The sequence below is a fragment of the Streptomyces sp. NPDC055632 genome (assembly GCF_053618675.1).
Genome location: NZ_JBSHHY010000015.1, coordinates 1 through 54,567 on the forward strand (window position 1 = coordinate 1; position 54,567 = coordinate 54,567).

A 54,567-nucleotide genomic window follows, 5' to 3' on the forward strand; every position below is an offset into this window, starting at 1 on the left:
CGCCCGCGGCGCCGTTGGTGTCCAGCGGGACGGCTGGGGTGGGGGCGCCGGCAATGGCGGGAGGCCGGGGGCGGGTGCGCTCGGGGCGTGAAACCGGGGTGGGGCTCCGGCCCCGTCCCCGTGCACAATGCGCCTTCCCCACCCCGGAAGGGCTCCTCGATGCACACCTCGGCCCACACCCACGACAGCGCCCCGGCCCATGCCCGCCCCCACGCCTCCGACTCCGGCACCTGGCTCCTCGGCGGCGAACTCCCCGTCCGCCGGATCGGGTTCGGTGCCATGCGGCTGCCGCAGCACGGCGAGGCCCTCGTCCCGCACGCCGTGCCGATGGACCGCGACCGGGCGATCAAGGTGCTCCGCGAGGCCGTCGACCTCGGCGTGAACCACATCGACACCGCCGCCTTCTACTTCTCCCCGCTCCGCTCCGCCAACGAGCTGATCAACAGCGCCCTCGGCGGCCCGTACCCCGACGACCTCGTCATCGCGACCAAGGTCGGCCCGGCCCGCGACGTCTCCGGCGCCTGGAGCGAGCACGCGCGCACCCCGGCCGCCCTGCGCGGCCAGGTCGAGGAGAACCTGCGGCAGCTCGGCCGCGACCACCTCGACCTGGTCAACCTCCGCATCCTCGGCACCGATTCGGTCGCCGAGCGCTTCGGCGCCCTCGCCGAACTCCGCGAGGCGGGCCTCATCCGCCACCTCGGCCTCTCCAACGTCACCCCCGACCAGCTCGCGGAGGCCCGGACCGTCGCCCCCGTCGTCTGCGTGCAGAACATGTACGGGATCGGGGTCCGCCCGGAGTACGAGGAGTTCGTCCGCCTCTGCGGCGCGCAGGACATCGCCTTCGTGCCCTTCTACGCGATCGCCGCCGCCGGCCGCGAGGCCGGTGCCACCGCGACCGAGAGCGAGGAGGTCCTCGCCGTCGCCGGGGCCCACGGCGCGAGCCCCGCCCAGGTCCGGATCGCCTGGACCCTCCACCAGGGCCCGCACCTGCTCGCGATCCCCGGCACCGGCGACCCCGCCCACCTGGCCGCCAACGTCGCGGCGGGCACCCTCCGCCTCACCCCCGGCGAACTCGACCTCCTGAACCGCCTCCACCGCGCTCCCGTACGGGAGAACCCCATCGCTCCCCAAGCTCCGTCCCCGGGCCCCACCCCCGTACGGAAGGCCCCCACCGCTCCCTAGACTCCACCCCCATGACGACCACGCAGCGCATCGCCGCCGACCTCGCCCCCGCCGGAGTGCTCCGCGCCTCCGTCAACCTCGGGAACCCGGTGCTCGCGCAGGGCACCCCCGAGGCCCCTCCGGGATCACCGTCGACCTGGCGCGGGAGATCGGGGCGCGGCTCGGGGTCGGGGTCGAGCTGCTCTGCTTCGACGCGGCGCGGAAGTCGTTCGGGGCGATGACGGACGGACGGGCCGACCTCTGCTTCCTCGCCGTGGACCCGGCGCGCGAGGCGGAGGTCGCGTTCACCGCCCCGTACGTCCTCATCGAGGGGGTGTACGCCGTGCCGCGCGGCTCCGCGCTCACCACCGTCGGGGAGGTCGACGCCCCCGGCGTCCGCATCGGGGTCAAGAAGGGGTCCGCCTACGACCTGTTCCTGTCCCGGACCCTCGCGCACGCGACCGTCGTGCGCGGGGACGAGGGCGTCGACGTCTTCCGGGCCGAGGGCCTGGAGGCGGGCGCGGGCATCCGGCAGCCCCTGACCGCGTACGTACGGGAGAACCCCGACGTCCGGCTGATCGAGGGCCGGTTCATGGAGATCCGGCAGGCGGTCGGCACGACGCCCTCCCGCGCCCCGGAGACCCTCGCCTTCCTCCGCGACACGGTCGAGGAGCTGAAGGCGAACGGCTTCGTCACGGACGCGCTGCGCCGCGCCGGCCAGGACACCGGCCTGCTGGCCCCGCCCGCCTGAGCTCGGGGAGACCTAGGGGGTGCCCGCCGCCCCGTGGGCCGCGGCCCACGGGGCGGCGGTGGATCAGTGGAGCTCCTTGAACCCGTTCCAGCCGCCGGCGCCGATCATCACCCGGGTGGCGTAGAGGCCGTTGCCGAGGTTGGTGTAGCGCCACAGCTTGCCGGTGGCCCTCTCCCGCGCGACCAGATCCCCGCGCTTGTCGCCGTTCAGGTCGCCGACGCCGACCAGGGACGAGTAGCCGCCCCAGCCGCCGCCGACCTTCACCCGGGCCGTCACACCGCCGGCCGCCGTGCCGTAGTACCGCCACAGGACGCCCGAGGCGTCCATGCCGAGCAGGTCGCCCCGCCCGTCGCCGTTCAGGTCACCGGCGCCCGCGATCTTCGTGTACAGCTTCCAGTTCACGCCGATCCGCACCCGGTTCCGCAACCGGTGGTCGGCCGTGCCGGCGTAGAAGTACACGTCTCCGGTGGACGTCTGACGGGCGACCAGGTCGGCGTACCCGTCGTCGTTCACGTCCCCCGGCGCGGTCAGCACGTCGTACTGGCCCCAGCCCCCGCCCACCGGGACGTACGGCGAGGAGGCCGACACGAACGTCCCGCAGGCCGGCCGGTACGACCGCAGCTGGTCGCCCACGCGCGCGTACACGTCGTTGCAGCCGTCGCCGTTCGTGTCGCCCGACGGGACGAGGACCGTGCCCGCCGGGAACTTCGCGCCCGTACCGGCGATCCGGGCCGAGACCCCGCCCGTGCCGTTGCCCCTGTAGAGCGAGACCAGGCCCGCCGGGTCCGTCGCCAGCAGGTCGCCCAGGCCGTCGCTCCCGGCCATGTCGCGCCACGCGGCGGCACCGCCGGTCACCGACACCGCGCCGGACAGGGCCAGATCGGCGCCCTGCCCGTCGGCGGGCTTCACGGTCAGGGTCCAGGCGTACGCGCCGTCGGCGACGACCGCGCCCGCCGTGTCCTTGCCGTTCCAGACGGGGCCGGCGACGCCGGGTCCCTCGCCGGTGAGGGTACGGACCTGCCGGCCCGACGCCTTGTGCCGGAGCGCGAGCGTCCAGGTGCCGGGCTTGGACAGGTTCCAGCGCGGCTGCCACGCGGACGACTTCAGGTTCACCGACGCCGGTACGGCCGCGTCGGTCACGGCGAGGCGGCCGGTGGCGCCGCCGAGGCCGACGACGCGGACCGCCTGCCGGGAGTCGACGAAGGCGACGCCCCCGCCGAACCGGTCGACCGTCCAGCCCTGGCCGTATTCGGGCAGGGAGGACGCGACGGTGCCGAGGGTGCGGACCACCGGCGCGCCGGAACGGACGTCGGTCACGCTCAGCGCGTCACCGGCGTCGCCGGGCACGGTGTGGGCGACGAAGCCGTCGCCGAGGCGCGGCCGGGCGGACCGGGGCACCTGGAAGGAGACCCGGGTCCTCTTCTCCCGGTCGTACACGACGGCGGACGTGCCGTCGCCGCAGCGGGCGTAGATCCACCTGCCGACGACGTCGAGGTCGGAGACGGCGCAGTCGGTGCCGAGGTCCACCGTCGCGACGGTGGCGCCCGTGCTCAGGTCGACCGCCGAGACGGTGTCGTCCTCCGTGGACGGCGTCCAGAGCCAGGTGCCCCACAGGGCCTGGTTCGTCCGGTCGGAGACCGAGAGGACCTTCCCCGTCTCGACGTCCGCGACGACCGAGCGGGGCTGCCGGTCCTCGGTGGCCAGGAAGTGCAGGTGACGTCCGGCGGCGCCGAGGACGCGCACCGGGCTGATCCTCCGGGCGGTGTCCAGCTTGACGGAGCGGGTGCCTCCGCCGGGACCGGGCGTGGTCACCCGCGCCGTGATGACGCAGCCGATGCACGGCGGGGAGCCACGGAAGGGCGGGATGTCCTCGGTGAACAGGGTGACCAGCCGCCCGTCGCCCGTGTCGGCCCACCACTTCGCGCCGATGTCCGAGGCACCGGCGGGCGGGCAGTTCGGGACGGTCCCGGTGCCAATGGCGGGGTCGCAGCTCCAGCGCTCGACGGCCGTGCGCGGCTCGGTCGCGGAGAGGTCGTACCGGACGGCGCTCCGCTTGCCGAAGTCGTCGTGCCCGACCGTGAGCCGGCCGTGCGCCAGGGTCAGTCCGCCGCGGTCGACCGGCCGGTAGGGGAGGGCCTGGAGCTGCTTGGCGGCCGGTGCGCTCGCGGCGCCCGGGGTCACGCGCCACACGCCCCAGTGGCCGAGGTCGGTGCCGCCCTCGACGTACAGGCCGCCGTCCGCGCCGACCTCGAACCGGCGGTCGACGACGGTGGAGAAGCCCAGGGAGCGGGTCTCGCCGGTGACGAGGGAGGTCGCCCTGACCGGACGGGGTCCGTTCAGCGGGCCGTAGTGGCTGACCACCCAGTCGCCGAGGAGGGCGACCCGGCCGTGGTGGTCGCCGCCGCCGTCCGGCAGTCTCACGGTGGTGGCGGGCCCGCCGCTCCGGGGGAGGACGAGGACGTCCGACGCGCCGGAGAGGCCGTACACGACGATCCGGTCCGCGCTCAGGCCGGCGTACACGTAGGAGCCGGGCCGCTCGGGCAGGTCCGGCAGGGAGGTCAGGGCTCCCGTGGCGAAGTCGAGGACGCCGAGGCCCTTGCCGCCCGCGGCCCGCTGGTACTCGACGACCGCGCCCCGGGCGTCGGAGCCGAGGACGCCGGGCCGTCCCACGACGGCCTCCGGCATCCGCACGGCGACGTCCTCGGGGGCGCCGGGACCGAGTCCGAGGAGGTGGAGCGTCGTGGCGCCCCCGGCGTCGGTGCTGTGGCTGAGCAGCCGGTTCGCGCCGCCGAGGATCTCGGCCCACCGGTGGCCGGCGGGGAGTTCGCGGGTGAGGGTGGCGCCGGTCGTCCAGTCGTGGACGGTGGCCGTGCCCGTGTCGTGGTGGGAGCTGAAGCACCCGAACCTGTCGCCCTGGAAGACGATCAGGCCGAGCGAGTCGCAGAGGTCGCGGGGAGCGGCGGTCCCTCCGCCCGCGAGGCCCTGCCAGCGCAGCTTCTCCAGGGCCGGGTCGTAGGTCTGCAGGCCGGTCCCCGCGCCGAAGAGGCGCTGGACCGGCGGGACGGCGCTGGGCGGCGCGTCGATCGCCACTTCGTACGGGGAGTCGGGCGCGGCCGTCGCGGCGGGCGCCGTGACGGTCAGGCCGGTGATTCCCAGCGCCGCGCTCAGCGCGAGCGCGACGGCTCTTCGGACGGACAAACGGGTCCCCTCGTACGGCCGGGACGGCACGTGCCGTGCGGCGTGATGTCGGATGCGACAGGGGAGGCGGGAACGGCAGGGCGCGTACGGATACAGGTGTTGTACGGATACAGGTGTTGTACGGATACGGGTGTGTGTCCGCGTCCGCGTACGGGTACGCGCGCGTGCCGGAGCCGGGAGCCGGCCCGATGCCCCCCATCTGCCGGCAGCCGGATCGTACAGGCGTGCGGGACCGGGACGCCACAGGAAAGATCGCGCCTCCGGCACCGGGAACGGAAACCCTCCCGGGCGCGCTCCGGAAAGGCCCCTTCCCGGAGCGCGGGACGGGCTTCCGGGGACCGCGCCGCCCCTCGCGCCCCGCAGGGTCCCGGCATGCGGGACGGCCCGCACAGCAGCCGTACGAAGCTCCCACCCACCCCCTCAACACCCTTGCTGACCTGGGGCTTTGGTGTTTCGACCACTAAACTGGGGCACCTCGGAGGGGAGTTCTTCATGGATACCGCCCATCGCCATGTCCGTACGATCGACGACGTCATGACCCTGCTCGACGACCTGTTCCCGCCCGCCGCCGACCGGTGGTCGGCGGGTGGCTCCGGCTGGTGGGACGGGTTCTACGCCGACCGGGACAGGTCGGTGCCGTTCTTCGTCGCGAAGCCGGACGAGAGCCTGGTGTCGTACGCCCGGCGGGGGTTGCTCCCGGGCGGCGGGGGCCGGGTCCTGGACCTCGGCTGCGGGCCCGGCCGCAACGCCCTGTACCTCGCCTCGCTCGGGTACGAGGTCGACGCCGTCGACCTGTCCCCCACCGCGATCCGGTGGGCGGAGGAGCGGGCCCGCGAGGCGGGTGCGGAGGGCGTGCGGTTCGTGTGCGGCGACGCCTTCGCGCCGGGCGTCCTGGACGGGCCGTACGACCTCGTGCACGACTCCGGCTGCTTCCACCACCTGCCCCCGCACCGCCGCGTCGGCCACCTCGCGCTCCTCGACCGGGTCCTCGTGCCCGGCGGGCGCTTCTCCCTGACCGCGTTCGCCGCCGGGGAGGGCGGCATGGGGTCCGAGCTGCCGGACGCCGACTTCTACCGGCGGGGACGGCTCGACGGCGGCCTCGCCTACACCGACGACTCCCTGCGCGCGGTCTTCGCGGACCTGGAGGAGGTCGAACTGCGCCGCATGCGCGACGAGCCCGCCGACTCGGCCGCCTTCGGCGAGCCCTTCCTCTGGGCGGGCCTCTTCAGGAAGGCGTGAGCGGGCCCGCGGGGGAGGAACCCGGACAACGCCCGAGGGCGGCACCCCCTGGTGGGGGTGCCGCCCTCGTTCGCGTTCAGCGATGAACCGCCGATCCCGGGATCAGGAGATCCCCGAGGATCAGAAGTCCATGTCACCGCCCGGCATGCCGCCGCCGGCCGGCGCGGCGGCCTTCTCCGGCTTGTCGGCGATGACGGCCTCGGTGGTGAGGAACAGCGCGGCGATCGACGCGGCGTTCTGCAGCGCGGAGCGCGTGACCTTCGCCGGGTCGATGATGCCCTCGGCGATGAGGTCGACGTACTCGTTGGTCGCGGCGTTCAGGCCGTGGCCGACGGGCAGGTTGCGGACCTTCTCCGCCACGACGCCGCCCTCGAGGCCGGCGTTGACGGCGATCTGCTTCAGCGGGGCCTCCAGGGCCAGCTTCACGATCGCGGCACCGGTGGCCTCGTCGCCGGAGAGGTCGGCCTCCAGCTTCTCGAAGACGGTCGACGCCTGGAGCAGGGCCACGCCGCCACCGGCGACGATGCCCTCCTCGACGGCCGCCTTCGCGTTGCGGACGGCGTCCTCGATGCGGTGCTTGCGCTCCTTGAGCTCGACCTCGGTCGCGGCACCGGCCTTGATGACGGCCACGCCGCCGGCCAGCTTCGCCAGGCGCTCCTGGAGCTTCTCGCGGTCGTAGTCCGAGTCGCTGTTCTCGATCTCGGCACGGATCTGGTTCACGCGACCGGCGACCTGCTCGCTGTCACCGGCACCGTCGACGATGGTGGTCTCGTCCTTGGTGATGACGACCTTGCGGGCGCGGCCGAGCAGGTCGAGGCCCGCGTTCTCCAGCTTGAGGCCGACCTCCTCGGAGATGACCGTGCCGCCGGTGAGGATGGCGATGTCGTTCAGCATGGCCTTGCGGCGGTCGCCGAAGCCCGGGGCCTTGACCGCGACGGACTTGAAGGTGCCGCGGATCTTGTTGACGACCAGGGTCGACAGGGCCTCGCCCTCGACGTCCTCGGCGATGATCAGCAGCGGCTTGCCCGACTGCATGACCTTCTCCAGGAGCGGGAGGAGGTCCTTCACGGAGGAGATCTTGGAGTTGACGATCAGGAGGTAGGGGTCGTCGAGCGACGCCTCCATGCGCTCCATGTCGGTGGCGAAGTACGCCGAGATGTAGCCCTTGTCGAAGCGCATGCCCTCGGTGAGCTCCAGCTCCAGACCGAAGGTCTGGGACTCCTCGACGGTGATGACGCCTTCCTTGCCGACCTTGTCCATCGCCTCGGCGATGAGCTCGCCGATCTGGGTGTCGGCGGCGGAGATGGAGGCCGTGGAGGCGATCTGCTCCTTGGTCTCGACATCCTTCGCCTGCTCGAGCAGGGCGCCGGAGACGGCCTCGACGGCCTTCTCGATGCCGCGCTTGAGGGCCATCGGGTTGGCACCGGCGGCGACGTTGCGGAGGCCCTCGCGGACGAGCGCCTGGGCGAGGACGGTGGCGGTGGTCGTGCCGTCGCCGGCGACGTCGTCCGTCTTCTTGGCGACTTCCTTGACCAGCTCGGCGCCGATCTTCTCGTACGGGTCCTCGAGCTCGATCTCCTTGGCGATGGAGACACCATCGTTGGTGATCGTGGGGGCGCCCCACTTCTTCTCGAGGACGACGTTGCGGCCCTTGGGGCCGAGGGTGACCTTGACGGCGTCAGCGAGCTGGTTCATGCCGCGCTCGAGACCGCGCCGGGCCTCCTCGTCGAACGCGATGATCTTGGCCATGTGAAGTGGTCCTCCCGGACATGGGGTGGATAACGCTCCAGGACCGCGCCGACGCCCGCGACGGACGGCCTCCGCGTGTCCGTGTGGTTCCTTGCCCCACCCGGCCGGCGGCCTCGTCTGCCCGATCCTCGTAGCACTCTCACCTGCCGAGTGCTAACGCCAATGATTAGCACTCGACCTAGGAGAGTGCAAGCGACTCTCGGGTTTCGGGAAGGGGGCACTGGGCTCCGGGGGGCGGGAGGGGCGCCCGGGAGCGGCGACCGACGAGGCCCCGGCGCCCGGCGAACGCGCGAGGGGCCCGCGTCCCCTCAGGGATGCGGGCCCCTCGACGGCGTTGCGTCGGTGGCCGATCGCGCCGCGCTCAGACGGCGAGCTTGACCATGTCCGCCTGCGGACCCTTCTGGCCCTGCGAGATCTCGAACTCGACTCGCTGTCCCTCTTCGAGGCTGCGGTAGCCATCCATCTGGATCGCGCTGTAGTGGACGAAAACATCCGCACCACCGTCGACCGCGATGAAGCCGTAGCCCTTCTCCGCGTTGAACCACTTGACGGTGCCCTGAGCCATGCCTAACTCCCCTATTACTGGCCCTTGCGCGGGGCCGCACTTCACGAACCCCGGGTCAGACCCTGCGCCGGAACGCGTCGACCGCGGCTGAATGTATCTGTCCAACTGCCCTCTGCAACAGGCCATTCGGATGGCAATTCTGGGCAGCGCGGAAAGGAGAATTGGGGAGGTTCCCTTGAATCGCGGGGCAAGTCGGGCCCGGCAAAGCGCGCAGAAGGTGCACAACGCGCACACAGTTTGGCTGCTTCTTGTCAGGTCGAGGCGCGTTCTCATATGCGCCCGGCATGAGCAGCGGCGGGGACTTCCCCAACTCTACCGCGCTCAACCATGCAGAATTGCCCCTTCCGCTTATGGACGCGGAAGGGGCAATTCAATAAAACGGGACAGGAAGAGCGGTGCTCCCCCCTCGGCTCAGCAGCCGCCGGCGACCGCCGGGATGATCGAGACGCCCGAACCGGCCGGGGTGGCCGTCTCCAGGCCCTGCTCGAAGCGCACGTCGTCGTCGTTCACGTAGACGTTCACGAAGCGGCGCAGCTTGCCCTGGTCGTCCAGGACGCGGGCGGCGATGCCCGTGTGGTTCTTCTCCAGGTCCGCGATGACCTCGGCGAGGGTCGCGCCCTCGGCCTGGACCTCAGACTGCCCGCCGGTGTAGGTGCGGAGGATGGTGGGGATGCGGACGTTCACGGCCATGACTTACGTAACCTTTCGGGGAACCGAGGACCGGGACCTGAGGGGACCGGCGGGCGCTGAGGGAGTCAGCGGGCGCTGAAGGAGTCAGCGGACGGCTGAGGGGATCAGCGGGCCAGTCCCGCGTCGCGGAACGCGTCCAGGCTCGGTCGGATGGTGGCGGTCGCCTGAGAGGTGTCGGCCACCGCGTCCAGGGTCTTGAGCCCGTCGCCGGTGTTGAGGACGACGGTGGTGAGCTCCGGGTCGATGAGGCCGTTCTCCACCAGCTTGCGCGTGACGCCGACGGTCACGCCGCCCGCGGTCTCGGCGAAGATCCCCTCGGTGCGCGCGAGCAGCTTGATCGCGTCCACGACCTGCTCGTCGTTCACGTCCTCCACGGCGCCGCCGGTGCGGCGGGCGATGTCGAGGACGTACGGGCCGTCGGCCGGGTTGCCGATGGCGAGCGACTTGGCGATCGTGTTCGGCTTCTGGGGCCGTACGACGTCGTGCCCGGCCTTGAAGGCGGCGGACACCGGGGAGCAGCCCTCGGCCTGGGCGCCGAAGATCTTGTACGGCTTGTCCTCGACGAGGCCCAGCTTGACGAGCTCCTGGAGGCCCTTGTCGATCTTGGTGAGCTGGGAGCCGGAGGCGATCGGGATGACGAGCTGGTCCGGGATGACCCAGCCGAGCTGCTCGCAGATCTCGTACGCGAGCGTCTTGGAGCCCTCGCCGTAGTACGGGCGCAGGTTGACGTTCACGAAGCCCCAGCCCTCGCCGAGCGGGTCGCCGATGAGCTCCGAGCAGAAGCGGTTGACGTCGTCGTAGTTGCCCTCGATGGCGACGAGGTCACCGCCGTAGACGCCGGCCATGACGACCTTGCCCTGCTCCAGGTCGTGCGGGATGAACACGCAGGAGCGGAAGCCGGCGCGGGCGGCGGCGGCGCCGACGGCGCCGGCCAGGTTGCCGGTGGAGGAGCAGGAGAGGGTGGTGAAGCCGAAGGCGCGGGCGGCCTCGATGGCCTGGGCGACGACCCGGTCCTTGAAGGAGTGGGTCGGGTTCCCGGAGTCGTCCTTGACGAAGAGCTTCCCGGGGGCGACGCCGATCTCGCGGGCGAGGTTGTCGGCCTTGACGAGCGGGGTCCAGCCGGGGTTCAGGTTCGGCTTCTCGGCGACGTCGGCGGGGACGGGCAGGAGGGGGGCGTAGCGCCAGATGCTGGCGGGGCCGGCCTCGATGCGCTTCCGCAGCTCCTCGGGGTCGCCGGCGGGGAGGTCGTACGCGACTTCGAGCGGTCCGAAACAGAGTTCGCAGGCGAAGATCGGGCCGAGTGCGAAGACTTCACCGCATTCGCGACAGGAGAGCCCGGACGCGGGACCGAGGTCGACGGTGATGGCGGGTGCGACGGTCTGTACAGCCATGGAGGCGAGGCCCTTTCTCCTCATCTTTCCCATGACGAATTTTTCGCCATGAGACGGATTTGGCACCTTCCCTAGCCGGGGACCTCGCTGGATGACGAGTGACCGACTGGAGGGTTGCCGGGGCTTCAACGGGCCGTTTCCCTCTGCCCCTCTGGATGAGCGGTATTCGATTGTGGGGAGGGCCGGGACTTTCGTTCCTGCGCTCCGACGCGTACGCCACCCCGATGTGCGCGGGGTCGCTGCGTTGTTCAAGACTGTAACCGAAGGCCCGGGCGCTTGGACGGCCCGTCCGAACCGCGAGATGGAGATCACGTGCTGGAAGAGGTGGAGCGCTGGCTGTCCCGGCGGTCCTGGTCCGTGGCGGACCGGCCGCTGGAGCGGATCCTCGCCGCCAAGCGTGCGACGACGGTCAGCGTGGTGCTGCCGGCGCTGAACGAGGAGGCGACCGTCGGGGACATCGTGGGCGTGATCCGGCGCGAGCTGATGTCGGAGGCGGTGCCGCTCGTCGACGAGCTGGTGGTCCTCGACTCGGGCTCCACGGACCGCACGGCGGAGGTCGCGGCGGCGGCCGGGGCGCGGGTGGTGGCGCGCGACGACGTACTCCCCCGGATACCGGCCGTGCCCGGCAAGGGCGAGGTCCTGTGGCGGTCACTGATGGTGACGAGCGGGGACGTCGTGTGCTTCGTGGACGCGGATCTGCGGGACTTCTCCGCGGACTTCGTGACGGGGATCGTGGGCCCGCTCCTGACCGACCCGGACGTGGACCTCGTCAAGGCGATGTACGACCGCCCGCTGGACGGCACTCCTGGTCAGGGCGGCCGGGTGACGGAGCTGGTGGCGCGCCCGCTGCTCAATCTGCACTGGCCGCGGCTGGCCGGCTTCGTGCAGCCGCTCGGCGGCGAGTACGCGGCCCGCCGCTCGCTCCTGGAGCGGCTGCCCTTCCCGGTCGGTTACGGAGTGGAGCTGGGGCTGCTCGTGGACGCGCTGCACACGGTGGGCCTGGACGGGCTCGCGCAGGTGGACGTGGGCGTCCGCAAGCACCGGCACCAGGACGGGCACGCGCTCGGCCGGATGGCGGCGGCGATCTACCGGACGGCGCAGCTGAGGCTATCGCGGGGGCACATGGTGCGGCCGTGGCTGACCCAGTTCGAGCGGGGCGAGCGGGGCTTCGAGCCGCGGACGTACGCGGTGGACACGGAGGAGCGGCCGCCGATGGCGGAGATCGCGGAGTACGCGCGGCGCCGCGTGGCGTAACGCGACCTTATGATCCGTTTTACATACATTCACTTCCCATGGATTCCATGGGCTTCGGACGACGTGCGGGCAGGGCGCTGGCGGTGGCGGTCCTGACGGCGGTGGCGTGGGCGCCCGCGACGGCGGGCGCGGCCCCGCCGCCGCCGGTCCACGCGTCCCCGGCGCCGGGCGCGCCGGGGAAGGCGACCACCCCGCCCCACCCCCGGGGGAACGAGGAACGCCTCTGGCTGCTCGGCGGCCTGGTGACGGCCCTTGCGGCGACGGGCCTGGTGGCGAGGGCGGCCCTGCGCGACCGCCCCGACCTCTGAACTCCTGGCCCCGCGAGGCCGCCGCCGCTCCCCCGTAACCCTGGGTGGCCGGATCCCCCCGTCTTGTATACGTACGTTTGAGCGTTTACGGGACGGGCTAGGTTCGCCACATGGCTACTGTGCTCGTGGCATCCAACCGGGGACCCGTCTCGTACGTACTGGGCGAGGACGGCTCGCTCGACGCCCGCAGGGGCGGCGGCGGCCTGGTCTCCGGCCTGAGCGCCGTCTCCTCGCAGGACAGCGTGTGGGTGTGCGCGGCCCTCGGCGAGGGCGACCGGGAGGCGGTCCGGCGCGGGGTCGGGGAGCCCGGCGTGCGGATGCTGGACATCGATCCGGACGTGTACGCGGACGCGTACAACGGCATCGCGAACTCGGTGCTGTGGTTCCTGCACCACCACCTGTACGACATCCCGCGCGAGCCCGTGTACGACGCGGAGTTCCGGCGCCTTTGGGAGTCGTACCGCGCCTACAACCGCGCCTTCGCGGAGGCGCTGGCCGGGGCGGCGGACGAGGGGGCGGCGGTCCTGGTGCAGGACTACCACCTGGCCCTGGTCCCCGGGCAGCTCCGGGAGCTCCGCCCGGACCTGCGGATCGCGCACTTCACCCACACCCCGTGGGCGTCCCCCGCGTACCTGCGGATGCTGCCGGACGACATCCGCGAGGAGCTGCTGTGGGGCATGCTCGGCGCGGACGAGCTGGGCTTCCACACGTCGGCCTGGGCCGAGGCCTTCGCGGCCGGCGCGGACACGAAGGGCACCGGGACGCGCGTCGCGGTGTACCCGCTGGGCGTCGACGCCGAGGAGCTGCGGGCGCTCGCGTACCGGCCGGCGGTGGACGAGCGGCTGGCGGAGCTGCGGGCCGAGGTCGGCGACCGGAAGACCATCGTCCGGGTGGACCGCACCGAGCTGTCGAAGAACATCCTGCGCGGCCTGCTGGCCTACCGCGAGCTCCTGACCACCCGCCCGGAGTGGCGGGGCCGGGTGGTGCACCTGGCGTCGGCGTACCCCTCCCGGCAGGACCTGGAGGTCTACCGCTCGTACACGTCCTCGGTGGCGGCCCTGGCGGAGGAGATCAACGCCGAGTTCGGCACGGAGGACTGGACGCCGGTCCTGGTCTCGGTGAAGGACGACTTCACCCGCTCCCTGGCGGCCTACCGCCTCGCGGACGTGGCCCTGGTGAACCCGGTCCGCGACGGCATGAACCTGGTGGCCAAGGAGATACCGGTGGTCTCGGAGGAGGGCTGCGCGCTGGTCCTCTCCCGGGAGGCGGGCGCGTACGAGGAGCTGCGCGAGGACGCCCTCACGGTGAACCCGTACGACGTCTCGGAGACCGCCGAGGCCCTCCACACCGCCCTCACGATGCCCCACCCCGAACGCGCCGACCGCACGAAGCGCCTGGCGACGGCGGCGACGGCCCTGCCCCCGCAGCGCTGGTTCCTGAACCAGCTGGAGGCCCTCGGGAACCCCTCGTAGGGCCCGGCACGCGACGGGACCCCCGGCGAAGAGCCGAAGCCCCCAAGGACCCCGACGCCCCCACAGACCCCGACGCCCCACCGCCGCCCCTGATCGACGGCATGGAGAATCAAGGGATGCCCGATCTCGATTTCTACGCCCACGTCGCCACCCGCGGCGACGTCCTGGGCGCCGGTGTCACCGCCCCGCCCGCGACGTGGGAGGCGGCGCTGGGGCCCGACCACCTCGACGACGCCTCGCACGGACTCATGCGCCGGGACTACGGGCTGGTGGAGCTCTCGTTCGAGGAGGGCGACGGCGTCTGGTCGTGTTTCGGCATCAGCGTGCAGGTGCACCGTCTGACGACGGGCGACGCCTCCGTGGTGCCGCCGCCGCTCCGGAACGCGTACGGACCCTTCGCCCCCCGGGTGGAGTTCGACGAGCTGAGCGCCGCCGTCACCGGTCTGGGCTGCTCGATCGAGCCTGACGACGACGCGACGACGACGGACATCCGCCGGTACCGGGTGGCGGAGACGGGAGCGAGGATCTTCGTCGTCGCCGACCCCGGCCCCTACGGATACGGCGAGCCCGACCCGGACACACCCGGCACCCGGGCCGGCGACGTCTGGTCCCTGTCCGTGTCGCCGTCGTGGTGGCGGTCGACGAACTGAACCGGACCCACGCCCCGACCCCCGAGAAGGCGCGACGGACACTCCACGGGTGCCCGCCGCGCACTCGTACGAAGCCCGACTCCCCGCCGTGAAGCAGGACGGGCGGCATGGATTCCGTCCTCGTCGGCGCCGATCGCTACTCCCGCTCCGGATCGACCAGGGCGCGTACGGCCGAAGGGCCGGTGAAGTCGCGGGCGAGAGCGTCCATGACCAGCTCGTCGCACACCTGGCCGAGCCAATATCCCGCCTCGCGCAACGTGCCCACGGTCTGGAACCCCGCCTTCTCGTACGCCTTCACACCCCCGACGTTGGGCACCAGCACCTTCAGCCAGACCATGCGCAGGTTGACGACGTGGAACGCGTAGTCGAGCACGAGTCGGGTGGCTGCGCTCCCCAGCCCGCGCCCCCGTGCCTCCGGAGCGAGCATGACGACGTACTCGGCGGTGCGCACCTGATGGTCAGGGAGGAGTGTCGCGACTCCGGCGGGGACGGGATCGGCACCGCTGAGGTCGTAGACGGTGAATCGGACGTTTTCACCGCGCAGTTGATGTGCCATGCCTTCGGCTCGCGCTTCCAGTGATTCCGGGGCCTGGCGCCCGTAACCCACGAGGAGGGCCGGGTCCTGTTCCCACCGCCAGTAGGTCTCCACGAGGTCGGACCGGAACGGGCCGAGGCCACAGATGTCGTCCTTGATCCACAGGGTGGGGTCACTGGTCACGGCGGTCTCCGATCACGAGAACGGGGGTGTAGGAACGGGTCGAGTCGGGCTCGGCCACGAGGACACCATCCACAGTCTGGACCCAGGCATGCAGGCGGACAGGGTCCGGTGCCACGCCATGACACCAGATGACGGACAGGCGTCTCATGGCGAGCAACAGCACGGTGGCGGCGGATTCCTCCAGGCAGGCCGTACGACCAGGTGACAGCCACGCCGCACGGCGTACGGCGAGCACGGCCGCCCTGGCCTGCCCGGGTGTGGCCGGACGGCGGCACGTTGACGCGGCAGCTCGCACCACGGTCGTCACGCGATGCATCGCGGTCGCTCCGGGGCCCGCGTTCTTGACGGCGAAGACGGTTGCCAGGGCGGCAGTGGCCGAGGCTGTCCAAGGGGCCGAAGGGCGTTCGAGACCAGCAGGGTGCTCGGTGCTGCCCCAACTGGCTCGGGGCGCGGCAACGGGGTTCTGGCTTCGGCCGGGCGTCTGGCAGCGGACGCGCCCTGTGCGGTAGTCGATGACGACCAGCACATGTCCGAAGTCCACGGACCTCTCCATCACGTCCTCCCTGAGACATGGACGGCCCAGGCCGGGGCGGAGTCGCGGTGATGTGCGTGCAGCCAGGCCTCCACGGTAAGAGCCTGCTCGATGGTGGCGAGCGACATCGGGACACCGGCGGCGGCGTGCTGAAGACGGCGATCGAAACGGACGGGGTCGAGAAGACCGAAAGAGGCGAGGTGGCCGTCGGCGAGGGTCCGAAGGTCGTCCAGGTTGGCGCGCATCCCGGTGTAGTGATCGGCTTCGAAGCTCCCCTTCGTCGTACGCGTGGCCACCGCAGTGGGCAGCAGGTCACCGACGGCGCGTACGAGCAGGGGCTTGTAGCCGTGGACGGAGGGCCGTCGCTCCAGCGGGTTGCACAGCACTGCGTCGATCACGGACGCGTCCAGGAAGGGGTTGTGGAGGTCGACTCCGCAGCCGGCCACGAGTTCCGCGTCTGCCCGCGCGGTACGAGCGACTTCCCGGATCTCGTCCACGAGCGTGCGTGTGGAGGCGTCCAGAACGTGAAGAGGATCGAAGGCCGCAGCAGCCTCATGGGCAGCTCCGGCGACGTGTCCGAGGGCAGTCGGCTCCACCCATCCGGGGATCGGCGGTGGAGTGAACCAGCGGATGTTTCCACGGCCCTGGTGTGGTTCCGCATCGCCCGAGAAGTACCGAGCAACGTCCACGAGGGCATCGGACCGACTGGTGCGTGCCATCTTTGCCGCCTCGCTCAGCAGGGGTAGGACGGGGGTGCGGCGAAGACGCGCCCAACCGTGCGCCTCACACACGACTCGGCGCCACCGACCGGCGCGTACGAGGTCGCAGAACTGCGCCGGAGGCTGGAACAGAATGCTGTCCCCACCGTCTCCGGTCAGATGGGTTCTTGTTCCCAGTTCCTGACGCATCCATCGGATCTGACCGAGGAGGCGGGCCTGAGTGAGGGTCGACGGGGCGGGTTCGTCGGTGGCGGGCAACGAGGTGATCCCGCTGTACGGCAGGTGTTCGGTGCTCAGCGGGAGCAAGTGGTGGGAGATCCGTCCCTGAAGGGCTGCGGCCGTCAGCCGCGCGTAGTACAGATCGGCCCCGTCCGTCTGCCCCTCGGGGTGGATCGTCACCGCGTCGAGTACGTGCGAGTCGTTGAGGGAGAGTGCGGCGAGGACGGCCACAGTGGTGGAGTCCAGTCCTCCGGAAAGATCCGAGGACAGCGCGGGATCCGCTTGTACGCGCAACGCCACGGCGTCGGTGAGAGCCCGGCGAAGTCGATGATGCGCCAGGCGGCGGGGATCGGCCAGAGGTACCCACCTCATGACGGAGCGCACCGGGCCACCGTTCCGGGGCAGTTCTGCCCGGCTACCGGGCGGTAGTTGCTCGATTCCCGTGAAGAACGTCCTACTGCCGGCAAGGCTGGGAATCGAGGGGGCGAGGACCGCACACGCGACGCGGCGCACATCCACGTCGGCGCGGGTGAGCGAAGCGAGAACCCGGGCGGAAGTCGCCCATGCCCAGCCGCCGCCCCACCGCGTGGCATAAAGGGGGAAGGACCCGGCCGGGTCGGTGTGCACCACCACGTGCTGCGCGTGCTCCTCGATCACCGCGTACGAGCCGGGCCAACGCCATGCCACGTCGGCAGGCACCGGCTTGTCGGCGAGATCACGCAGTTGCCCCGCCGTCACACCGCACCAGCCGACCACCAGGACACGAGGTCGGCCCTCACCGGTGGGCACCGGGTGGACCGGGGTCTCCCCGAGCCGCCACAGCGCGATGGAGGGAACTGGGATCTGAGCGCCGAACGGACGGGGAAAACCGTCCGAGGCCGTACTGAATCCGCCTAAGGTCACGAGTCCTCCGGTGTCGGGGCGGGCTACAGGAATGCGGCCCCGGCAGAAGCCGGAGCCGCACGTCATGCGGAAGGGCTACGGACGATCAGCAGTTGTACGCGCGCCGCTTGTCCTCGGAATGACCTCCGCCCTGTCCCTCGGTCAGCTCGGCGACATCACCGATGTCGACCGTGTCCGGCTCGGACGCCGGGACGCCCTCCTTGTGAAGCGTTTCGCTCATGACGATGCCTTTCTCCAGGTGGATGAGGTGGTGGTGCGACCCGCTTCGCGCCGACTGCCGAGAGAGGCGAAGCGGGCATCCGTGGGCCTGCTCGTCCAGCGCCCCGGCGACTGCCAGGACGATCACGAAAAGGCCGGCGGCGACGGTATGGAGCAGGACGGTGAAACGCCGGCTCACACAACGGCCTGAACGTTGGCGACAGCGGCCGACCATTCGACACCGGACACGGGCCTGATGTGGGCGACCCGCACCACTCGGCCGTCGTCGTGAACTTCGTGGGTGACGGCCACGAGTTCTCCTTCACCTCCGGAAGCGATGTCGCGCACCCGGCGACCGAGCAGTTCGTGCCGCTCGTACCCGGCGTGGTCGACGGCGTTCACGCCCCGTGCTCCTGCTCGGTCCGAGCGGGCCGCTCGCCAGCGAAACGGCGCATGAACCGCTCCCAGCCGCCGGCCGCCCTGAGACGTAACTCCCGGCTCGGAACGCCGTGCTCCGGATTCGGTACGACGTACTCGCGTCCGCTCGCTCCGGGCGTGCGGCGGGGGAGGAGAGGGCTGTCCATCGCTTGCTCCTGCCGTCGGTGTGTTTCGACGGCCGTCCAGGCAGGTGGGAGGGAACCTGCACGGATCACCCTGAGCCCGGACGGCGTGTGATCAGTCAACGGCTCCTGTCGACAGGAGAACAGGAAAGGTCGCCGATCGCACCGGTACTCGTAACCGGAAAACTTTGCGTGCGCTTTGCGACTCCCCTGGCCCTCCAAGAGAGCACGGAGCTACTTTCTGCGTCGTGGCAGTCAACGCCGTGTTGAAGCAGCGGATGCTCGATCTGGGCCTCACTCAAGAGGAGTTGGCAGGGCAGATGAACGCCGCCCTGCTGAGGATCACGGGCAGTCCCGGCGAGGTGTCGGACCGGACCGTGCGGAATCTCCTCAGCGGCGCCACCCGGCGACCGATCGGCCGCACGCGCAGGGCGCTGGAAGAGGTTTTCGGTTGTCCGTTACAAGAGCTGGGGTTCGAGCTTCCCAGCACCACAGCACCACCGGAGGCCCCAGTGGAACGACGCCAGTTCATCGCGGCCGGATCGACCCTGGTCCTCGCGTCGGCCACCGCCGCTGTCAGCGCTCCCCGCCGCATCGGCGCCAGTGACGTCGAACGACTCCAACGCAGGTTCGCGGACGTGGTCGCCAAGGACCACCGCCACGGTGGCCGGCTCGTCATCGAGCAGAAGGCCGCATCTCTAGCGGACGAAGCCCTGGCCCTGCAGGCCTCCGGCAGCGCCGGCCAACGCATCAGGAGGCAGATCTACTCTTCGGCCGCAGCCTTCCGGTCCTCCGCGATGTGGGCCGCCATCGACGGACGCCGGTTCGACGACGCCGTCCGGCACATGCACGTCGCCCAGCAGCTTGCCGAGATGGCCGGCGATCCGTACATCAAATTCCGTATCTGGTCCCATGCCGGGACGATGTACCGGCACATGGGCCGGCCGTCCGATGCCATCGTGGCCAACGAGGTTGCCCGCAAACTGGGCATCACTCGCCAGGACCCCATGTTCGCTTCTCTCGGTCTGGCCAGGCAGGGAGCGATCCACGGAGCGGCCGGAGACGGAACCGCCACCCGCCGGGCGTTCGAGCAGGCGCAGAACGCGATGCTGCGGGCCGATCCGGACGACCATCGCCCCGTATGGATGAACGCCTTCTACGACCAGGCCGAACTCGACAGCCTCGCGCTGTCCGCATACCTCGCTCTCGGCGACTTCGAGCGGGCCGAGGCCCATGGCCACCGTTGCCTGGCCGCTCTCCGACCCCACATGCACCGGTCCAAGGCCATCGCCACGACCCGCGTCGCACGAGCCCAGCTCGAACAAGGCGATGTGGAACCCGCTGTCGCGAGCGCGATGTCCGTCCCGGCCGATGCCGCCACCCGTCATCCCCGTGTCGTGGGAATGCTCCATGCTTTCGGTGTACGCCTGAAGATCATCGCTCCCGGCAGCACCCTCACCCACACTTGGACCCAGTACGCTCGCGAGACCTGGAGGCACCCCGCATGACCACCCGACTCCACCGCTACACGAGCGCCCCCGAGGACATCGAGCAGGTCACCACTCCACTGATCACGGCATACGCGAAGGTCCGTGAGCCGCTGCTCCACCTGCCGAACTACGCGGTGCCGGTCTTCGCCGAGCGCCTGGAGCGTCACGGCGGAGAGCCGGGCTTCGAGGCGGTGCTCGCGTTCGACACCGAGGGACGGCCGGTGGGCTACGCGTACGGCAACACGGTGGAGAGCGGGGACCGTTGGTGGCGGAGGATGGGCGACGTGGACCCCGCCTTCACCGGCGCCCCGGCCCTGGCCCTGAAGGAGATCGGCGTCACGGTCCCCCATCGGGGAACCGGACTGGCACGGCGCATCCACGACGAACTCCTCGCCGGCCGCAGCGAGGCGTACGTGTCGTTGATGGTCAACGCGTCGGCCGGTGACGGAAAGGTCCGGCGGGTCTACGAGTCCTGGGGGTACGAGGTGATCGGCACGAGCCGGCCGTCCCCGGAGTCGCCCGTACTCACCGCGATGATCCGCCCGATCGGGGCGGAGTCCTGACGAGGGCCGGGCTCATTCGTCCCCGTCGTCCCCGTTGTCGCCGCCGTCGATGACGGTGAGCCCGGCGCCCTTCCGCGTGTACGGGTCGGGGGCGTCGGCCGGGATGCTCTGGACGGCCCGGCCCTGGGCGGCCCCGTTGCCGTTGAAGACGAAGTCGGGACGGATGCGCCAGTTACGACCGTCGGGGTAGATGAACCCGGCTTCGGAGAGCTGCTTGAGGCTGCGCGACACCGAGGACTGGGCCATTCCGACCTGCTCGGCGAACTTCACCTGGCTCTCGACGATCACCAGGCCGTGGTCCTTGCGGTTCTGAAGCGCACACATCCGGTGGAACAGCTTGTAGGCGCTGACACTCAGGTCGGCGTCGGCAAGCGCCATGTGAGCCGCGTATCCCATTGTGGTGAACCCTCCTCCCCGGAACCAGAGACTTCCCGTGACGGAGACCGAGGAGTGAACAGTCAGATCGGCGATCTCACCGGTGGTCCTGTTCACGGTTTCAATTCGAGTAACCCTTCGGCCTGCACGCACAGAGTAACCCCACGGGTGAATAGAAGGCAGGCAGAACTGCATGAGCTGATGCAGCCCCGACCAGTTTTCATCCAGCACTGGATACCCTAGCGGAAGATTCCAGTACTGGATGACATCATCCAGTACTGGAATCCAATCAGGGGAATCCTGCAGGTCAACGGTCTGCCGCCCCTGCTCCGTCTTAAGCAGGTAAACGCACCCGCCGTACGGGAACCCCTGCGGTACTCGCTCCGCTCCGTTCCTCGGGGGTGCCCCGCCCCCGCCCCGTGCTCCTGCGGGCCGCCGTGGGCCGAGGTCGTGGCATCGAGGAGAAGCGTGGCCGGGGCCGGTGGGTGGTCGCCGTGCACACGTGACGGACGCCCGTCCGGCTCTCCCGCCGCCTGGGCGGGCTTTCGTGGGCCGAGGTCACGACGGGGCCCGGCGGAACCAGCGGCGGCGGGCGGTGCGTTCTCCTGCGTGCGGGCACAGGGGTGAGTGGGGTCCCTCCTGTGGTCCGGTGGCGCCCCGGAGCAGGACGCAGCGGTCGTGGCGGGCGTCGAGGTCGGCGCCTCCCACCAGAGCCTCCAAGTCGTCCGCGAAGTGCCACGCGGTCGCGTGCGCCCTTCCCTGGTCGTGTCGTTCCAGTCGGGCGACCGGCCGGCTCAGGACGCCCTCGAACCAGGTCGCGCACCGGTCGGCCAGCTCCTGCGGCGTTCCGGTCGCCCGGAAGAAGCCGCGCTCGGGTCTCTGGTGGAGGTTGAAGAGCTGGTCCTCCACCTTGCCCGCCCGCACGTGCGTGCCGTGGAAGTGCACCGCCCAGTCCCCCAGCGACATCGAGCGTTCGAAGTCGCTGGGGGAGATGTGGACCAGGAGGGAGGAATCGTCCTCGGGGCGGCCGACACCGCTGGGAGCCCACGACACCCGCCACGACGCGGCCCGGTCCCGCAGGGCCGCGACGAAGACGAGTTCGTCCGTGTCGAAGTCCCAGGGCTCCTCGCCGTCCTCCTCAGGGTTCTCGACCTCGAACCAGGATCCGCTCATGGAACAACCTCGGGACTCGACCGCGGAGGCACCGGTCCGGTGCCGGACGGAACGGGGCCGGCCGGATTCGAACCGGCGTCCTCCTCCATGCGGTGCAGGCGCGACGACCACTGCGCTACGAGCCCCGTTCCGCCCGTGATCGTACGAGACGCCCGCGCCCCGTCGCCTTCGCGTGTCCGGACCCGGCCGTTCAGCTCCCCCGTACCGCCTCCGCCAGGGCCGTCAGGAAGTCCACCACGCCCGCCGGGCCCGGGACCGCGAGGTCGCCGCGGTCGGAGAGTTCCGGGACCTCGCCGGAGCCGCTGCAGACCAGGAGGCCGGGCGTGCCGTCGGAGCGGAGCTTCTCCACGGCGGCGAAGGCGGGCAGGTCGCCCAGGTCGTCGCCCGCGTAGAGCACGGACCCCGCGCCCGTCTCCCGTACGTACGCGGCGAGCGCCACGCCCTTGTCCATGCCCGGGGGCCGCAGCTCCAGGACCATCCGGCCGGGCTCCAGGACGAGCCCGTGGTCGGCGGCCAGGTCGGCGAGGGGGCCCTTGAGCGCCTCGAAGGCGCCCTCCGGGTCGGTGGCCCTGCGGGTGTGGACCGCGACCGCGCGGCCCTTCTCCTCGATCCACACGCCCTGCCACGCCCCGGCCCGGTCGAGGAAGCCGGGCAGCTCGGCGCGGACGGCGGCCACGCCCGGGGGGACGGGGGCGGCCTGGACCGCGCCGGTGACGGCGTCCCAGCGTTCGGCGCCGTAGTGGCCGAGGACGACCAGGTGCTCCAGGCCGGGGACTCCGGCGAAGCCGCCGTGGCGGACGGCGACCCCGGCGGGCCGGCCGGTCACCACGGCGACGGAGGCGACCCGGGGCGCGAGGGCGGCGAGGGCGGTCACCGCGCCGGGGTGGGCGCGGGCCGACTCGGGGTCGGGCACGATGTCGGCGAGCGTGCCGTCGAAGTCGAGGGCGACGACGGTCTCCTCCGGCCGCGAGAGGATCGCGGCCAGGCCGTCACGGCCGGCGGACGTGGTCGGGTGCGGAAGGCTGTTGACCATGCTTCCGACCCTACCCACGGAGAGCCGCGCCTACCTTCCCGCTTCCGCGCTCACCTCCTGCGCTGGCGCTCCTCGCGCACCCGGCGCAGCCGGTTGACCGTCACCGGGTCGTGGGCCAGGGCGCGCGGGTCGTCGAGGAGCGCGTTGAGGAGCTGGTAGTAGCGCGTCGGGGAGAGGCCGAGGCCCTCGCGGACGGCCCGCTCCTTGGCGCCGGGGCCCGGCCAGGAGCGGCGCTCGACGGCGAGGAGGGCCTGCTCCTGCTCGGTGAGGGCGGCGGGGCCCCCGCCGTCCTCACCCTGCGTCGCTTCCCGGTCCTCGCTCATAGGACCAACTTATTACTCGGCGGCCTCCGCCGCCGTCGCCACGCGTCCGATCGAGCCCAGGACCTCGGCGGGGCGCCCGTTCGGGACGACGGCCTTGCCGATGTTCTGCTTGACGTTCTCGCTGACCTTGGCCCACGAGGTCTTGCCGACCGGCGGGAGCTGCGCGTCGGGGAGGACCTTGAGGAAGACGTGCAGGTTGGCGTGCTCGGGGTCGGTCTCCATGCGGCCGGAGGCGGTGACGGTGACCGGCAGCAGGTCGTTGTCCCCGGCGAACTTCAGGACGTTGTCGTCGTTGAAGGCGAAGTTGAGGAAGTCGCCGATCTCCTTGCGGTGGCCGTTCTGCTTGAAGCCCATGATCCAGTCGGCGACGCCCATGGAGGTCCTGCTCGGGCCGTCGGCGCCGGGGAGCGGGACCTGTCCGACCTCGACGCCCTTCTTCGCGGCCTCCTTGAGGAGCGAGGGGTGGCCGTTGAGCATGCCGACCTCGCCGTTCGCGAAGGCGGTGAAGGCGGCCTTGCGGTTGAGCTTGCCGGGGGCGACGGGCCCGGTGAGGTCCTTGCCGACGAGGTTCGTGCGGAGCCACTCGAAGGTGCGCACGTTGGCCTCGGAGTCGACCGCGTAGTGGTCGGTGGCGTCGGTCCAGCCGCCCTCGCCCGCGAGCAGCCACATCATGGCCTCGGCCTGGGCCTCCTCGGGGCCGAGCGGCAGCGCGAAGGGGGTGCGGACGCCCTCCTCCTTGAGCTTCCCGGCGGCCTCGGCCAGCTCGTCCCAGGTGGTGGGCGGCTTGATGCCGGCCTTCGCGAAGAGGGCCTTGTTGTAGAAGAGGGGGCGCGTGGAGGCGACGAACGGCAGGCCGTACTGGATCTGCTTGTGCTCGCCCGCGGCGACGAGCCGGGGGAGGAAGTTGGCCTGGACGGGTATGGAGAGCAGGTCGTCGGCGGCGTAGAGCTGGCCGGCGGCCGCGTAGTCGGCGTAGGCGCCGATCTGCGCGATGTCGGGGGCCTCGCCCGCCTTCACCATCTCGGCGACCTTGCGGTCGACGTCGTCCCAGGACTCGACCTGGACCTGGACCTTGATCCCGGGGTGCTTCGCCTCGAAGGCGGCGGCGAGGTCGGTCCAGTACTTCTTGCTGGAGTCGCCGCCGGACAGGTCGTACTCGGCGGCGACCAGCTTCAGGGTCACGTCGCCGGAGTCGCCGCCCAGGGATCCGCAGCCGGAGACCGTGGCGGTCAGTCCGAGGGCCGCGGCGGCCGCGGTCAGTCCAAGAAATCGTCGCCGCTCCACGGCTTCATCCACCTTTTGCTCGTCGTTGAGCTGCACTGAGCTGCACGTTTGCTCTCGTCAGGGCCGCAAGTCTGCCCCGCGCGCGCACGTAAGGTCTACACCACTCGGATATCACTTCCGCAACACCCTTTCCGAAATGCCGCGGATCGGACCCCCGGGGAGGGCGGCGGAACGGACCCCCGCACCGGGAATCGAATTTGTATCCGTACGCAACAATCCTCAGCAGTGGACTAGACCTTTTGCCCCGCGGCGGCCAGACTATGCCCCGTGAAACACGTCATCGCCCTGGATGTGGGCGGCACCGGCATGAAGGCCGCCCTCGTCGGGGCGGACGGCACCCTGCTCCACGAGGCCCGCCGCGCCACCGGGCGCGACCGGGGCCCCGAGGCCGTGGTCGAGACGATCCTCGGCTTCGCGGAGGACCTCCGCCTCCTCGGCCAGGAGCGGTACGGAGAGCCCGCTGCGGCCGCCGGAGTCGCCGTCCCCGGAATCGTCGACGCCGAGAACGGCATCGCCGTCTACGCCGCCAACCTCGGCTGGCGCGACGTTCCCATGCGCGAACTCCTCAGCCGCCGCCTCGACGGCATCCCCGTCGCCCTCGGCCACGACGTGCGCACCGGCGGCCTCGCCGAGGGACGCATCGGCGCGGGCAACGGCGCCGACCGCTTCCTCTTCGTGCCCCTCGGCACCGGCATCGCCGGCGCCATCGGCATCGGCGACCGCATCGAGGCCGGCGCCCACGGCTACGCCGGCGAGATCGGCCACATCGTCGTCCGCCCCGGCGGCACCGCCTGCGGCTGCGGCCAGCGCGGCTGCCTGGAGCGGTACGCCTCCGCCTCCGCCGTCTCCCTCGCCTGGGCCGAGGCCGGCGGCGACCCGGAGGCCGACGCCGCCGACTGCGCCAAGGCCGTCGAGTCCGGCGACCCCACGGCCGTACGGATCTGGCAGGACGCCGTCGACGCCCTCGCGGACGGCCTGGTCACCGCGCTCACCCTCCTCGACCCCCGCACGCTCATCATCGGTGGCGGTCTCGCCGAAGCCGGGGAAACCTTGTTCACACCACTTCGGGCCGCGGTGGAGGAGCGAGTCACGTTCCAGAAGCTGCCCGCCATCGTCCCGGCGGCCCTCGGGGACACCGCCGGTTGCCTGGGCGCGGGCCTCCTCGCCTGGGACCTGCTCGCCGCCCAGCGCCCCACCGACTCGGAGGTTTCCGCCTGATGGCCGATCACAAGGTTCTCGCCGGCGCACACGTCGTGCTGCCCACCGGGATCGTCGAGAACGGACGCGTGATCGTCGACGGCGGCCGCATCGCCGGCAGCGCCCCCGAGGACGCCGAGACCATCGACCTGGCCGGCCACTGGCTCGTCCCCGGCTTCGTGGACACGCACAACCACGGCGGCGGCGGCGCGTCCTTCACCTCCGGCACCGCCGAGGAGGTCCTCAAGGGCGTCCACACCCACCGCCTGCACGGCACCACCACCACCGTGGCCTCCCTCGTCACCGGCGAGATGGACTTCCTCACCGCGCGGGCCGGGCTCCTCTCCGAGCTGGCCGAGCAGGGCGAGATCGCCGGCATCCACTTCGAGGGCCCGTTCATCTCCCCCTGCCGCAAGGGCGCCCACGACGAGACGCTGCTCCGCTACCCGGACCCGGCCGAGGTCCGCAAGCTGGTCGACGCCGCCCACGGCCGGGCCAAGATGGTCACCCTCGCCACCGAGCTGCCCGGCGGCCTCGACTCCGTGCGCCTCCTCGCCGAGCACGGCGTGATCGCCGCCATCGGCCACACCGACGCCACGTACGAGCAGACCGTCGCCGCCATCGACGCGGGCGCCACCGTCGCCACCCACCTCTACAACGCGATGCCCGCCCTCGGCCACCGCACCCCCGGCCCGATCGCCGCCCTCCTGGAGGACGAGCGGATCACCGTCGAGCTCATCAACGACGGCACCCACCTGCACCCCGCCGCCCTGGAGCTGGCCTTCCACCACGCGGGCCCCGAGCGCGTCGCCCTCATCACCGACGCCATGGACGCCGCCGGCTTCGGCGACGGCCGCTACATGCTCGGCCCCCTGGAGGTCGAGGTGAAGGACAGCGTCGCCCGGCTGGTCGAGGGCGGCTCCATCGCCGGCTCCACCCTCACCCTGGACCGCGCCTTCAAGCGCTCCGTCACCGTCGACGGCCTGCCCGTCGAGTCGGTCGTCCAGGCCATCTCCGCCAACCCGGCCCGCCTCCTCGGCGCGTACGACCGCGTCGGCTCCCTGGAGCCCGGCAAGGACGCCGACATCGTCGTCCTCGACGCCGACTTCAACCTCAGGGGCGTCATGCGCAAGGGCGCCTGGGTCGTCGAGCCGGCGGTCCCCGCGACCGTCTGATCAGGGGCCATGCGAAAGGGCGGCGGGCCGAGGTCTGGGCCTGCCGCCTTTCCTTTGGCATGATCAGGGGCCGTCGGAACGTACGTTCCAGCGGTCTTCACAGGGAGTACGGGGGGTGGACAGGTGATCGTGACGGTCACCCTCAACACGGCGCTGGACCTGACCTACCGGGTCCCCGCCCTCACCCCGTACGCCTCCCACCGGGTCACCCAGGTGATCGAGCGCCCCGGCGGCAAGGGGCTCAACGTGGCCCGGGTCCTCGCCGCCCTCGGGTACGAGACCGTCGCCACCGGCTTCGCGGGCGGCGCCACCGGGGCCGTCCTGCGGGACGGGCTCGCGGCGACCCCGGTCCGGGACGAGCTGGTCGAGACGGCCGGGTCCACCCGCCGCACCGTCGCGGTCGTCGACGCCGCCGGCGGGGACACCACCCAGCTCAACGAGCCGGGACCGACCGTCACCGCCGCCGAGTGGGAGACCTTCCGCGCCCGCTTCGCCGCGCTCCTCGACGGCGCCGCCGCCGTCGCCCTCTGCGGCAGCCTCCCGCCGGGCATCCACGTCGGCGCGTACGCGGAACTCGTCCGGCTGGCCCGCGCCGCCGCCGTGCCCGTCCTCCTCGACACCAGCGGCGAGCCCCTGCGGCGGGGCATCGCCGCCCGCCCCGACCTGGTCAAGCCCAACGCGGACGAGCTGGCCCGGCTGACCGGCGCCCGCGAACCCCGCCGGGCCACCCTCGACGCGCGCCGCCGGGGCGCCCACGCGGTGGTCTCCTCGCTCGGCCCCGAGGGCCTGCTCGCCGCGACCCCCGAGGGCCTGTGGCGCGCGGCCCCGCCGGCCCCCGTCCGGGGCAACCCGACGGGCGCGGGCGACTCGGCCGTCGCGGGCCTGCTCTCGGGCCTGGTCGACGGGGTCCCCTGGCCGGACCGCCTGATCCGCGCGGTCGCCCTCTCGGCGGCGACGGTCCTCTCGCCGGTGGCCGGGGAGTTCGACCGGACGGCCTACGAGGAGCTGCTGACCCGGGTGAAGACGACGGAGGAGACCCCTTAGGGCCTCCTCCTCGGGAACGCTCGAGACCTCGCGCGTCAGCGCTTTCCGGTCTGCCCGGCCTCCAGGTAGACCTGGTCCAGGATCGCGTCGCAGGAGTCGCCCGACTCGCAGGAGATCTTGAGCGAGTTCGAGCCCTTGTTGAGCTTCACGTAGGAGTAGGTGTAGGTCCACCCCTTCTCCCAGTCGCCCTCGGCGCCCTTCGCCCAGTTGTTCATCCGGATCTCGCGGGGCTTCTCGCCGTTGACCGTCAGCGAGGTCTTGGCGTCCTTGCCGGGCACGCTGTACACGATCCGGAGGGTGTAGTCCCCGGTGCTCGGCACGTCCACGGACCAGCTCGCGGAGCCGCCCTCGCCGTTGAAGACCACGTAGGAGCCGCCCGGGCCCTTCGCGCCCTTCACGGCCGTGTCGAGCTTCGCCGGGCCGCCGAGCTGGAGCGTGGCCGCGTCCTGCCTCGGCAGGTCGGTCGGGGTCGGCGCGGGCGAGCTGGGGTCGCCGCTCGGGGTCTCCGACGGCTGGGAGGACGCCGTCGGCGTGGGCGCGGTGCCGCCCGCCTTGTCGTCCGGCGTGTCCTTGTTCATGTTCGTGATCACCGCCGCCGCGATGCCGAGCACCACGACCGCGACGACCGCGACCGCGCCGATCAGCAGGCCCCGGGTGTTGGGGCCCCGGCCGGAGCCGCCGCGCTGCGGGGGCGGCGGGGTCTGGCGGGGCGGCTGCTGGCCGCCGTAGGTCTCGGGCGCGGCGTACTGCGCGTGCTGCTGCCCGTACGCCGTCTGCTGCTGCGGCGGCACGTACGCCTGCGCGTGCTGCTGACCGCCGTACTGGCGGCGGTCGCCGACCGTTCTGACCTGGTTGTACGAGGTCCGGGGCACACCCGGCTGCGCGGGGCCGGGACCGGGGTAGCCGTAGCCGCCGCCCTGCGGGGGCTGCGCGCCCGCCGCCCGTCCGTCCTCGTACAGGTAGCCGAACGGATCGTCGTCCTCGGGCTTGTTCGAGCCGTCGTTACCGGCAGCCATCCGGGTCATCCTCTCCATGCTCGCCAGCCGTCGCCGACCCGGCGAGCCTACCCCGAACGGACCATTCCCCGACTCGGACCCTTGACCTGCTACCCGTCGGCGTGCACGCCGGCCGGTGATCCGCCACCGCCCGGCGCGTACGTCAGCCGGCCCGGCGCTGGACCTTGGCGCGGGAGCGCTTCTCCACGTACATGCGCTGGTCGGCGGAGTTCAGGACCTCTTCCACGGTCATCCCGCACTCGGCCCAGCCGATGCCGAAACTGGCCCCGACGCGGACCGCGCGCCCGTCCACCCGGATGGGCGGGATGATCGCGTTGCGGAGGCGTACGGCCAGGTCGGCGGCGTCGGCCGCGCCGAGGCCGTCGGCGAGGACGACGAACTCGTCGCCGCCGAGCCGGGCGACGGTGTCCCCGTCCCGCACGCCGGTGGTGAGCCGCCGTGCCACCTCGATGAGGACGGCGTCGCCGGTGTGGTGCCCGAAGCGGTCGTTGATCGACTTGAAGCCGTCGAGGTCGCAGAAGAGGACCGCGAGCCCCTTGGTGCCGTCGTCGGTCTCGCCGCCCGAGGGGGCCACCATGTGGACGTGGTGGTCGTACGGCCCCGCGCCGCCCGCCGGCTCGAAGCCGAAGCCGTGCTCGTGTTCGTGCTCGTACGGCTCGTATCCGGCGCCGACGCCGTACCCGTAGCCGTCGCCGTACGCGCCCGGGGCGTCCGCCGGGCGCTCGCAGAGGCGGGCGGAGAGCCGGGAGCGCAGCTCGGCGCTGTTGGGCAGCCCGGTGAGGGCGTCGTGCGAGGCGCGGTGGGCGAGCTGGAGCTCGTGGCGCTTGCGCTCCTCGATGTCCTCGACGTGGGTGAGGAGGAAGCGGGGGCCGTCGGCGGTGTCGGCGACCACGGAGTTCCGCAGGGAGACCCAGACGTAGGTGCCGTCGCGGCGGGCGAGCCGCAGCTCGGCCCGGCCGCCCTCGGCGGAGGTCCGCAGCAGGGTGCCGATGTCCTCGGGGTGGACGAGGTCGGCGAAGGAGTAGCGGCGCATGACCGAGGCGGGCCGGCCGAGGAGCCGGCACAGGGCGTCGTTGGTGCGCAGGAGCCGGCCGTGCTGGTCGCCGCCCATCTCGGCGATGGCCATGCCGGAGGGGGCGTACTCGAAGGCCTGCCGGAAGGATTCCTCACTGGCGCGCAGGGCCTGCTGTTCCCGTTCGAGCCGGACCAGGGCCCGCTGCATGTTGGAGCGGAGGCGGGCGTTGCTGATGGCGATGGCCGACTGCGAGGCGTACATCTGGAGCGCCTCCTGGCCCCAGGGGCCGGGGTGCCGGCCGTTGCGCGGGCGGTCGACGGATATGACGCCGAGGAGCTCGCGGCCGGAGCCGGAGGCGTACATCGGGGCGTAGAGCCGGTCGTGGGGGTGCCACTCGTCCTCGAAGCGGGGCGCGGGGCCGTCGGTGTGCCACTGGGGGACGTCGTCGTCCAGCAGGACCCAGCCCTCGGTGTGCGGTATGAACCGCAGGTCGCCCCAGGCGACGCCCATGGAGAGGCGGCGCTCCCAGGCCGCGCGGGAGCCGACCCGGCCGGTGATCAGGGCCTCGGCGGCGGAGCTTCCGGCGAAGGCGGCGACGACGAGGTCACCGTCGGGGCGCACCAGGTTGACGCAGGCGAGCTCGTAGTTGAGACCGGCGACCACGCCGTCCGCGACGGTCTGCAGGGTGTCCGCCAGGCTGCGGGCGGTGTTGAGGTCCGTCACGACCTGATGCAGCTGCCGCAGGGTCGAGAGACGGACGTACGGCTCCGACTCGGTCTCCATCGCTCGCTCTCCCCGAGACCTCGACAGCAACTCCAGGGTTCTGATCGGCTTCCTGTTGCACAATCGCGTTTCCATATGGACTGTGATTGCCACTGAATCACAGTGAGCTGCGCAGCCGGTACACAGGGTCAGCAAATACTGCCCGCTGTGACTCAAGTCACAGCAGGTCATGGCGGGTCGGCCGGGTTCCCGGGCGGGTCCTAGGACCGGCGGGGGGCGGAAGCCTGGTCCCCGCGCCCGATGCGGCCCCCGGGAAGCCGTCCTAGCGTCGGGAGGGTGCTGCAGAAGACCGCCTCCCCGCCCCCCGTGACAGATCTGGCGATCCCCCATGCTGAAGGGGTGAGCAACGAAGAGTTCCGGGCGGCCATGTCCCGCCTCGCGTCGGGCGTGGTCCTGGTGACCGCGCACGACCCCGACGACGGTCCGCGCGGCGAGGACGTCGGCATGACGGCCACCGCCTTCACGTCGGTCTCCCTCGACCCGCCCCTGGTCCTGATCAGCCTCCGCAACGGCTCCCGCATGGACGACCTGCTCACCGAGGTCCCCGTCTGGGCGGTCTCGGTCCTCTCCGAGAACCAGCGGCACGTCGCCGGGCGCTTCTCGATGAAGAACCGCGTCAGCGACCGGCTGCTCTTCGCCGACCTGCCGTACACGCGCGGCGGGGCGAGCGGCGCCCCGCTCATGGGCGGCGCGCTCTCGGTCCTGGAGTGCCGCACCGAGAACCGGGTCGTGGCCGGCGACCACACGCTCGTGGTGGGCCGGGTCCTGACGGCGGGCGCGTCCCCGGCGGACGGCAGCGGGCCCCTGACGTACTTCCAGGGGAAGTACCGGCAGCTGGGCCGATAGTCCGCCGCCGGTTCAGCTCCAGTCGCGGGACTGCCGGGTGCGCTTGGTCTCCGAGCGCTGCTTCTTCTCCCGCAGCCGCCGCTCGTTGATGCCGCGCGGGATCTTCGTCGGCCGGCGGGGCTTGGGCGGCGGGGCCGTCGCCTCGGCGAGGAGCGCGGCCAGGCGGACCGCCGCCGTCTCGCGGTTGCGCCACTGCGAGCGGTGCTCCGAGGCCCGTACGGTCACGACGCCGTCGACCAGGCGGGAGGCGAGCCGCTCCAGGGCGCGGGCCTTCCACACCTCGGGGAGCGCGTCGGTGGCCGCGAGGTCGAAGCGGAGCTCGACCCGCGAGTCGCTGGTGTTGACGTGCTGTCCGCCCGGGCCCGACGAACGCGAGAAACGCCACTGGAGCTCGGCCTCGGGGAGCGAGACGGAGCCGCGGATGGGATACGGACCGGACATGCCCTCCATGTTCCCCGCACTGGGCCGTCGGAGTCATCCTGATTTCCGTCCGGGACGGAACGGGAACCGTCGGAAGGCCGTGCGCGTTTCTCCAGGCGACGACACCACGATGAAAGGGACTTTCCATGGCTGTGAGCCTGTCCAAGGGCGGCAACGTCTCCCTGACCAAGGAGGCCCCGGGCCTCGCCGCCGTCACCGTGGGCCTCGGCTGGGACGTCCGCACCACCACCGGCACCGACTTCGACCTCGACGCCTCCGCGATCGGCGTGGACGCCGCCGGGAAGGTCGCCTCCGACGCCCACTTCGTCTTCTTCAACAACAAGTCGACGCCGGACCAGACCATCGTCCACACCGGTGACAACCGCACCGGCGAGGGCGGCGGCGACGACGAGCAGATCAACGTCAACCTCGCGGCCCTCCCGCCGAACGTCGACAAGATCGTCTTCCCGGTCTCCATCTACGACGCGGTCTCCCGCTCGCAGAACTTCGGCCAGGTCCGCAACGCGTACATCCGCATCGTGAACCAGGCCGGCGGCGCCGAGCTCGCCCGCTACGACCTCTCCGAGGACGCGGCCACCGAGACGGCCATGGTCTTCGGCGAGCTGTACCGCAACGGCGCCGAGTGGAAGTTCCGCGCCGTCGGCCAGGGTTACGCCTCGGGCCTGGAGGGCATCGCCCGCGACTTCGGCGTCAACCTCTGACGTCCGGCCGGCCCCCGGGCCGGCACTCCGACGCCGGTCTCCGGAACCACGCCCGTGGTTCCGGAGACCGGCGTCGTTTCGTTTTGAACAAGCTTCTCGCGAACCCTCCCCGAGGAGGCGGTTCCTCCTCTAACGTGCGCTTCTTCGATCAGACGAACGACCCTGTGGGGGGCTCGATGTACGACACCGGCGAAGACGGCAGAGAATCCGGAGTCCGGGGCGGAAGCGGACGGCGGCGCGGACGGGGGTCCCGGGCGGCCCGGCTGGTGCGGCAGACGCTGACGGGCCTGGCGCTCGTCGGCGTCACCGTCGCCTGCGGGCCCGTCGCGGCCGACGAGTCCCCCGCCACCCCGGCCCCGGTCTCCACCTCGGCGACGCCGACGCCGACCCCGACACCCACGCCCACGCCGAGCCCGTCCACCGCGGAGCCCACGCCCACCGCCACGACCGCGCCCACCACCGAGGCGCCCGCGCCGTCGAAGGCGAAGCCCACGACCCGGCCCCCGGCGGCGCCGAAGGCGACCCGGGCCCCGAAGCCCACCACGCAGGCGCCCGCGCCGAAGCGCACGACCGCGGCCCCGACGGCGGCGGCCGAGGCCACCTGCGAGATCGTCTCCAACGCCGGAAACTGCTACAGCGCCGGCCAGTTCTGCCGGAAGGCCGACCTGGGCAGGTCCACGCACGCGGCCAACCGCCGCATGATCCACTGCGTCATGGACGGCGACCGCGCCCGCTGGAAGTACTGAACCGCGCCCGAGGCGAAGGGGCCCGCCGGCGTCTCCGGCGGGCCCCTTCGCCCTGTCCGCGCACGGTGCGTCAAGGCCGTTCCGGTCGCCCGTCCCCGTACAGCCACACGTCCCACAGCCCGTCGAGGTCCTTCCCCGCCACCTCCTCCGCGTAGGCGGTGAAGTCGGCGGTGGAGGCGTTGGCGTGCCGGTACTTCTCCGGCCAGCCGCGCAGGATCGCGTCGAAGGCCTCGTCCCCGACCGTCTCGCGCAGCTTGTGCAGGACCATCGCGCCGCGCTGGTAGACGGGCGGGTCGAAGAGGTGCGCCGCGCCGGGCGGAGCGGCGGGCGGGAAGGCCCAGTTGGCCTTCTGCGCGAAGGCCCGCTCGAAGGCGGTGCGGGCCGGGACGCCCTCGTGCTCCTCCGCGTACAGCCACTCCGCGTACGTCGCGAAGCCCTCGTTCAGCCACAGGTCCCGCCAGGTCGCGGGGGACACCGAGTTGCCGAACCACTGGTGGGCCAGCTCGTGGACGAGGGTCGTCCGGTCGAAGGAGGAGACCGGGAAGACGGGCCGGGTCTGGGTCTCCAGGGCGTAGCCGAGGGTCCCGTCCTCCGTGACGACCGCCCCGGCGGCCGAGAAGGGGTACGGGCCGAAGCGCCGCACCTGCCGGGCGAGGATCCCGGGGACCTCGGCCCGCAGCGCGGCGCTCTCCGCCGCGACCTCCGGCTCGGCGGCGGTCAGCACGGGCACGGTGCCGAGGGCGGTCGCCGTCCCCGTCTCGTACCGCCCGATCATGACCGTCGCGAGGTAGCTCGCCATCGGCTCGGGCGTGTGCCAGACGGTGGTGACGCGCCCGTTCGCCTCCGTCCGCCGCTCGGTCCTGACGCCGTTGGAGAAGGCGTCGGTCCCGGCGGGGACGGTGAGGGAGACGTCGTACGCGGCCTTGTCGGAGGGGTGGTGGTTGCCGGGGAACCAGGTCGTGGAGCCGGCCGGTTCGCCGACCGCGACGACCCCGCCGTCCTCGTCGCGCAGCCAGCCCTCCTCGGAGCCGTCCGCGTCCGTGATCGGCTCGGGCACGCCCGCGTACGTGACGGTGGCGCGGAACTCGGCGCCCTTCGGGATCTCCTCGCGCGGGCGGAGCGTCAGCTCGTTCCCGGCCCGGTTGTGCGCGGCGGGCGCACCGTCCACGCGCGCGGCGCCGACCGTGAGCCCGGACAGGTCGAGGTTGAAGGCGCTGAGGTCCTGGGTGGCGCGGGCGGTGATCTCGGCGGTGCCGTCGAGCCGCCCGGTGACCGGGTCGTAGGCGAGGGAGAGGGCGTAGTGCCGCACGTCGTAGCCGCCGTTCCCGAGCTTCGGGAAGTACGGGTCGCGGAGCCCGGCGGTCCCGGGAGCGCCCCGGACCCCGCCGGTGGCGCCGGTGCAGCCGCCCGCGAGCACCGCGAGGACGGCGAGGACGGCGGCGGCTCCGGTCCGGATCCGACGGGTCTGCGGCCGGGGCCGGGTCCGGGTCCAAAGCCGGGTCCGGGTCCGGTGGAGGTGCTTCACGGACCGATCGTAAGCAGCGGAGCCGGGGAAAGGCGGTGGCGCCCGGCGGGGGGTCCGGGCGCCACGGCCGTTCGAGGGGCCGGTCGGGGCTTGGCGGCCGGGGGTGCCTTGTCTCCGGCCGAGGGGGGCGTCTTACCGGCCGAGGGAGGCGACGCCGGCCTGGGCGAACTTCTCGTCGAGGTCGCCGGAGGGGGCGCCGGCGACGCCGATGCCGGCGACGGGCGCGCCCTTGGCGGTGACGGGGGCGCCGCCGGCCAGGAAGAGGGTGTTCGGGATGTCCTTGAGGGTGGGGGCGTTCGTCAGGCGCTTGGCGAGCTCGGAGGTCGGGGCGTTCCAGGAGACGGCGGTGTACGCCTTCTTCACGGCCGACTCGTAGGACTGCGGGCCGGCGCCGTCGCCGCGCAGGGTGACGATGGTGTTGCCGTTGCGGTCGACGACCGCGACCGAGACGCGCTGGTTCTCCTTCTCGGCGGCCTTCAGGGTCGCCTGCGCGGCCTTCGTCGCCGCCTCGATCGTCAGGTGCGTCGACTGCTGGAGGTTGCCGTTGGAGGCGTCGGCGCGGACGGCGGCGGGAGCGGCGGCGGCCGGGGCGGAGGCGTTCGCGGAGACGACGCCGAAGGTGCCGGCGGCGATGACGGCGGCGGCGGTGGCACCGAAGAGGATCTTCTTCATGGGGAACTCCGTGGGATCGGGGGGAGGGCGCGGGGCCTTGGGGCCTTGGGGCCTTGGGGCCTTGGGGCCTTGGGGCCTTGGGCCGAGCGATCCGTTCGTCCGTCTCGCTCTGTCATCCATCCTGTGGCCGCTCCCGGGCCCTCCCGGTCCACGGTCCGGCTGCCCTCCGGGCGCGCACCGGTGGACGGCCGGGTCAGCCGATCGGCTGATGCCGGACTGGTCCCCTCGGGCCAGGATGAAGGGGTGTGCGCAGGTCGGACCGCCGGGCCGCAGTGACGGACAGGGTGGCGGACAGCTGCGACGGACGGCAGCGGCGGACGGCTGCGGACAGCCGCGACGGACGACGGCGGCGGACAGGAAGGGCGAGGGCATGAAGGAGGGCGTGGAGGGCGGCACGGGGGACGACGTGGAGCGGGACCCGGACGCCCGCCGGCTGGCGCGGATCATGCACACCGCGTTCTTCCTCCTGCTCGGCGCCTCGCTCGCCCGCTTCCTGCTGCGGCACGACTGGGAGACCCGCAGCCCCTGGATCATCGCCCTCACCGGCGCCCTCGCCTCCCTCTACCTCCTCGGTCCCGTCCTGGGAACCCGCGCCACCCCGCGCCGCATCGCCTGGCTGGGCACGGTCGTGGCCGTCTGGGTCGTCCTCGTCGTCCTCGCGCCCAGCTTCGCCTGGTGCGCGGTGCCGCTCTTCTACACGGGCCTGCGCACCCTCCCGGCGCGCGCCGCGCTCGGCCTGGTCGCCCTGCTCACCGCCTTCGTGGTCTTCGCGCAGGTCCAGCTCTCGCACGGCGGCTGGGACCCGAACCTGATCGTCGCCCCGCCGGCCGTCGCCGCCCTGGCCACCGGGGTGTTCGTGTACTCCGACCGGCAGGCGGCGCGCCAGCGGGCCCTGATCGACGACCTGATCCGCACCCGCCGCGAGCTCGCCGCGATCGAGCGCCGCGAGGGGACCCTGGCCGAGCGGCAGCGGCTCTCCATGGAGATCCACGACACCCTGGCGCAGGGCCTGTCCAGCCAGCAGATGCTGCTCCAGGCGGCGGACCGCACCTGGGACGGCGACCCGGAGACCGCCCGCCGGCACGTCCGTACCGCCGAGTCCATCGCCGAGCGCAACCTCGCGGAGGCCCGCCGCTTCGTCCACGACCTCGCGCCGGCCGACCTGGCCGGGGGCGGCGGCCTGGAGGAGGCGCTGCGGGACCTGGCCGCGCGCGAGTCGGCGGCGTTCCGGGTCGACGGGCCGCCGGCGCCGCTGCCCGACCGGGCGCAGTCGGCGCTGCTGCGGATCGCGCAGGGCGCCCTGGCGAACATCCGCGAGCACGCGGGCGCGGAGTCGGCCGCCGTGACCCTGACGTACCTCGACGACCAGGTGGTCCTGGACGTCGCCGACGACGGGCGCGGCTTCGACCCGGCGGAGCGGCCGGGCGGGGTGCGCGGCCACGGGCTGCCCGCGATGCGGGTGCGGGCCGAACAGCTCGGTGGCACCCTGACCGTCGAGTCCACCCCGGGCGAGGGCACGGTGCTCTCGGCCGCGATCCCGCTCCCGCCGCTCTCCCCGGAGCCGTGATGCCCACGCCCCCGCCGAACCCGTCGGCCCCGCTCCCCTTGGAGTCGTGATGTCCTCCGTACGGATCCTGCTCTGCGACGACCACGTGGTGGTCCGCGCCGGGCTGCTCGCCCTCCTCGGCAGCACCCCCGACATCGACGTCGTGGGCGAGGCCGGCAGCGGCGAGGAGGCCGTCGCGATGGCGGCGAAGCTGAAGCCGGACGTCGTCCTCATGGACCTCCAGCTCGGGGCCGGCATCGACGGCGTGGAGGCGACCCGCCGGATCGCGCCGACCGGCGTCCACGTCCTCGTCCTCACCACGTACGACACGGACGCCGACATCACGCGGGCGATCGAGGCGGGCGCCACCGGCTACCTCCTGAAGGCCGAGCGGCCGGAGGAGCTGTTCGCGGCGATCCACGCCGCCGCGCAGGGCCGCACGGCCCTCTCGCCGCCGGTCGCCAGCCGGGTCATGGACCGGATGCGGGGCGCGGCGGCCCCGAGCCTCACCGACCGGGAGCGGGACATCCTCGGGCAGCTCGGGCGCGGGCTCGGCAACCGGGAGATCGCGCGGGCCCTGTTCATCAGCGAGGCGACGGTGAAGACCCACCTGGGCCGGATCTACGCCAAGCTCGGCGTGGACACGCGGGCGGGCGCGGTGGCGGTGGCGAAGGAGCGGCGGCTGCTGCCGTAGGGGCTCCCTTCCCGCACGGCGTTGTGCGGCCGTACGGCGTTGTGCGCCCGTACGGCTTTGTGGGCCCGTACGGCTTTGTGCGCCCGTACGGCTTTGTGCGCCCGTACGGCGTTGTGCGGCCGCACGCCTTCGTGGGCCCGTACGGCTTTGTGCGCCCGTACGCCTTTGTGTGCCCATACACCTTTGTGCGCTGTTCGCCCTTCACATCCCACCCTCCACTGCTACCGTGCGTCACTATTCGACCGCACGGTGTCATGACCCAGTCCCAGTGGAGCGCACGTGAAGCTCGCGATCGTCGGCGGCGGTCCCGCCGGCCTCTACCTCTCGGTCCTGTTGAAGCGGCGGGACCCGTCGCACGACGTCACGGTGTACGAGCGGAACCCGGAGGGTTCGACGTACGGCTGGGGCGTCACGTACTGGGCCGGGCTCCTCGGCAGGCTGCGCGCGGGCGACCCGGAGTCCGCGCGGGCCGTCGCGGACGCCTCCGTGACCTGGACCGACGGGGTCGCGATCGTCCGCGACGAGCGGACCGTCCACCGGGGCGACGCGGGCTTCGGCATCGGGCGCCGGCGGATGCTGGCGCTGCTCGCGGACCGCGCCCGCGAGCTCGGCGTGCGGATCGCGTACGAGCACGGTGTGAGCGGCCCGGACGCGCCCGAACTCGCCGACGCGGACCTGGTCGTCGCCGCCGACGGGGTGAACAGCGTGCTCCGCGAGGCGTACGCGGACCACTTCGGCAGCGAGGTCACGAGCGGCCGGAACCGTTACGTCTGGCTCGGCACCACCAAGGTCTTCGACTCGTTCAGCTTCGCCTTCAAGGAGACGGAGCACGGCTGGATCTGGTGCTACGCCTACGGGTTCAGCGGCGAGCGCTCCACCTGCGTCGTCGAGTGCTCCCCGGAGACCTGGACCGGCCTGGGCCTCGACGCGCTCGGCGAGGCCGACAGCCTGAACCTCCTGGAGAAGCTCTTCCACGACCTGCTCGACGGGCACGAGCTGATCGGCCGGGACCGGGCCGAGGAGCCCGCCCAGTGGCTCGCCTTCCGCACCCTCACCAACCGCGTCTGGCACCGGGGCAACCTGGTCCTCCTCGGCGACGCCGCCCACACCACGCACTACTCGATCGGCGCGGGCACCACCCTGGCCCTGGAGGACGCGCTCGCCCTCGCGGACGCCCTGGACGCCCCCGGCCGGGACCTCGACACGGCCCTGACCCTGTACGGGAAGCGGCGCCGCGCCGAACTCGTCTCCGCCCAGAGCGCCGCCCGCTACAGCGCCCGCTGGTACGAGAACCTCCCCCGCTACATGTGCCTGGAGCCGGCCCGCATGTTCGCCCTCCTCGGCCAGCGCCACTCCCCCCTCCTCCCCCACGTCCCGCCCCAGCTCTACTACCGCCTCGACCGCGCCGCCGGCAGCCTGGAACCCCTCCGCCGCCTCAAGCGCTGGCTGGGACCCCGGGTGGCGAGGGCGGTGCACGGGCGCGGGCGGTGACCCCGGCGCACGGGACCGCGACACCACCGGTCCAACGGTCCGCAGGACCGTGACACCATCGGTCCCGTGCTCGACATCGGCTACTCCCTCTCGCGTCGCTTCCCCGACCCCCCGCAGACCGACTACCGCCGTGCGGACGTCCACGCGTTGCGGCACGACCTGTTCTGCGGGGACGTGTACCTCGCGGACACCGAGACGGACCGGGAGGTGTCCACGGCCTGGGGATGGGTGCCGGTGCTGGACTTCGCGTGGGCGCTCTGCGACATCGTCGAGCAGCTCGACCGGGACCCGCGCGGGAGCCGGGCCGCGCAGCCGCAGTACGCGGAGCTCGACTTCACCGAGTCCACGGACCGGATGCTGTTCGAGCGCCGCTTCGGCTGGGTGGACGTCGAGGCCGACTGGATGCCGGGCGACGAGCCGCCGGTGACCTTCAACCACGCCGAACTGCGCCGCGAGGCGCGCGACTTCCTGCACGACCTGATCGCGGACCTCACCGACATGCACGAGGGCCTCGCCGACAACCCGGCCGTCTGGTCCCTCCAGGCCCGCTTCCCCCGCATGCCGGCCAAGGCCTAGGGCGCCTGTCCGGCGGATCGGCGAGACACCCCCTAGCCCTCCACCCGCACCCCCAGCTGCGCCGCGAGCACCGGTGCCAGGTCGAAGAGCTGGGTCGTCGAGATCACGGCCCCCGCCAGGGAGTCCACCCCGCGCGCGATCTCCAGGCGCCGGGCGCCCCTCAGGTCCACGTCCCGCAGCCGCGCCCCCGAGAAGTCGGCCCCGGTCAGGGCGCAGTCCACGAACTCGACCCGTTCGAGGACCGCGCCCCCGAAGTCCGGCTCGCTCAGCACGCACCCCTCGAAGACGACGTCCTTCAGCTTCGCCGACCGCAGGTTCAGGTAGTCGATCTTCCCGCCCCGCACCACGACCCGCTCCAGGACGGCGCCGTGCAGCTGCACCCCGCCGAGCCGCGCCTCCACCACCTCCGCGTCCCGCAGCTGCGCCCCCGCCAGGTCCGTCCCCACGCCCCGCACCCCGCTCAGCAGCGAGTCGAGGAAGCGCGCGTTCGTCAGCCGCGTCCCGTCGAGGGCGCACTCCCGCAGCGCGCAGTCCAGGAACCGGGCCCCCTCCCCCGACTGCCCGGCCAGATCGAGCCCGGACAGCTCCAGGCCGTCGTAGTCCCCGTCCGGCTCCAGACCGCCCCCGTACGGCTCCAGGGGCGGCAGCCGCAGCTCCGGCCGCCGCGCGCCCGGCACCTTCCTCTTCCCCGTCGTCGCCCTCGCACCGTGGTTCGCCATCCCCCCATGGTGAGGTACGACACCGACAACGCCCCCGTGTCACGAACGCCGCCCCCTGGCCCGTCCCCCTCGTAGGACCGACACTGGAACGGGAGACGGACATGCGGAAACTCACGATCGTCGGCGGCGGCTTCGCCGGACTGACCGCGGCCGTCACCGCCGCCGAGGCCGGCACCGCCGTGACCCTGTACGAGGCCCACAAGGACCTCGGCGGCCGGGCGCGCACCGCGCAGGGCCCGTACCGCACGAACGACGGCCCGCACGTGTTCTACGCCGGCGGTCCGCACTGGACCTGGCTGAAGCAGCGCGGCTTCGTCCGCCCGCTCGCGCCGCTGCCGCCCGCCGAGGTCCTCCGGCTGCGCTTCCACCGCGACGGCGCCCTCCGCCGCACCCCGCCGCCCGGCCTGCTGCGCCTGTCCCTGCGGGCCGCCCGCAAGGCCCCCGTCGACGTCGACTTCCGCACCTGGGCCACCGGGCTCGCGGGCGGGCGGACCGCCCGCGCCGCCGCCGCGTACAGCGGGGTCGCGCTCTTCCACCACGATCCCGGCGCCCTCTCCGCCCGCTTCGTGCAGGAACGGCTGCACCGGTCCGCCGCCCTGCCGCCCGAGGCGCACTACGTCCGGGGCGGCTGGGGCGAGCTGATCGGGCGGATGGCGGCCCGGGCCCGGGAGCTGGGCGTACGGATCGAGACCTCGGCCCGGGTGGACGCGCTGCCGGCGGGCGGGGGCCCGGTGGTCGTCGCCACCGCCCTGCCCGCCGCCGCCCGGCTCCTCGGCGACCCGTCGCTGACCTGGGAGAGCGGCCGTACGGTCCTGGTCGACCTGGCGCTGCGGGCCCGGAAGGGGGACCCGTTCGTCGTCTCCGACCTGGACGCGCCCGGCTGGATCGAGCGGTTCACCGGGCCGGACCCCTCGCTGGCCCCGGCCGGGCAGCAGCTCCTCCAGGCCCAGCTGCCCGTCGGCCCGGACGCGTCGAAGGCGGACGGGGTCGCCCGCGCGGAACGGCTCCTCGACCTCGGCTTCCCCGGCTGGCGCGAGCGGACGGTGTGGCGGCGCGAGTCGCTGGCCCAGGGGCGCACGGGAGCGGTGGACCGCCCCGGCACCACCTGGCGCGACCGGCCGGCCGTCGACCGGGGCGACGGGGTGTACCTGGTGGGCGACCAGGTCGCGGCGCCGGGCGTCCTGTCGGAGGTGTCGTTCACGAGCGCGGTCGAGGCGGTGTCGCTGGCGCTGCGCGCGGAGCGGCGGCTCGCGCACGGGGCGCGCTGATCCGCGGAGTTCACGGCACGCCTTGACCTCAAGCACGCTTGAGGTCGGAGGCTTTCCCCGTCACGCCACCTTCGTGATCCGTACGACGACAGGGGAACCGTCATGCACGCCGTCCGCCTCCACGCCTTCGGCCCCGCCGAGAACCTCACGTACGAAGAGGTGCCCGACCCCGTCCCGGGCCCCGGCCAGGTCCGCGTCCGGGTCGCGGCGGCCGGGGTGCACCTCCTCGACACGGTGCTCCGGGAGGGCGCCCCCGGCCCCTTCCCGGCCCCCGCCGAGCTGCCCACGATCCCCGGCCGCGAGGTCGCCGGCACGGTCGACGCGCTCGGGGAGGGCACCGACCCGTCCTGGCTCGGCCGGCGGGTCGTCGCCCACCTCGGCATGGTCCCCGGGGGGTACGCGGAGCTCGCCGTCACCGACGCCGCCCGGCTCCACGCCCTGCCCGACGGCCTGGGCGAGGCGGAGGCGGTCGCCATGATCGGCACCGGCCGCACGACCCTGGGCATCCTCCGGTTCACGGAGCTCGGACCCGAGTCGGTCGCGATCGTCCCGGCGGCGGCGGGCGGCATCGGCACCCTGCTCGTCCAGTACGCCAAGAACGCCGGCGCCACCGTCGTCGGCCTCGCGGGCGGGCCCGCGAAGACCGCCCTGGTCCGGGAGAACGGCGCCGACCTGGCCGTCGACTACCTGGAGCCGGACTGGGCGGAGGAGGTCCGCGCGTACCTGGACGGGCCCCTCGGCGGACGCGCGGCCACGGTCGTCTTCGACTCGGTCGGCGGCGACACCGGCCGGGCCGCCGTGGACCTCCTCGGCAAGGGCGGGCAGCACGTCGTCTTCGGCTGGTCCGGGACCGGCCTCCACGACGGCGAACCGCTCACCTTCACGCCGGAGGAGCTGGCGGAGCGCGGCATCACCTCGGAGTCCGTCCTCGGCCCGGTGATGCTGGAGAAGGCGGGCGGCGACATCCGGAACCTCGAACTCGCCGCCCTCGCCGCGGCGGCCGACGGCACCCTCCGCCCCGCGGTCCACCGCTTCCCCCTCGCTGAGGCGGCGGGGGCCCACCGCGCCCTGGAGAACCGGGGCACGACGGGCAAGGTGGTCCTGATCCCCTGAAGGATCCTCGCAACGGGTCTCAGACGGCCCCGACCACGTCCCAGGAGTGCGCCTTGAACTCCTTCCGGAAGTCCGGGTGGTCCTCCCACATCCGGGCCACGGAACGCAGCACGTCCCAGTTGTGTTCGAGGGCCTGGTCCACGACCTGCCGCAGCTCCGGCGCCGTCGCCCGCTTCTCCACGAGGCCGGAGACGGCCGACGCGGCCTGCACGGTGTAGCGGGCGGCCCGCAGCGCCCGGGAGGTGTCGTCCATGCCGAAGCCGTGGTCGCTGCCGTTCGCGGGGTCGAAGAGCGGCGTCAGGCGGGCCTCGATGAAGCCGGTGATCCGCCGGAAGCGCTGCTCGATGTCGTTGTCGTCGTTGTCCATGCCCCTTTCCTACACTCCCGGCGCACCGCCGAGCGCCGCCAGGGCCCCGTCCGTCAGCCGGTAGACCGTCCACTCGTCCTGCGGACGGGCGCCCAGGGACTCGTAGAAGTCGATCGAGGGCCTGTTCCAGTTCAGGACGGACCACTCCAGGCGCTCGTAGCCGCGCTCGACGCAGATCCGGGCGAGCTCGCGCAGCAGGGCCTTGCCGTGGCCGCCGCCGCGCGCCTCCGGACGGACGTACAGGTCCTCCAGGTAGATGCCGTGGACCCCGCGCCAGGTCGAGAAGTTGAGGAACCAGAGCGCGAAGCCGACCGGCTCGCCGGTCTCGTCCTCCGCGATGAGCGCGAAGGCGGCGGGCCGCTCGCCGAAGAGGGCCTCGTGGAGCTGTTCGGGGGTGGTGCGGACCTCGTCGAGGGCCTTCTCGTACTCCGCGAGGTCGCGGATCAGGGCGTGGACGACGGGGACGTCGGCGGGGGTGGCGGTACGGATCATGGGGCCAGGGTGCCCCGAGCGGGAGCCTTCCGGCCAGCGGGTTTCCCGCCCCCCCGGGGGGGCCGTCACTCAGCCCCGCCGCTCCCGCAGGATCCGCGCGACCGCGACCTGCTCGGCGTCCAGGGACGGTTCGCCGTCCTCGACGTCCCACAGGGCGTTCTGGAGCACCCGGCCCAGCGTCCACGCCACCGCGCGCCGCCGGTCCCCGACGACCTCGGCGAGCAGGTCGAACCGCCACAGCACCTCGTCCGGGTCCGGGTCGAAGCGGTCCACGAGCGCCGGGAGGAGGTCGAAGCCGGGGTCGCCCGCGAGCGGCTTGGGGTCGATCGACAGCCAGGGCTCGCGCACGGCGGCCAGGACGTTCCCGAGGTGCAGGTCCCAGTGGAGCAGCCGGTCGCCCGGTTCGCCCGCCACCTCCCGTACCGCCGCCGCGCAGTCCCGCAGGACCGCCGCGTCCTCCGGGCCGAGCCGGGCGGCGGCCCCGGGCACCTCCGCGAGCATCCCGGCCGCGATGCCGCCGAGCGTCCGCAGGCCGGGCGGCGCGGGGACGGCCGTGAGCCGGGCGAGGAGGCCCGCGACGATCCGCATCGCCTCCCGGGTGTCCGCGAGGGACGACAGCGGCCGGGCCTCGTCCAGGCGCTCCAGGAGCATGGTCCCGGTGGCGGGATCGTGGTCGAGGAGCCGTACGGCCCCAGCACCGTCCCAGACGCGCAGGCCGACCGGCTCGCCCTCGGTCTCCTCGTCGAGGATCTGCATCTTCAGCGCGGCGGGCACGCCGTCCGCGCGCCGCTCCACCGGAAGGACCAGCGAGGCCATCCCGTACATCGAGGGCCCGGTGATCCGCAGCCCCCACCGGTCGAGGAACTCCCCGGCCGCCCGGGGCAGTCCGGCGACGAACGCCCGCCCCGCCTCACCGTTGTACTTCGCCTGCGACCGCGCGAGTTCCTCCGGTACGTGGATCATGCCGACGAGCCTAGACGGCGTACACGGTGTCGGGTCCGGCGCGGGATCCCCCACCACAACACCCGTATCCACCGGCCGGGAGGGCCGGGTAACGTCCCGCCCACGCATTCCGAATCCAGGGGTACACATGAGCACGGTCAACGGCGGCATCTCGTTCTGGTACGCGCAGGAGGGCGCCCCCGCCCCCCGCGAGCCGCTCCCCGGCGACACCACCGCCGACGTCTGCATCGTGGGCGGCGGCTACACCGGCCTGTGGACCGCGTACTACCTGAAGAAGGCCGTGCCCTTCCTCGACATCACCGTCCTGGAGGCGAAGTTCTGCGGGTACGGCGCCTCCGGGCGCAACGGCGGCTGGCTCTACAACGGCATCGCCGGCCGCGACCGCTACGCGAAGCTGCACGGCCACGAGGCGGCCGTCCGCCTCCAGCAGGCCATGAACGCCACGGTCGCCGAGGTCGTCGACGTCTGCGGGCGGGAGAAGATCGACGCCGACGTGCACCGGGGCGGCGTCCTCGAAGTCGCCCTCTCCCCCGCCCAGCTCACCCGCCTCAAGGACTTCCACGCGGCCGAGATCGCGTTCGGCGAGACCGACCGCGTGATGTACGGGGCCCGCGAGACCGCCGCACGCGTCCGCGTGACCGGCGCCGTCGGCTCCTCCTGGACCCCGCACGGCGCCCGCCTCCACCCGGTGAAGCTGGTGAAGGGCCTCGCGGCGGCGGTCGAGGCGCTCGGGGTCACGATCCACGAGTCGACGCCGGTGACGGAGATCAGGCCGAAGCACGCGGTCACCCCGTACGGCACGGTCCGCGCCCCGTACGTCCTGCGCTGCACCGAGGGCTTCACCGCCTCCCTCGCCGGCCAGCGCCGCGCCTGGCTCCCCATGAACTCCTCGATGATCGCCACCGAGCCGCTCACCGACGCGCAGTGGGAGTCCGTCGGCTGGGAGGGCCGCGAGACGCTCGGCGACATGGCGCACGCCTACATGTACGCCCAGCGCACCGCCGACGGCCGGATCGCGCTCGGCGGCCGGGGCGTCCCGTACCGCTTCGGCTCGAAGACCGACAACGACGGGCGCACCCAGCCGCAGACGATCGAGGCCCTGCGCGAGATCCTGGTCCGCTTCTTCCCGCAGCTCGCGGGCGTACGGGTGGACCACGCCTGGTCCGGCGTGCTCGGCGTCCCGCGCGACTGGTGCGCGACGGTCACCCTCGACCGCTCCACGGGCCTGGGCTGGGCGGGCGGTTACGTCGGCTCGGGCGTCGCCACCGCCAACCTCGCCGCCCGCACCCTGCGCGACCTGATCCAGCACGACTCCGGCCAGTCGGGCCCGACCGACCTCACGGCCCTCCCCTGGGTCGACCACAAGGTCCGCAAGTGGGAACCGGAGCCGCTGCGCTGGCTCGGCGTGCAGACCATGTACGCGGCGTTCCGGGGCGCGGACCGGCGCGAGGCACTGGGGCACTCGGCGCGGACGGACAGGGTGGCGGTGCTGGCGAACAGGTTGAGCGGGAGGTAGGGCGGGGCGGGCGGGGACGGTCGGCAACGGGCGGGGACAGGCAGGGACGGGCGGGGGCAGGCAGGGACGGGCGGGGGCAGGCAGGGACGTTCGGCGACAGGCAGGGACGGGCGGGGATCGCCGGCGACAGGCAGGGGCGGGTCTCAGCTCACCTCGATGCCGAAGTCCCCCACCAGCTCCCCGAGCCCGCCGACGTACCCCTTCCCCCCGATCACGAAGTCCCAGTCGCCCCCGGTCCGCCGCCGGAACGACCCGAGGACGAGGGCGGTCTCGCCGTCCCGCCCGTCGGACACGTCGAGCCGGTCGAGCTCGCCGCCGGAGCCGTCCCGGAGCCGTATCCCGGCCTCGGTGAACCCGCGGAGGTCGGCGTCCGGATTGACCTCGGGGTCGACGGCGGCGACGAGGACGAGCCGGTCGGCCCGGGCGGGAAGGGCGTCGAACCCGACGCGCACGGCGGCGCGGTCGCCGGGGGCGGCGGTCACCATGGCGACGGAACCGTCGGGCGTGGCGGGGTTGTTGTAGAAGACGAACCAGTCGTCCCCGAGGACCCGGCCGCCCTCGCAGACGAGCGCGCAGACGTCGAGGGCGACGGAGCCCCGCCACACCATCCCGAGGAGGTTGAAGTCCTCGTCGGGAGCGGTCTCCGGAGCGGGCCGGGCCTCCGCCCCGGACGGTGTCTCCGCCCCGGACGGCGTTCCCGCCCCGGGAGCACCCAGCCGCCCCCGCAGCCCGTGCTGCCGCAGCAGGTCGACGAGCTCGGTCCCGGAGATCAGCGTCAGCGGCTTGCCGTTGGCGAAGGTGTAGGAGCCGGGCCCGAACTTCGAGGTGGTGACGAGGACGCCCTTGTTGGCACCGGCGCCCTGCACGGTCCCGTAGAGGTCGCGCACGGCGGACGGCGGGACGGTGTTCCGGTACCGCTTGACCTGGACGACGATCGAGCCGCCGCTGATGGGGTCGGGGTCGAGGGCGTCGACGTCGACCCCGCCGTCGTTGGAGCGGCGGGTGGTGACGGCCTGGAGCCCGCGGGCCCGGAAGAGCTCGGCGACGAGCCCTTCGAAGGCGATGGGATCCATGGAGAGGAGATCGGGCTCCTCCCCGTCCCCCTGCACGACGACGTCGCCCCCGACCTGATCGGGCGTGCGGAACGGGGCGACGGCGGCCCGCTCCTCGGGCTTCCCGGAGAGGCGCCCGGCGAGCGCGCCGGTCAGGCAGTCCACGGCGGCGACGAGTTCGAGGTTGAGCCGGTCGAAGTCCTGCCGGCCCACGACGACGGAGGCGACGCACACCCGGGAGGCGAGCCCGGTGGCCGGGTCGACGCCGCCCACGTACCCGTTGAGGGCGACGGACTCCAGGGCCCCGAACCGGTCGGCGGCGAACAGCTCGCGCACGGCGAGCAGCACGCTCTGGGCGAGGACGCTCCGGTACAGCGCACGCCGCTGCGTGACGGGCCGGGCGACCTCCTTCTCCTGGTCGGTGCCGGGCAGGTACTTGACGCCCTTGGTCTCGGGGACGACCTCGTAACCGGGCAGGTCCCAGTCGAGGACGAACCCGCGCCCGCCCCGGTCGTACGCGGCGGAGACCTCGCGCGGAAAGCCGTCGGGCCAGCCGGTGGAGGCGAAGAGCACGGCGGAGAAGTAGTCGACGACGGTCTCGGCGTCACCGCCGGCCAGGGCCTCGCCGGTCCCGGCGACCCCCCGGTTGTATGCGCGGATCTCGGTGATCCGGGCGGCGGCCCAGGCGTCGTACTCCCTCCGGTACGCGGCGAGCGACTCCAGGCGTCGCGCCTCGGCGGCCTGCGCGGCGTACCAGTCCCGCTCGAACCGTGCCCGCCCGTCGCGCCCGGAGTAGTGCCGCTGGTCGGGCACGGGCACGGGGTGCGCGAGGGCCCCGGGCGCGAACGGCTCGACCTCCTCGGCCCGCCGCAGCGACTCCACCCGGAAGGCGGGCGCCCGGCACCCGGCGGCAAGCAGCCCTTCGAGCGCGGCGACCCGCTCGTCGATCTCGCGGGTCTTCCTCAGGGCGTCGGCGTCCCGGTGCCGCCGGTAGGCGGCCCGCTGCTCCCGCTGCATCCGGGACACGTCCCGCTCGTACGCCCGCTGCTGCCGCTCGACCTCCCGCTGCTGCCGCAGCACGGCCTGCTGCTGCCCCTCCCGCTGCCGCTGCGCCACCCTCTGCTGCTCGGCCCAGATCCCGATCAGCCCCCCGGAACGCCGCCCCATGCGCGCACCCCTCCCCGAAAACACCCCGTGCCACGTGAACACCCCCGTAACGGCGATTGTCCCGGACGGCGGGGCGCTTGCACACAGGAACTCCACACCGGGCCCGGAAGATCTATGGCCTGAATTCGCGCGTGCGTGCGAGAAATTCGAAGCCGGGCCCGGGCTCCCGTGAAGGAACCGCGACAGCGTGTGGGCCTCCGATGACCACTGTGGCCACCGTGACATCTCTTCTCATGGGGGAAGTGCATGATCTCGCGTGCTTCCGGCACGCCGCCCCGGCGTGCCCGCACCGCTGCCGGAACCTCTCTGGGCCGACCAGCACGACGAGGGCGGCGAGCACAAGGGGTTCAAGCTCACCGAGACCCGTTCGGGCCGCTGGGTCGACCTGGTGAGGACGCACCCGGACCAGTGGCAGGCCAAGGACCACACTCCGCACGAAGACCACGTACCCGGGCGGCACCGTCCGGGAGGTCACCGTCGACGGGTCCGGCCGGCCCGAGAGGTTCAGGGCCACCTCGCCCAAGGGCACCCTGGTCTGCCTCGCCTACTCCTACAGCAGGGCGGGCACCGACGGGGCGAAGATCCGCACCCGCACGGACGTGGTCGCCGGCACGACGACCGCCTACACCTACGACGACGCCGGCCGCTTCTCCTGCGCCGAGGAGACCCGCACCGCCGTCAAGTGGTCGGACCACTCCCAGATGACCTCGCTCACCGTGGGCGGCAGGACCTATGCCGGGCAGTACGACTCCACCGACCAGAGCGAGCGCGTCAAGCTCGGCGACACCCTCTTCCACAACGGCCCGCTCGGCCTCTCGGCCACGTCGACGGCCGGTGTCGACAAGGGGTTCAACCGGGAACCCGGGGGCACCCTCAACTCCATGACCACGGGCGGCAGGTCCTACTACCACCCCACCGACGCGCTCGGCTCCGTCGTGGCGCTCGCCGACGAGGCGGGCACCGAGGTCAACACGTACTCCTACAGCCCCCGGGGCGTCCGGCGGGCCGAGACCTCGGAGCAGGTCCCGCAGCCCTACCGGTTCGCCGGCGGCTACCAGGACCCCACCGGCCTCTACCACTTCGCCGCCCGCTACCACGACCCCCACATCGGCCGCTTCACCAGCCACGCCCCCTCCGGCCAGGAGAAGAACCCCCACCTCTACGCCGAGGGCGACCCCGTCAACCGTATCGACCCCCGGGGCACCCTGAGCCTCGGCGGCGTGATGGACACGGTCGGCGCCGCCGGCGAGTTCGCCGGCCAGGTGGCGAGCGGGGACTACAAGTCCGCCGCCGGAACGGCACTCGGCTTCGCCGCCGACAAGGGCTTCACCGCGGGCTGCACCTACCTGACCGGCGGCGCGGGAGCCGTGCCCTGCGCCGTCGGGGTCATGGCGGTCGGCGAGGCGACGGAGCAGGCCTACGGAGAACCCACCGGCTGACACACCCCTCGGAAGGAGTTCCCGTGCAACCGAACATCGACTCGACCGTACTGGCCTACAAGGGACTCGGCGGCGTACCGATCTGGCTCCTGGTCGGAATCGCCGTTATCGCGCTCGTGGCGTTCGCGGTGAAGAGCCGCGGGAGGAGGTAGCCCCTCTCCCCGCGAACGGAACCCACCGCCGGACCGGGGGACCGTGAAGAACAACGGTCCCCCCACCCGGGAACATCAGCCGCGGCCGTCAATCACGCCGAGGAACGACCCCCACCGCGCGGTAGTCGTACCCGTCCTGCTTGAAGCCGGGGGCCTCCCAGGTGAGGTCGACCCGCTGTCCGGGCGACAGCGTGCGGAACCCGTCCATCTGGACGTCGGAGTAGTGGCCCCAACACCCACCGGGCGTCTCGGGCGAGTCGAACACCCCCCACCCCTCCTCCTCGTGCCACTCACGGACGGTCGCCGTCACCATGGAGGACCCCCTTCGAAACGTGTGCAGTCGGTACGTGTGCTTCGGTACGGGCGCGAGCAACGGGAACTCCCGGCCTTCCGCCACTCGATCGCCCGTCTTTGCAGCACCGGGATTGCAGCCGAAGCCGACGGTACCCCGGGCCGACGCCCACCCGCACGCGGTCGGCGTCCGAGGCGCCCACCTCTGCAGTACGACCGTGTCCCCCGCCCCTGTCCGGGGACGGCCCGGTGCAGGCCCGGAACCCCACCGACGCCCAGGAACCGCCGATGGCCGGGAGCACCCTGCCGGCACCGATCACGCGCACGCTTCCCACATCCGTCGATACTGCTTGGGGCCCCGTACGAGACCGTACGAGACCGTACGAGGCGGAAACCGAGACGGAGGCCCGATATGGAGCGAGTGGAAGCAGAGCTGTTCACCGACGGCGGCAACGACGCCGTGGTACGCCTACCGGGCCGCCGCTTCCCGGGCCTCCTGGTCCAGGGCGACACCCTGAGCACCCTCTCCGCCGACGTGGCCGAACTCATCGAACTCTGCGCCGCCGGCGACCTGGAGGAGGCGCGCCAGACGGCGGCCCTCCTCCAACAGGACCTGGAGGCGAAACTCCAGCGCTACACCGACGCACTCGACGCCCACGGGGAGCGGCGCCCCTTCTAACCCGAGCCCTTGGCAGAACCGGCCGGTCGGGCCATACCGGCACCTACGGACCCGAAAGGCTCACGGCTATCGACTGAGATCCTCCGCGAGGTCCAAGAACATGGATACGCCGAAGATGCCGACAGCCACGATCCCGACCACCAACAGGGTCACGACCAACGCGATCGCCATCATGACCTGCGTACGCCTCACGGCCGACCTGTACTCGCTGTCGTCGTCCCAGTCCTGATCACGCATGGCGCCCCCTTGCCGGGAACCGTACAAGAGGTCTGTGGAACGACTCCGGGCGGGCCGTGCGGCACTGAACGAGTACCGGTCCTCGGTCGAGAGAGCGACACCGTTACAAAAACGCCGCGGAGCCGACCCCGTGGGAGATGGCCGCCTCCCGGATCACGAAGTGAACGGGCCGCGGGATGACCGCTGAACTCGCCCGATGGAGCGGCTCCTCACGCGCCCGCATCCAAGTCCCGACCGCCCCTGACCGCAGCCGTCGACGTCACCCGTAGACGTCAAAGACCCCAGACCATGATCGGTCAGACGCCTTCGCCTGTCCTGCCAAGAGCCCTCTGTCGGGTTCGAACCGACGACCCCCGCTTTACAAGAGAGGGAAGGCGAGACCGCACCTGACCTGCACAGACGTTGTGGGAGCTGATTGATATCCCAGAGCCCGACGCTGCCCTTCGTTCCCCGTGGTTCCCTGCCTGATCTGGCACGGATGTGGCACGGTCTTCACCTCTGCCTGTCAGTGCCCCGGCGTAGCGTCCACCTGCGCGCGGTCGGCTTTCGAGGTGTCCAGCTCTGTAGTGCAGCCGCATCCCTGGCTCTGTCCGGGGGCGGTCCGGTGCAAACCCAGGGCCCAACCGACGGCCAGGCTCCGCCGATGGCCAAGAGTGCCCTGCCAGCGCCGGCCGCGCGCACGCTTTCCAAGTCTGTTGGTGCTGTTCAGAGGCCTGTGCAGGGTCGTTCGCCTGGGTTCACGCGTGTGTGGCCATCGCACCATCGACGTCGCCTTGGCGGAGGCGGACGCCGCCGAGGTCGGCGAGGACGATCGCGCGGGTGCGGCGCCGGTCGAGGCCGTGGATGTCGAGGGCGAGGTGGAGGTGCTCCTTGGCGGCGTCGAGGTCGCCGAGTCGGGCGAGGATCATGCAGGATTCGTGGGACCAGCGACCGGGAGAGTAGTGGGCGGCCCAGGAGTCGCCGGCCGCGGCGGCCGGCTTGCCGATGGCGGTTTCGGACAGAGCCATCCAGGTCGAGGCCGAGAACGCCCTCCCTGTCCGGCACCGTGCGCGGCCCGAGGGCCAGATCAAGCGCCAGTGCGTACCGCGCCGTGGCCGGCCCGAGGACGTCGCCGCCCTGGTGGCGTTCCTCGTGGGCCCCTCCGCCTCGTTCATCACGGGGCAGTCCGTCCACGTGGACGGCCGCTGGCTGCTGCACTGAGACCGTCAACAAGCAAGGAGAAGAAACGAAATGATCGAACGAGTACGCGCCGTCCTCGTCACCGCAGACGACACGATGCTGGTCATTCGTCGTACCAGGCCCGGCATCCCCGAGTACTGGGTCCTGCCCGGCGGCGGCGTCGAACCCGGCGACGAGTCCCGAGAGGCCGCCCTCCACCGGGAGATCCACGAGGAGATCGCGGGGAAGGCCGACATCATCCGCCTCCTCCACACGACGGAGTCCGCCGACGAACGCCAGCTCTTCTACCTCGCCCGCATCGCCACCTGGTCCTTCGACGACCGCACCGGCCCCGAGTTCAGCGCCGAGGGCCGGGGCGAGTACGCCTTGGAGGAGATCCCGCTGACCGTGGAAGGCCTCGACGGCATCGACCTCAAGCCCGAGGAGATCGCCCACGTCCTGCGGGGCGCCATCAACGCCGGAAGCCTCGGAGCCGAGGCTGCGGCGTAATCCCCAGGGGCTGGAACACGACGAAGCCCCGGGGCGGGAGCCCGGGTCTTCGCGGAAGAACGGACGATGGAATCGAAACCGCGCCACAGGCCTGGGACCCACTAGTCTTCCGGTCCCTCCCGGCGCGCGGAAGGGCCGGCACGAGGCAAAACACACCCGTACCGGCCCCTCATACCCACAGAGCCCCCTGCCGGGTCGAACCGAAGGCCCCTCTTTACAAGTTCGATCAACGCAGCTTCACGAGCTTTGGATGCCTGGGAGGCAAGGTCGTCACGGACCGCTCGTAGCCTTGCTACTTGTGGCGGTCATGATGTGCAGCATCGGGATTTACCAGACTTTCAACCCCGCTGATCCGCCGGCGCCGGAGGAAGATGAGAGCGAAGATCCAGCCCGCTGATCTGGATCTTCGCCAGCGGGGTCCCGCGCCAACCACTTCAACTCCCATCCCGTCTGCCGTCGACCCACACACCGTGTCTGCTCGGCTCTGCATGTATCGACGGCAGACGGGATGGGAATTCCCCCACAACAACACCCCACGGCCGGCACCCGCCCACGGAGCCCCCGCCCATCCTGGTGCTTGTTGCGCCCCCGCCGGAGGCATCGTCTTGAGTAGCACTTACGTGGAGCCTCAGCCGCATGGTGGTTCACCACCCATCAACCCGAGCAGTCAGGCGTGCGGACGGCGGCCGGGCTGGAGCGGGGCGGAGACAGGAGCGCAGGCCCGGGCGACGGGCCGCGCGCGCCACGCCGTGCGCGGCAGGTGCCTTGATGAAGTAGGGAAACTCTTACCGCGCTTACGGGCTTCGCTCGGCCTTGAACTCGTCCAGTAGGTCGAAGAACAGGTCGATGCCGGGTCTGTCGGCCGCCTGCGCGGCCTTTGTGATCTCGATGGCCCAGCCCAAGGGGCTGCTGTACGTCCGGCCGAGTCGTGGCCACAGCCACTGCGTGAAGGGGCCTTCGTGCTCGAAGTCCAGCACCGCTTGAGGGCCGTAGATCTCGGAGGCGACGCGGAAGCCGTACAGCATCGACTGGAGCTCCAGGAGGGAGCCGCCGCGAACGAACATGCCTGGCCGAAGGCGAACCTGGTCCAGGAAGTCGTAGACGTCATCGCACTCGCCTACGTGCTTTGCCTTGGCCATGCGGACTTCTCCAGTAGGCGGCTGCGGACGTGGGGGCCCTTGTCGTCCAGGGCGTCGAGGAGGCGGATCGCGTACACCTCGGTCGTGCGGGCGGTGATCTCCTCCGGAGCGAGCCACTCGACCGCGGTCGACCCCATGGAGGTTCGTTCCTCACCGCCGGACGGCCTGCCCCGGAAGACAAGCGCCATCATGCCTCGGGTCGTGTTCTTGTAGATCCCGGTCAGTTCTTCGACAAGGGGAGACCCGACAGGACGGCGGTCGCTGTCGTAGGTGCCTGGCAGGATCCCGGACGTGATAGCCATCGAAGATCTCATCTCCC

General features: G+C 72.3%; 53 protein-coding genes, 4 pseudogenes and 1 riboswitch (1 of these 58 only partly in view). Of the genes and pseudogenes, 28 read left to right on the forward strand and 29 right to left on the reverse strand.

The window, feature by feature from the left end; translation table 11 throughout:
• Positions 1-159 precede the first annotated feature (159 nt).
• On the forward strand, positions 160-1,182 hold the full coding sequence (locus ACWGSR_RS20010) for an aldo/keto reductase (RefSeq protein ID WP_453567872.1): 1,023 nt from the start codon (positions 160-162) through the stop codon (positions 1,180-1,182).
• 11 nt (positions 1,183-1,193) lie between these two features.
• Positions 1,194-1,912 (forward strand): annotated as a pseudogene (locus ACWGSR_RS20015) (transporter substrate-binding domain-containing protein).
• 63 nt (positions 1,913-1,975) lie between these two features.
• Here the strand turns inward: ACWGSR_RS20015 and ACWGSR_RS20020 are convergent.
• On the reverse strand, positions 1,976-5,110 hold the full coding sequence (locus ACWGSR_RS20020; RefSeq protein WP_453567874.1) for an FG-GAP repeat domain-containing protein: 3,135 nt from the start codon (positions 5,108-5,110) through the stop codon (positions 1,976-1,978).
• A 492-nt stretch (positions 5,111-5,602) separates the two neighbouring features.
• On the opposite strand from ACWGSR_RS20020, the gene ACWGSR_RS20025 reads away from it, so the two are divergent.
• Entirely contained in the window at positions 5,603-6,349 is a 747-nt protein-coding gene (locus tag ACWGSR_RS20025) for a class I SAM-dependent methyltransferase (protein ID WP_453567876.1), read from the forward strand.
• A 120-nt stretch (positions 6,350-6,469) separates the two neighbouring features.
• Here ACWGSR_RS20025 and groL read toward each other — a convergent pair whose 3' ends face one another.
• The 4 genes from groL to thrC all read right to left on the reverse strand — a co-directional run bounded on the left by groL (position 6,470) and on the right by thrC (position 10,768).
• A complete protein-coding gene (gene groL / locus ACWGSR_RS20030; RefSeq protein WP_062753193.1) occupies positions 6,470-8,098 on the reverse strand; it encodes a chaperonin GroEL in 1,629 nt (542 codons plus the stop codon).
• 361 nt (positions 8,099-8,459) lie between these two features.
• Positions 8,460-8,663 carry a cold-shock protein gene (locus tag ACWGSR_RS20035; RefSeq protein ID WP_015035246.1) on the reverse strand — a complete coding sequence of 68 codons (204 nt, stop codon included), beginning with the start codon at positions 8,661-8,663 and terminating at the stop codon, positions 8,460-8,462.
• Between the two features lie 411 nt (positions 8,664-9,074).
• The gene (locus ACWGSR_RS20040) at positions 9,075-9,353 is read right to left on the reverse strand and encodes a MoaD/ThiS family protein (RefSeq protein ID WP_366376150.1); all 279 of its coding nucleotides are present in this window, start codon (positions 9,351-9,353) and stop codon (positions 9,075-9,077) included.
• Between the two features lie 104 nt (positions 9,354-9,457).
• Positions 9,458-10,768 carry a threonine synthase gene (gene thrC, locus ACWGSR_RS20045; protein WP_453568103.1) on the reverse strand — a complete coding sequence of 437 codons (1,311 nt, stop codon included), beginning with the start codon at positions 10,766-10,768 and terminating at the stop codon, positions 9,458-9,460.
• Positions 10,762-10,906: riboswitch (SAM riboswitch) on the reverse strand. (Overlaps the previous gene by 7 nt.)
• Before the next feature lie 150 nt (positions 10,907-11,056).
• Here thrC and ACWGSR_RS20050 point away from each other — a divergent pair.
• The 4 genes from ACWGSR_RS20050 (at position 11,057) to ACWGSR_RS20065 (ending at position 14,428) form a co-directional block, all read left to right on the forward strand.
• On the forward strand, positions 11,057-11,998 hold the full coding sequence (locus tag ACWGSR_RS20050; protein WP_383330421.1) for a glucosyl-3-phosphoglycerate synthase: 942 nt from the start codon (positions 11,057-11,059) through the stop codon (positions 11,996-11,998).
• 38 nt (positions 11,999-12,036) lie between these two features.
• Positions 12,037-12,306 carry a hypothetical protein gene (locus ACWGSR_RS20055; protein ID WP_453567879.1) on the forward strand — a complete coding sequence of 90 codons (270 nt, stop codon included), beginning with the start codon at positions 12,037-12,039 and terminating at the stop codon, positions 12,304-12,306.
• Between the two features lie 110 nt (positions 12,307-12,416).
• The gene (locus tag ACWGSR_RS20060) at positions 12,417-13,778 is read left to right on the forward strand and encodes an alpha,alpha-trehalose-phosphate synthase (UDP-forming) (protein WP_376242942.1); all 1,362 of its coding nucleotides are present in this window, start codon (positions 12,417-12,419) and stop codon (positions 13,776-13,778) included.
• Positions 13,779-13,894: 116 nt separating this feature from the next.
• A complete protein-coding gene (locus tag ACWGSR_RS20065) occupies positions 13,895-14,428 on the forward strand; it encodes a hypothetical protein (RefSeq protein WP_453567882.1) in 534 nt (177 codons plus the stop codon).
• 136 nt (positions 14,429-14,564) lie between these two features.
• Here the strand turns inward: ACWGSR_RS20065 and ACWGSR_RS20070 are convergent, their stop codons facing one another.
• From ACWGSR_RS20070 to ACWGSR_RS20090, 5 genes are all read right to left on the reverse strand, one after another.
• Positions 14,565-15,110: a GNAT family N-acetyltransferase gene (locus tag ACWGSR_RS20070; RefSeq protein WP_376242958.1), complete on the reverse strand. Its 546-nt coding sequence runs from the start codon at positions 15,108-15,110 to the stop codon at positions 14,565-14,567.
• Between the two features lie 25 nt (positions 15,111-15,135).
• The gene (locus ACWGSR_RS20075; RefSeq protein WP_376242938.1) at positions 15,136-15,699 is read right to left on the reverse strand and encodes a lasso peptide biosynthesis B2 protein; all 564 of its coding nucleotides are present in this window, start codon (positions 15,697-15,699) and stop codon (positions 15,136-15,138) included.
• Positions 15,699-17,585, reverse strand: coding sequence for an albusnodin/ikarugamycin family macrolactam cyclase (locus ACWGSR_RS20080; protein ID WP_453567884.1), 1,887 nt, complete (start codon positions 17,583-17,585; stop codon positions 15,699-15,701). The genes ACWGSR_RS20075 and ACWGSR_RS20080 overlap by 1 nt, the downstream gene beginning before the upstream one ends.
• Before the next feature lie 19 nt (positions 17,586-17,604).
• Positions 17,605-17,739, reverse strand: coding sequence for an albusnodin family lasso peptide (locus ACWGSR_RS20085; protein WP_376242956.1), 135 nt, complete (start codon positions 17,737-17,739; stop codon positions 17,605-17,607).
• Positions 17,740-17,912: 173 nt separating this feature from the next.
• The gene (locus ACWGSR_RS20090; RefSeq protein ID WP_376242934.1) at positions 17,913-18,119 is read right to left on the reverse strand and encodes a hypothetical protein; all 207 of its coding nucleotides are present in this window, start codon (positions 18,117-18,119) and stop codon (positions 17,913-17,915) included.
• 406 nt (positions 18,120-18,525) lie between these two features.
• On the opposite strand from ACWGSR_RS20090, the gene ACWGSR_RS20095 reads away from it, so the two are divergent.
• Complete coding sequence (locus ACWGSR_RS20095; RefSeq protein ID WP_376242932.1) at positions 18,526-19,785, forward strand: helix-turn-helix domain-containing protein; 1,260 nt, start codon at positions 18,526-18,528, stop codon at positions 19,783-19,785.
• Positions 19,782-20,330, forward strand: coding sequence for a GNAT family N-acetyltransferase (locus ACWGSR_RS20100; protein WP_376242930.1), 549 nt, complete (start codon positions 19,782-19,784; stop codon positions 20,328-20,330). The genes ACWGSR_RS20095 and ACWGSR_RS20100 overlap by 4 nt, the downstream gene beginning before the upstream one ends.
• Before the next feature lie 12 nt (positions 20,331-20,342).
• On the opposite strand, the gene ACWGSR_RS20105 is transcribed toward ACWGSR_RS20100, so the two are convergent.
• The 5 genes from ACWGSR_RS20105 to ACWGSR_RS20125 all read right to left on the reverse strand — a co-directional run bounded on the left by ACWGSR_RS20105 (position 20,343) and on the right by ACWGSR_RS20125 (position 24,530).
• Entirely contained in the window at positions 20,343-20,708 is a 366-nt protein-coding gene (locus ACWGSR_RS20105; protein WP_376242928.1) for a hypothetical protein, read from the reverse strand.
• Between the two features lie 555 nt (positions 20,709-21,263).
• Positions 21,264-21,878 carry a hypothetical protein gene (locus tag ACWGSR_RS20110; protein WP_376242926.1) on the reverse strand — a complete coding sequence of 205 codons (615 nt, stop codon included), beginning with the start codon at positions 21,876-21,878 and terminating at the stop codon, positions 21,264-21,266.
• Positions 21,879-22,068: 190 nt separating this feature from the next.
• Positions 22,069-22,911 (reverse strand): trehalose-phosphatase, encoded by an 843-nt coding sequence (otsB, locus tag ACWGSR_RS20115; RefSeq protein WP_453567889.1) that lies wholly within the window; start codon positions 22,909-22,911, stop codon positions 22,069-22,071.
• A gap of 50 nt (positions 22,912-22,961) precedes the next feature.
• Entirely contained in the window at positions 22,962-23,234 is a 273-nt protein-coding gene (locus tag ACWGSR_RS20120) for a DUF3263 domain-containing protein (protein ID WP_376242921.1), read from the reverse strand.
• A 12-nt stretch (positions 23,235-23,246) separates the two neighbouring features.
• A complete protein-coding gene (locus ACWGSR_RS20125; protein WP_376242919.1) occupies positions 23,247-24,530 on the reverse strand; it encodes an ABC transporter substrate-binding protein in 1,284 nt (427 codons plus the stop codon).
• 255 nt (positions 24,531-24,785) lie between these two features.
• Between ACWGSR_RS20125 and ACWGSR_RS20130 the strand changes: the two genes are divergently transcribed.
• The 3 genes from ACWGSR_RS20130 to ACWGSR_RS20140 all read left to right on the forward strand — a co-directional run bounded on the left by ACWGSR_RS20130 (position 24,786) and on the right by ACWGSR_RS20140 (position 27,934).
• Positions 24,786-25,736: an ROK family protein gene (locus ACWGSR_RS20130; protein ID WP_376242917.1), complete on the forward strand. Its 951-nt coding sequence runs from the start codon at positions 24,786-24,788 to the stop codon at positions 25,734-25,736.
• Positions 25,736-26,890 carry an N-acetylglucosamine-6-phosphate deacetylase gene (gene nagA, locus ACWGSR_RS20135; protein ID WP_376242915.1) on the forward strand — a complete coding sequence of 385 codons (1,155 nt, stop codon included), beginning with the start codon at positions 25,736-25,738 and terminating at the stop codon, positions 26,888-26,890. Before ACWGSR_RS20130 ends, nagA begins: the two co-directional genes overlap by 1 nt.
• Before the next feature lie 123 nt (positions 26,891-27,013).
• Positions 27,014-27,934, forward strand: coding sequence for a 1-phosphofructokinase family hexose kinase (locus tag ACWGSR_RS20140; RefSeq protein ID WP_453567893.1), 921 nt, complete (start codon positions 27,014-27,016; stop codon positions 27,932-27,934).
• Between the two features lie 35 nt (positions 27,935-27,969).
• Here the strand turns inward: ACWGSR_RS20140 and ACWGSR_RS20145 are convergent, their stop codons facing one another.
• Entirely contained in the window at positions 27,970-28,950 is a 981-nt protein-coding gene (locus tag ACWGSR_RS20145) for a carbohydrate-binding protein (RefSeq protein WP_453567895.1), read from the reverse strand.
• A gap of 142 nt (positions 28,951-29,092) precedes the next feature.
• Complete coding sequence (cdgB, locus tag ACWGSR_RS20150) at positions 29,093-30,748, reverse strand: diguanylate cyclase CdgB (protein ID WP_376242910.1); 1,656 nt, start codon at positions 30,746-30,748, stop codon at positions 29,093-29,095.
• A gap of 240 nt (positions 30,749-30,988) precedes the next feature.
• Here cdgB and ACWGSR_RS20155 point away from each other — a divergent pair, with 240 nt between their 5' ends.
• Entirely contained in the window at positions 30,989-31,594 is a 606-nt protein-coding gene (locus tag ACWGSR_RS20155; RefSeq protein ID WP_453567897.1) for a flavin reductase family protein, read from the forward strand.
• 12 nt (positions 31,595-31,606) lie between these two features.
• Here ACWGSR_RS20155 and arfB read toward each other — a convergent pair whose 3' ends face one another.
• Positions 31,607-32,044 carry an alternative ribosome rescue aminoacyl-tRNA hydrolase ArfB gene (gene arfB / locus ACWGSR_RS20160; RefSeq protein WP_351972162.1) on the reverse strand — a complete coding sequence of 146 codons (438 nt, stop codon included), beginning with the start codon at positions 32,042-32,044 and terminating at the stop codon, positions 31,607-31,609.
• 116 nt (positions 32,045-32,160) lie between these two features.
• Between arfB and ACWGSR_RS20165 the strand changes: the two genes are divergently transcribed.
• The gene (locus tag ACWGSR_RS20165) at positions 32,161-32,736 is read left to right on the forward strand and encodes a TerD family protein (RefSeq protein ID WP_030221799.1); all 576 of its coding nucleotides are present in this window, start codon (positions 32,161-32,163) and stop codon (positions 32,734-32,736) included.
• A gap of 266 nt (positions 32,737-33,002) precedes the next feature.
• Complete coding sequence (locus ACWGSR_RS20170) at positions 33,003-33,482, forward strand: hypothetical protein (protein ID WP_453567900.1); 480 nt, start codon at positions 33,003-33,005, stop codon at positions 33,480-33,482.
• A 70-nt stretch (positions 33,483-33,552) separates the two neighbouring features.
• On the opposite strand, the gene ACWGSR_RS20175 is transcribed toward ACWGSR_RS20170, so the two are convergent.
• Together ACWGSR_RS20175 and ACWGSR_RS20180 are read right to left on the reverse strand one after the other, a co-directional pair.
• Positions 33,553-35,007 (reverse strand): M1 family metallopeptidase, encoded by a 1,455-nt coding sequence (locus ACWGSR_RS20175; protein ID WP_453567903.1) that lies wholly within the window; start codon positions 35,005-35,007, stop codon positions 33,553-33,555.
• Positions 35,008-35,139: 132 nt separating this feature from the next.
• Positions 35,140-35,679 (reverse strand): GlcG/HbpS family heme-binding protein, encoded by a 540-nt coding sequence (locus ACWGSR_RS20180; protein ID WP_376245378.1) that lies wholly within the window; start codon positions 35,677-35,679, stop codon positions 35,140-35,142.
• A 370-nt stretch (positions 35,680-36,049) separates the two neighbouring features.
• Here ACWGSR_RS20180 and ACWGSR_RS20185 point away from each other — a divergent pair, with 370 nt between their 5' ends.
• The 4 genes from ACWGSR_RS20185 to ACWGSR_RS20200 all read left to right on the forward strand — a co-directional run bounded on the left by ACWGSR_RS20185 (position 36,050) and on the right by ACWGSR_RS20200 (position 39,986).
• Entirely contained in the window at positions 36,050-37,246 is a 1,197-nt protein-coding gene (locus ACWGSR_RS20185) for a sensor histidine kinase (protein WP_453567906.1), read from the forward strand.
• Positions 37,247-37,295: 49 nt separating this feature from the next.
• Positions 37,296-37,919: a response regulator gene (locus ACWGSR_RS20190; RefSeq protein ID WP_376245372.1), complete on the forward strand. Its 624-nt coding sequence runs from the start codon at positions 37,296-37,298 to the stop codon at positions 37,917-37,919.
• Positions 37,920-38,198: 279 nt separating this feature from the next.
• The gene (locus ACWGSR_RS20195; RefSeq protein WP_453567910.1) at positions 38,199-39,410 is read left to right on the forward strand and encodes an FAD-dependent monooxygenase; all 1,212 of its coding nucleotides are present in this window, start codon (positions 38,199-38,201) and stop codon (positions 39,408-39,410) included.
• A 66-nt stretch (positions 39,411-39,476) separates the two neighbouring features.
• Entirely contained in the window at positions 39,477-39,986 is a 510-nt protein-coding gene (locus ACWGSR_RS20200) for a hypothetical protein (RefSeq protein WP_376245365.1), read from the forward strand.
• Between the two features lie 32 nt (positions 39,987-40,018).
• Here ACWGSR_RS20200 and ACWGSR_RS20205 read toward each other — a convergent pair whose 3' ends face one another.
• Positions 40,019-40,705: a pentapeptide repeat-containing protein gene (locus tag ACWGSR_RS20205; RefSeq protein WP_453567913.1), complete on the reverse strand. Its 687-nt coding sequence runs from the start codon at positions 40,703-40,705 to the stop codon at positions 40,019-40,021.
• Between the two features lie 101 nt (positions 40,706-40,806).
• Here ACWGSR_RS20205 and ACWGSR_RS20210 point away from each other — a divergent pair, with 101 nt between their 5' ends.
• Together ACWGSR_RS20210 and ACWGSR_RS20215 are read left to right on the forward strand one after the other, a co-directional pair.
• Complete coding sequence (locus ACWGSR_RS20210; protein WP_376245359.1) at positions 40,807-41,973, forward strand: NAD(P)-binding protein; 1,167 nt, start codon at positions 40,807-40,809, stop codon at positions 41,971-41,973.
• 102 nt (positions 41,974-42,075) lie between these two features.
• Positions 42,076-43,086 carry a zinc-binding dehydrogenase gene (locus ACWGSR_RS20215; RefSeq protein ID WP_453567915.1) on the forward strand — a complete coding sequence of 337 codons (1,011 nt, stop codon included), beginning with the start codon at positions 42,076-42,078 and terminating at the stop codon, positions 43,084-43,086.
• Positions 43,087-43,105: 19 nt separating this feature from the next.
• Here the strand turns inward: ACWGSR_RS20215 and ACWGSR_RS20220 are convergent, their stop codons facing one another.
• The 3 genes from ACWGSR_RS20220 to ACWGSR_RS20230 all read right to left on the reverse strand — a co-directional run bounded on the left by ACWGSR_RS20220 (position 43,106) and on the right by ACWGSR_RS20230 (position 44,908).
• Entirely contained in the window at positions 43,106-43,453 is a 348-nt protein-coding gene (locus tag ACWGSR_RS20220; protein WP_366376103.1) for a hypothetical protein, read from the reverse strand.
• Between the two features lie 9 nt (positions 43,454-43,462).
• Entirely contained in the window at positions 43,463-43,945 is a 483-nt protein-coding gene (locus tag ACWGSR_RS20225; protein WP_453567919.1) for an N-acetyltransferase family protein, read from the reverse strand.
• A 69-nt stretch (positions 43,946-44,014) separates the two neighbouring features.
• Positions 44,015-44,908 carry an aminoglycoside phosphotransferase family protein gene (locus tag ACWGSR_RS20230; protein WP_376245350.1) on the reverse strand — a complete coding sequence of 298 codons (894 nt, stop codon included), beginning with the start codon at positions 44,906-44,908 and terminating at the stop codon, positions 44,015-44,017.
• Between the two features lie 127 nt (positions 44,909-45,035).
• On the opposite strand from ACWGSR_RS20230, the gene ACWGSR_RS20235 reads away from it, so the two are divergent.
• On the forward strand, positions 45,036-46,424 hold the full coding sequence (locus ACWGSR_RS20235) for an NAD(P)/FAD-dependent oxidoreductase (protein ID WP_453567922.1): 1,389 nt from the start codon (positions 45,036-45,038) through the stop codon (positions 46,422-46,424).
• A 143-nt stretch (positions 46,425-46,567) separates the two neighbouring features.
• On the opposite strand, the gene ACWGSR_RS20240 is transcribed toward ACWGSR_RS20235, so the two are convergent.
• Positions 46,568-48,643 (reverse strand): restriction endonuclease, encoded by a 2,076-nt coding sequence (locus ACWGSR_RS20240; RefSeq protein ID WP_453567924.1) that lies wholly within the window; start codon positions 48,641-48,643, stop codon positions 46,568-46,570.
• A 392-nt stretch (positions 48,644-49,035) separates the two neighbouring features.
• Here ACWGSR_RS20240 and ACWGSR_RS20245 point away from each other — a divergent pair.
• A pseudogene (locus ACWGSR_RS20245) lies at positions 49,036-50,082 on the forward strand (RHS repeat-associated core domain-containing protein); the annotation flags it as partial.
• A 23-nt stretch (positions 50,083-50,105) separates the two neighbouring features.
• Positions 50,106-50,234: a hypothetical protein gene (locus tag ACWGSR_RS20250; RefSeq protein WP_453567927.1), complete on the forward strand. Its 129-nt coding sequence runs from the start codon at positions 50,106-50,108 to the stop codon at positions 50,232-50,234.
• Between the two features lie 88 nt (positions 50,235-50,322).
• On the opposite strand, the gene ACWGSR_RS20255 is transcribed toward ACWGSR_RS20250, so the two are convergent.
• Positions 50,323-50,547 (reverse strand): cold-shock protein, encoded by a 225-nt coding sequence (locus ACWGSR_RS20255; protein WP_453567930.1) that lies wholly within the window; start codon positions 50,545-50,547, stop codon positions 50,323-50,325.
• A 390-nt stretch (positions 50,548-50,937) separates the two neighbouring features.
• Here ACWGSR_RS20255 and ACWGSR_RS20260 point away from each other — a divergent pair, with 390 nt between their 5' ends.
• Positions 50,938-51,204, forward strand: a complete 267-nt coding sequence (locus ACWGSR_RS20260; protein ID WP_453567933.1) for a DUF6959 family protein — start codon at positions 50,938-50,940, stop codon at positions 51,202-51,204.
• A 983-nt stretch (positions 51,205-52,187) separates the two neighbouring features.
• Here ACWGSR_RS20260 and ACWGSR_RS20265 read toward each other — a convergent pair.
• Positions 52,188-52,409 (reverse strand): annotated as a pseudogene (locus ACWGSR_RS20265) (tetratricopeptide repeat protein); the annotation flags it as partial.
• A gap of 16 nt (positions 52,410-52,425) precedes the next feature.
• Between ACWGSR_RS20265 and ACWGSR_RS20270 the strand changes: the two are divergent.
• Positions 52,426-52,641, forward strand: coding sequence for an SDR family oxidoreductase (locus ACWGSR_RS20270; RefSeq protein ID WP_453567935.1), 216 nt, complete (start codon positions 52,426-52,428; stop codon positions 52,639-52,641).
• A 30-nt stretch (positions 52,642-52,671) separates the two neighbouring features.
• The gene (locus tag ACWGSR_RS20275) at positions 52,672-53,109 is read left to right on the forward strand and encodes an NUDIX hydrolase (protein ID WP_453567938.1); all 438 of its coding nucleotides are present in this window, start codon (positions 52,672-52,674) and stop codon (positions 53,107-53,109) included.
• A gap of 794 nt (positions 53,110-53,903) precedes the next feature.
• On the opposite strand, the gene ACWGSR_RS20280 is transcribed toward ACWGSR_RS20275, so the two are convergent.
• Together ACWGSR_RS20280 and ACWGSR_RS20285 are read right to left on the reverse strand one after the other, a co-directional pair.
• On the reverse strand, positions 53,904-54,248 hold the full coding sequence (locus ACWGSR_RS20280; protein ID WP_453567940.1) for a hypothetical protein: 345 nt from the start codon (positions 54,246-54,248) through the stop codon (positions 53,904-53,906).
• Positions 54,227-54,481, reverse strand: a pseudogene (locus tag ACWGSR_RS20285) (hypothetical protein); the annotation flags it as partial. The gene ACWGSR_RS20280 and the pseudogene ACWGSR_RS20285, both read right to left, overlap by 22 nt.
• Positions 54,482-54,539: 58 nt before the next feature.
• Here ACWGSR_RS20285 and ACWGSR_RS20290 point away from each other — a divergent pair.
• Positions 54,540-54,567: the 5' portion of an SMI1/KNR4 family protein gene (locus ACWGSR_RS20290; RefSeq protein ID WP_453567943.1), read on the forward strand. Its footprint extends 521 nt past the window's final position; the window shows 28 of its 549 coding nt (coding positions 1-28); its start codon is at positions 54,540-54,542; the stop codon falls past the right edge of the window.

What these genes read in the sequence shown, in the direction of transcription:
- ACWGSR_RS20010 (WP_453567872.1), top strand. Translation starts at nt 160, where the DNA reads ATGCACACCTCGGCCCACACCCACGACAGCGCCCCGGCCCATGCCCGC.
- ACWGSR_RS20025 (WP_453567876.1), top strand. Translation starts at nt 5,603, where the DNA reads ATGGATACCGCCCATCGCCATGTCCGTACGATCGACGACGTCATGACC.
- groL (WP_062753193.1), bottom strand. Translation starts at nt 8,098, where the DNA reads ATGGCCAAGATCATCGCGTTCGACGAGGAGGCCCGGCGCGGTCTCGAG.
- ACWGSR_RS20035 (WP_015035246.1), bottom strand. Translation starts at nt 8,663, where the DNA reads ATGGCTCAGGGCACCGTCAAGTGGTTCAACGCGGAGAAGGGCTACGGC.
- ACWGSR_RS20040 (WP_366376150.1), bottom strand. Translation starts at nt 9,353, where the DNA reads ATGGCCGTGAACGTCCGCATCCCCACCATCCTCCGCACCTACACCGGC.
- thrC (WP_453568103.1), bottom strand. Translation starts at nt 10,768, where the DNA reads ATGAGGAGAAAGGGCCTCGCCTCCATGGCTGTACAGACCGTCGCACCC.
- ACWGSR_RS20055 (WP_453567879.1), top strand. Translation starts at nt 12,037, where the DNA reads ATGGATTCCATGGGCTTCGGACGACGTGCGGGCAGGGCGCTGGCGGTG.
- ACWGSR_RS20060 (WP_376242942.1), top strand. Translation starts at nt 12,417, where the DNA reads ATGGCTACTGTGCTCGTGGCATCCAACCGGGGACCCGTCTCGTACGTA.
- ACWGSR_RS20065 (WP_453567882.1), top strand. Translation starts at nt 13,895, where the DNA reads ATGCCCGATCTCGATTTCTACGCCCACGTCGCCACCCGCGGCGACGTC.
- ACWGSR_RS20075 (WP_376242938.1), bottom strand. Translation starts at nt 15,699, where the DNA reads ATGGAGAGGTCCGTGGACTTCGGACATGTGCTGGTCGTCATCGACTAC.
- ACWGSR_RS20080 (WP_453567884.1), bottom strand. Translation starts at nt 17,585, where the DNA reads ATGACGTGCGGCTCCGGCTTCTGCCGGGGCCGCATTCCTGTAGCCCGC.
- ACWGSR_RS20085 (WP_376242956.1), bottom strand. Translation starts at nt 17,739, where the DNA reads ATGAGCGAAACGCTTCACAAGGAGGGCGTCCCGGCGTCCGAGCCGGAC.
- ACWGSR_RS20100 (WP_376242930.1), top strand. Translation starts at nt 19,782, where the DNA reads ATGACCACCCGACTCCACCGCTACACGAGCGCCCCCGAGGACATCGAG.
- ACWGSR_RS20105 (WP_376242928.1), bottom strand. Translation starts at nt 20,708, where the DNA reads ATGGCGCTTGCCGACGCCGACCTGAGTGTCAGCGCCTACAAGCTGTTC.
- ACWGSR_RS20110 (WP_376242926.1), bottom strand. Translation starts at nt 21,878, where the DNA reads ATGAGCGGATCCTGGTTCGAGGTCGAGAACCCTGAGGAGGACGGCGAG.
- otsB (WP_453567889.1), bottom strand. Translation starts at nt 22,911, where the DNA reads ATGGTCAACAGCCTTCCGCACCCGACCACGTCCGCCGGCCGTGACGGC.
- ACWGSR_RS20120 (WP_376242921.1), bottom strand. Translation starts at nt 23,234, where the DNA reads ATGAGCGAGGACCGGGAAGCGACGCAGGGTGAGGACGGCGGGGGCCCC.
- nagA (WP_376242915.1), top strand. Translation starts at nt 25,736, where the DNA reads ATGGCCGATCACAAGGTTCTCGCCGGCGCACACGTCGTGCTGCCCACC.
- ACWGSR_RS20145 (WP_453567895.1), bottom strand. Translation starts at nt 28,950, where the DNA reads ATGGCTGCCGGTAACGACGGCTCGAACAAGCCCGAGGACGACGATCCG.
- cdgB (WP_376242910.1), bottom strand. Translation starts at nt 30,748, where the DNA reads ATGGAGACCGAGTCGGAGCCGTACGTCCGTCTCTCGACCCTGCGGCAG.
- ACWGSR_RS20155 (WP_453567897.1), top strand. Translation starts at nt 30,989, where the DNA reads ATGCGGCCCCCGGGAAGCCGTCCTAGCGTCGGGAGGGTGCTGCAGAAG.
- arfB (WP_351972162.1), bottom strand. Translation starts at nt 32,044, where the DNA reads ATGGAGGGCATGTCCGGTCCGTATCCCATCCGCGGCTCCGTCTCGCTC.
- ACWGSR_RS20165 (WP_030221799.1), top strand. Translation starts at nt 32,161, where the DNA reads ATGGCTGTGAGCCTGTCCAAGGGCGGCAACGTCTCCCTGACCAAGGAG.
- ACWGSR_RS20180 (WP_376245378.1), bottom strand. Translation starts at nt 35,679, where the DNA reads ATGAAGAAGATCCTCTTCGGTGCCACCGCCGCCGCCGTCATCGCCGCC.
- ACWGSR_RS20185 (WP_453567906.1), top strand. Translation starts at nt 36,050, where the DNA reads ATGAAGGAGGGCGTGGAGGGCGGCACGGGGGACGACGTGGAGCGGGAC.
- ACWGSR_RS20190 (WP_376245372.1), top strand. Translation starts at nt 37,296, where the DNA reads ATGTCCTCCGTACGGATCCTGCTCTGCGACGACCACGTGGTGGTCCGC.
- ACWGSR_RS20205 (WP_453567913.1), bottom strand. Translation starts at nt 40,705, where the DNA reads ATGGCGAACCACGGTGCGAGGGCGACGACGGGGAAGAGGAAGGTGCCG.
- ACWGSR_RS20210 (WP_376245359.1), top strand. Translation starts at nt 40,807, where the DNA reads ATGCGGAAACTCACGATCGTCGGCGGCGGCTTCGCCGGACTGACCGCG.
- ACWGSR_RS20215 (WP_453567915.1), top strand. Translation starts at nt 42,076, where the DNA reads ATGCACGCCGTCCGCCTCCACGCCTTCGGCCCCGCCGAGAACCTCACG.
- ACWGSR_RS20220 (WP_366376103.1), bottom strand. Translation starts at nt 43,453, where the DNA reads ATGGACAACGACGACAACGACATCGAGCAGCGCTTCCGGCGGATCACC.
- ACWGSR_RS20225 (WP_453567919.1), bottom strand. Translation starts at nt 43,945, where the DNA reads ATGATCCGTACCGCCACCCCCGCCGACGTCCCCGTCGTCCACGCCCTG.
- ACWGSR_RS20230 (WP_376245350.1), bottom strand. Translation starts at nt 44,908, where the DNA reads ATGATCCACGTACCGGAGGAACTCGCGCGGTCGCAGGCGAAGTACAAC.
- ACWGSR_RS20235 (WP_453567922.1), top strand. Translation starts at nt 45,036, where the DNA reads ATGAGCACGGTCAACGGCGGCATCTCGTTCTGGTACGCGCAGGAGGGC.
- ACWGSR_RS20240 (WP_453567924.1), bottom strand. Translation starts at nt 48,643, where the DNA reads ATGGGGCGGCGTTCCGGGGGGCTGATCGGGATCTGGGCCGAGCAGCAG.
- ACWGSR_RS20255 (WP_453567930.1), bottom strand. Translation starts at nt 50,547, where the DNA reads ATGGTGACGGCGACCGTCCGTGAGTGGCACGAGGAGGAGGGGTGGGGG.
- ACWGSR_RS20260 (WP_453567933.1), top strand. Translation starts at nt 50,938, where the DNA reads ATGGAGCGAGTGGAAGCAGAGCTGTTCACCGACGGCGGCAACGACGCC.
- ACWGSR_RS20270 (WP_453567935.1), top strand. Translation starts at nt 52,426, where the DNA reads ATGGCGGTTTCGGACAGAGCCATCCAGGTCGAGGCCGAGAACGCCCTC.
- ACWGSR_RS20275 (WP_453567938.1), top strand. Translation starts at nt 52,672, where the DNA reads ATGATCGAACGAGTACGCGCCGTCCTCGTCACCGCAGACGACACGATG.
- ACWGSR_RS20280 (WP_453567940.1), bottom strand. Translation starts at nt 54,248, where the DNA reads ATGGCCAAGGCAAAGCACGTAGGCGAGTGCGATGACGTCTACGACTTC.